Raw genomic sequence first — 55,008 nt, 5'->3', positions numbered from 1 at the left:
AGCGACGTGTTCGCGCACTCGACCACAATCTACAATCACGGCGCGGTGCCGACGCCGGAGGTCACGGTCGCGGTGACCGCCGAGGCGGAGGTGGAGCCACCGAAGCGCCGCTTTGGCCGGTTCTTCTCGGCCGAACGCACCGTGAAGCGGGAGTTTTTCGGGAGCGCCACCCGGCCCGGGATCTCCAGCGTCATGGTCGATGCCTTCAACATCATGCAGGACCGCATCACCCGTGCGCGCCTCGCCGGTGATCCGCCTGACATGCTGATCTCGCCGCGGGTCGGGCAGATCGGCTGGTTCGACTTCCACCGCGCCGACGACCTGATCGCGCACGGCATCCGCGCCGCCGAACGCGCCATCGGCGCGATCGAGGAAGCGATCGACATCCTGGCGCCGCCGTCGAGCGGCGCGGGCAGCGCCGGGAAATAGTCTCAGGCGGTCTTGATGTAGTCGCGCAGCGCTTCCTGCTCGCGCTCATATTCCTCCACGCGGCGCTTGACGATGTCGCCGATCGAGATCAGCCCGACCACCTTGCCGTCCTCGACGACGGGCAAATGGCGGAATTTGCCTGTCGTCATCATCTCCATGATGCCGCTGACGGTATCGGACTGACGGCAGCTCACGACCTTCTTGGTCATGACCGCGCTCACCGGCTCGTCCAGCGCGCCCGCGCCGCGCTCCGCGAGCACGCGCACGATGTCGCGCTCCGACAGGATGCCTTCCATCCGGCCCTGCTCCATCACCAGCACCGCGCCGATCTTGCGCTCGCCGAGCAGCTTGACCGCGGCCGATAGCTTCGCGTCGGGCGCGACGCTCATCACCTGATGACCCTTTGTATCGAGAATGGAACGTACCGTCATTGTCGCCTCCCTGAATCCGCTCGCGCCCCGCTCCGGCGGGATCGCGCCTGTTCGCCAGAGTCTTCAATCAACAGTTCCGCGCCGATTTCGGTTCCGGGCGCGGTCAGTAGCTGGGCTCGATGTGTCGGCCCGCTTTATTTCTGCTTCGCAAAGATGATGGATGAATTCGATCCGAGCCGCAAGCGGCGATCAGACGCGCCCCGACTGATCTACCGACGACGCATCTGCAGCATCGTGTCGCGTACGCGGGATCGGATCGAACAGCGAGAACAGCAACAGCCCGGCGAGGAAGCCGCCGATATGGGCCTGCCAGGCGACGACCGTGTCCTCACCGCCGAGCGACAGCGACGTGGCGCCGAACAGGATGTTGACCCCGAACCAGATCGCCAGGAAGGCGAGCACCCGACCGTTGCGCAACGCCCGCCACAGCGACAACGCCGGCACCTTGGCGGCCGCCTCGGCATCGCCGCGGCTGAACGACAGGAAGCTGCCCTTCACGAAGGCAAAGCGGATCGCCGCCGCCATCGTCCCCGACACCGACGCCGATGCGCCGATCATCGGCGCGATCGCGTGCTCATGGGTCAACAGATGCGCGAGCGCGCCGGCCGCCGCCGTCACCGCCATGAAGACGAAGAAGCGCACCGCGCCGAAGCGCCGCGCCAGCGCACTGCCGAACGGCAGCAACCACAGCACATTGAAGCCGATATGGGTGAGGTTGGCATGCAGCAGCGAATAGGTGACGAAGCTCCAGACCTTGGCGCCGTCCCCGCCTGGGAAGGTGATGTCGAGCAACGTCGAATCGTAGCGCTTCGGGATGAAGCCGAACACGTCGACGGTCCAGTTCTCCAGCTCCGGCGGCAGCAGCACCCGCAGATGGATCACCGCGATCAGCAGGATGTAGGCTGTGAGCGCCGGCGGCAGGGTCAGGATCGGCTCGCGCGGCGCCTCCGGCGGCGGCGCGAGCGGGGATTCGGGATGGGAGTCCAAGGGGTCGGCGACCTCGACAGCGGCTGTGAATCAGAGATAGGCGGCTTTCACACCCCTGTGCAAGTGCACAATCCCGAAATCGGACACTCCCGTGTCCCGGATGCGTCTGGCCATGATATCCCAGCGAAAAGAAAAGGGAGGGTGCTGAGAACACCCTCCCTGATCGGCCGGCCTTGTCATGCGCCAGAGGGATCGGGAGACCATCCCCACCCCTCCCCGCACGATGACCAAACTGTTTGACGCCGCCTGTGTACCAACCGCGCCGGCGCTTGGGGCAGCCGGCGTGAACGGGAACGCGCAGACCCTACGCAGGCGTTCCCGGGACGCCAAGGACATAGTTAAATTTACGTTAACAACACAAAGCTGCCGATAAGCCGCCCAAACCGCGACCACGGCATGGACGCTGCACAGCCTTCCCTGCACAACAGAAAAGGGAAGGCGCCTGAGCAAAACCGGGACAGATGTGTCCCGCCGAGACAGGTGCCGGGCAAGGTTCTTTAGATGAAGCACAGCTCCAGCCGTGAATACTTCGCTTATTGGAATGCGAAGCGCGGTACCGCACGCGCACCTGACCGGAGTGAGTTTGAGCCGTCCGCGGTGCGCGAGCTGCTGTCCGACATCTTCGTGCTGGCCTATGATGGCGAGACCCGCTTCCCGTTCCGCGTCGCCGGCACCCGCACCTCCGCCCTGCTCGGCTGCGACCTCAAGAACCAGAGCTTTTCGGCGCTGTTCGCCGGCGAGAGCCGCGGCGAGATCGAGGACATCATCACCTGCGTCGTCGAAGAGACCCTGCCGGCCATCGCCGGCATCACCGCCACGACCGAGGCCGGCGCCAAGGCGCATCTTGAATTGCTGCTGCTGCCGTTCACCGCCCGCGTCCATATGCCGGCAAGCCTGACCGGCCTGCTCGCCCCGTTCGAGGACGACGTCACGAGGCTGCACGACTTGGTGCTGACCTCGTGGCGCTACCTGCATCCCCAGGAGCGGCTTGTGCCGCGGACCCTGCGCAAGCTCGCGATCGCGCGCGGCCTGATGGTCTACGAAGGGCTGCGCTGACCCCCCCCACCCGCCCGCCGGCCGAATGGCGTGGACCGGTCGCTTGCGCCGCGCGCCGTGGAACTCTATTAGCTGTTGTGCCGCCACAGCGGGAGTGACCCGCTCATTGCAGCTGCGGCGGGGCTCGGCATGTTTCGAAATTCGATCAGGCAGAAGATCGTCGGCATTGCCGCGGGACTGATCGTCCTCGCGGTGATCACCTCGCTGCTGTCCATGGTGATGGCGGGCCAGGTCGGCCATCTCCTCGACGAGCTCACCAACCGCTACATCCCCGCCTACGGCCACCTCGCGCGCGTCAACATCCGCTCGCTGGAGCGGTCGCTGGCGATGCGCCGGATGATGATGGCGAAGATGCAGGCGCCGGGCGAGGACGGCGGCTACGCGGCTGCGCGCAAGGCGTTCGACGAGATCGAGCCGACAATCAAGCGCGAGGCCGACGCCGCGCGCGTGCTGATCGATGCGATCATCGCCGATCCCTCGACGCCATCAGACAATGCCGCGCTCGGGCGCCTCGACGACCGCATCGACAATGCCGTCAACGACCTGCTGATGCGCCTCAACGCAGAGAACAAGACGCTGCTCGAGCAACTCGATGCCCAGGAGTTCGCTGCCGCGAAAGCGACCACGCTGCGCGCCGACGCCCTGCGCGACGATTTCAGCAACCGGATCGAGAGCATCCGGACCGACATGCTGGCGCAGGTCGCCTCGGCCGCAGCCACAGTGATGAGTGCCCAGCAGCGGGCGATCATCATCTCCGGCGTCGTCACCGCGATTGCCGCGATCCTCGGCTTCGTGTTCGCGATGCTGGTCGGCAGCGGCATCACCCGCCCGGTGATGCGCCTCTTGGAGAGCACCCGCGAGGTCGAGGCCGGCCGCCTCGATGGCGCCATCGCCATCACGACCCAGGACGAGATCGGCCAGCTCTCGGCTGCGTTCAACCGCATGATCGAGACGCTGCGCCACAACCAGCGCATCCGCGAGACCTTCGGCCGCTACATCAATCCGCGGATCGCCGAAGGCCTGCTCGAGCAACCAGCCATCGCCGCCACCGAAGGGCAGCGCCGTGTCATGACGGTGATGTTCTGCGACATGAAGGGCTTCACCCGCCTGAGCGAAGGCGTGACGCCGAGCGGCCTCGTCAAGATCATGAACCTCTATCTGTCGACGATGTCCGCGCCGGTCCATGCGCATCGCGGCATCATCGACAAATATATCGGCGACGCCATCATGGCCTATTGGGGCGCCCCCTTCGTCGAGGAGGCCGAGCAGACCCATCTGGCCGCGCTTGCCGCCATCGACATGATCGGCCAGGTCAACAAGCTGCGCAAGGATCTGCCCGAGCTGCTCGGCGTGCGCGCGATCCCCGCCGACTGCGATATCCGGATCGGGATCGCCACCGGCGAGGCGCTGGTCGGTAGCATCGGCTCCGAATTCATGATGAGCTACACCGTGCTCGGCGACACCGTGAACCTCGCCTCGCGGCTGGAAGGCGCCAACAAGTTCTACGGCAGCCGCAGCCTGATCTCGGAAGCCACCGCCGCAGCCTGTGCCGCGACCATCGAGCTGCGCGAGATCGACCGCCTCGTCGTGATGGGGCAGACCCAGCCGGTCGCCGTGTTCGAGATCGTCGGCAAGAAGGACGAACTGACACCGGCGCAGAGCGAGCTGCGGCAGCACTATGCCGATGGTCTCGCCGCCTATCGCGCGCAACGCTGGAACGACGCCGAGCAAGCGTTCACCGCGGCGCTGGCCGCCGTGCCGGGCGACGGCCCGTCAATCGCGATGAAGGCGCGGGTTGCGAGTTTCCGGCAAAATCCGCCGGCTGCGGATTGGGACGGCGCGTGGCACCTGGAGCAGAAATAGAAGATCTGTAGCCAGCATGAGCGTAGCGATATGCGGGAAGATCGACCCCGGATATCGCTGCGCTCTTCCGGGCTACGGCCGGTCATCCGAACGCTCACAAAAGCTGCGTCTCGATTGCCGCCTTGTCTATCACCGACCACACCTCCACGATCTTTCCGTCGCGAAACTGGTAGAACACGTTCTCGGCAAAGGCGATGCGTCTGCCGTTGACGTTGAGACCGAGGAACGTCGCCTTCGGCGAACAGTTGAACGCCAGCCTGCTCGCGACATGGGACGCATCCGCGATCAGCAGTGCGACGTTGAAGCGCAGGTCCGGGATGTCGCAAAAATCCTTCTCCAGCATCTCGCGATAGCCGGACAAGCCTATCCGCCGGCCGTTGTGGCACACGTCATCATCGACGAACTGGCCGAGTTGCGGCCAATCCTGCCGATTCAGACAGGCGATGTAGCTTCGGTAGATCCCGGCGAGGTCCTTCTTCATCATCGATCGTCCTTGTCGCAGCGATAGCCATTGAGGTCGGGCATGATTCTAACACCGATGTTAGTTTCGAATCCGCAGTTCGTTGCTCGGCCGGCACGCACGCCCAAGCGCGCGAGGTTCGGAAGCGACAGGGCGATTGCCGCATCGGCAACAATTTCTCAGAACGCGCGGAATGTCTCCCGCGATCGGGAGTTAGTGCTTCAGACCAGTGGCTTTCCACGTCGAATCCGGAGGTGCGCATGATCAAGTCACCGATGAAGCTCGCAATGCTTGCGTCAATTCTGACGGCGCCGATCATCCTGTTCCCACAGCAGACCACCCTCGCCGCCGGTGGCGGTGGTGGCGGCGGCGGAGGAGCAGGCGGCGGAGAGCTCTACGGGTCGAGCTACAGCACTCCCGCGCCGGCCTATCCCCAGGACAAGGGCAGAAAGACCACGCACCGGGTCAAGAAGCCGGCCAAGCAGTCCAGCTTCGAGGATCCCGCATTCCGCGAGGGCTATCGCGCGGCCTATGCAACGATCTACGAACGTAACGACTACGCCGCCGCGATCGATCAGTTGCACGCGCTCGGCAACGACGATCACCCGAACGTCGCCAATTTGATCGGCTACTCCTATCGGAAGCTCGGCGACTACAAGCAGTCGCAAGTCTGGTACGAGCGCGCGCTGAAAGCCGACCCGAACCACGTGCTGACCTGGAACTACTACGGCCTCTGGCAGATCGAACAGGGCAACCGCGATGCCGCGCAGTATCATCTGAGCCGGATCGCCGAGATCTGCGGCACAGACTGCGAGGAGTATCGGACGCTGGCGATGGCGCTGGAGAAGCCGCCGGGAACGAACCTCGTCTATTGAGCGCGTCGTGCAGCCCGCATGAGCGGAGCGACATGCGGGGAGGAACGACCCCGGATATCGCTGGCGCTCATCCGGGCTTCGCGTCCCCGCGGCGCCTCCACCGCCTTTCGCATGTCCGTTTTTGCGGGAATTTCGCCGTGTTGATCGATGCGATCGACGGGTAGCTTGTTCGCCGGGCGACGCAAGCAGATTTGAGATCGATCATCATGACCTGGCGGCTTCTCGCGTGGAGCGGCATCGCCATCGCCGCGCTGATTCCAATCATTGGCGGCATCTGGCTTCTCACCCTACCCGCTGCATCGGCGTTCCGGGTGCAGCCTCCGATCGCGCAGCAGGAGCACGACGCAACGCTCGCGACGCTGAAGCCGCCAAAGCGGGCGCGCCCGTTGATCGCCATCATCGGCATCAACGACATGACCGAGACCACCGACTATCTGATGCCATACGGCATCCTCAAGCGGGCTGACGTCGCCGATGTCGTCACGTTGGCGACGGGGCCCGGTCCGGTGACGCTGTTTCCGGTGCTGAAGGTCGAGCCTGACGCGACCACAGCTGCATTCGATGCAGCGCATCCCGACGGCGCCGATTACGTCATCGTGCCGGCAATGAGCCGCGATGACGATCCGGCCGTGATGCAATGGGTCCGGCGGCAGGCGGAAAATGGTGCCGTCATTGTCGGCATCTGCGCCGGCGGCAAGGTCGTCGCCTCGACCGGCCTGCTTGATGGCAGGCGCGCGACCACGCATTGGTTTTACCTGAAGGACTGGCGCGACAATCATCCCGCCATCCGATATGTCGCCGACCGCCGCATCGTGGTCGACCGCGGCGTCGCAACGACGACCGGCATTTCGGCGTCGATGCCGATGTCGCTCACCCTGATCGAGGCGATCGCCGGCCGCGCCCGGGCCGAGGCTGTCGCCGGCGAGATCGGGCTGCCCGGCTGGGACGCGCGACATGACAGCAACGCCTTCAAGTTCACCCGCCCCTTTGCGCTGATCGCGATCCAGAACACGCTGGCGTTCTGGAACCGGGAGCAGCTCGGCCTGGCGCTTGTCCCTGGCATCGACGAGGTCTCGCTAGCGCTGGTTGCGGACGCCTGGTCGCGAACCTATCGCTCTCGTGCCGTGACGTTTGCCACAACGGGTGACGCGGTGACGAGCCGCAATGGATTACGTATCTATCCGCGGCAGGCCGCGGCAAGCTGGCCGGCTGATCGCTTGCTCCCGCCAGTCGGCACGACACCACCGGCCCAGGCGCTCGACCAGGCGCTCGCGGAGATCGAGACACGCTATGGCCGGGGAACGGCGGATTTCGTCGCCATGCAGCTGGAATATCCGGCGCAGGCGTCTCGCAACGAATAGCCCGCCTTCCTCACGCTAGAACCGCGTCGTACCGAGCGGCAGGCCGAGCTTCACGCGGCCGGCCAGCGTGTAGCTGTTCGGCGTCATCGCCACATGCTTGATCGCGGCCTGCATGTCGCGGATCGAGCGTTCGAGCGTGCCGGTCTCGAAGATCGCGGCAGTGCCGGCGGCGGCGGCGATCATCTCGACGACGCGCGCGGCACTTTCGCCGGCATTGGCGCAGGCGATCCGGTGCAGCAGCCGCGCTTCGATCAGGCGTTCGCCCCCGGCCTCGCTCGCCGCCATCAGTTCGGTCATATCTTCGACCAGCAGCGCACGCGCGGAGCGCAGCGTCGCTTCGGCGCGGCCGACCATGGCCTGGACCAGTTCGCCGTCGCGCAGCTGACCGCCGCCGCCGAGCCGCGGCTTCTTGCCCGCAAGCGTGATGAAGGCATCGAGCGCGCCGCGCGCGATGCCGAGCGGCACCACCGAGACGGTCCAGGAAAATGCCGCCAGACCCGGCAGGCGGTAGGGAATGCCGGGCTGGGTCGGCTTGAAGTCGACCAAGGGATGAGTGTGGCTTTCGGCGACGAAGCAATCCTGCATCTCGAAGTCGCAGCTGCCGGTGGCACGCAATCCGGACACGAACCAGGTGTCGTGGAGGCGGACGTCGGTCCGATCGACGTAGCAGCAGATCGGCGGACCGTCCTTGCCATCGGGGCCCTTCACGCTGGCGAGCCCCATGAATTTGGTGGCGTGCGGCGCGCCGCTGCCGAACGGCCAGCGTCCGCTAACGCGGTAGCCGCCCTCGACCTCCACCGCCGTCCCGATTGCACCGGTGGCGGCAGCGATGAAGGCGTACGGGTCGGCGAACCAGCCACGCACCACCTCCTCCGGCAGATAGCCGCCGGCCCGGCTCATGCCGCCGCCATTGCCGACCAGCCAGCCGACCGAGCCGTCAAGCGCGGAGGCGGCCTCGACGATCGTCATGAAATCGAGCGGCGAGAATTCCGGCCCGCCGAGCGCCTTGGGTAGATAAAGCCGAAACAGTCCAGCCTCGGCCAACGCCCGGAACACGGCATCGGGAAGCCTGCGCTCGCGATCGAAATGCGCCCGCTGCTCGGCGATCAGCGGGACAAGCCGCACGAGCGCGGCCAAATGGTCGGCAACACTGGACATGGCAATGTTTTGGGCAGGCTGGGGCATATGTCGCCGTCCTTTTCGAAAGCTGGCAATTTCTGGAGTTCAGCGCGGTGGCGCGGATTTGACCATCGGGCTTGGCGTCGCAGAACGACCGTCATCTGTTTGTCATGAATTGTGCAGACAGGTTCAGCCGGACCAGTTCGGGGACACGCATGGACTATTTCAAACGCTTCAATTTCCTGTTCGCAGCGCCGGTGTTCGAGGCCGACGACCTCGAAGGCATCCGCTTCAACCAGATCATCACCGAGATCGAGCGCTCCGGCTTCGAGGTGGTCCGCGCCCGCAAGCTGGAAGATGCCGAAATCGCGGTGCAGACCGATGCCGCGATCGGCTGCATGGTGGTCGACTGGGGCAAGAAGGGTCTTGAGGGCAAGACCGCAGCGCTGATCAACCTGATGCGCCGGCGCGGCCTCGACTTCCCGATCATCCTTTTGATCCGCCGCAAGCGGTTCGAGGATCTGCCGGTCGAGGTGCTGGATTTCATCGATGGCTATGTGTTCCTGTCCGAGGAGACCCCGCCCTTCATCGCCAAGAACCTGATCTCCAGGCTCAAGCAATATGCCGAGAACCTGAAGACGCCGTTCTTCGGCGCGCTGGTCGACTACGCCGAGGAAGGCAACCAGCTCTGGACCTGCCCGGGCCACAATGGCGGCGTGTTCTACAGCCGCAGCCCGATCGGCCGGGTGTTCGTCGAGCATCTCGGCGAGGCCGTGTTCCGCGACGACCTCGACAATTCGGTGCTCGATCTCGGCGACCTACTCACCCATGAGGGGCCGGCGCTGAAGGCGCAGAAGGAAGCAGCGCGGATCTTCGGCGCCGAGAAGACCTATTTCGTGCTCAACGGCACTTCGACCTCCAACAAGGTCGCGCTGGGATCGCTGGTCACCGACGGCGACCTCGTGCTGTTCGACCGCAACAACCACAAGGCCGCCCATCACGGCGCGCTTTTGATCGGCGGCGGTATCCCGGTCTATGTGCCGACCGTGCGCAATGCCTGGGGCCTGATCGGTCCGATGCGCTGGGACCTGCTCGACGAGGGCACGCTGCGCGACCACATCCGCAAGCACCCGCTGGTCAAGGACGAGAACGCCTGGAAGAAGGAGCGCCCGTTCCGCGTCGCGGTGGTCGAACAATGCACCTATGACGGCACCATCCATTCCGCCGAGATGATCCTGAAGCGGATCGGCCATCTCTGCGACTACATCCTGTTCGACGAGGCCTGGGCCGGCTTCATGAAATTCCACCCGATCTATGCCGGCCGCTTCGCGATGGGGCTCGCCAATCTCGGCCCGGAGGCGCCCGGCATCATCGCCACCCAATCAACCCACAAGCAGCTCGCGAGCTTCTCGCAGGCCTCGCAGATCCACATCCGCGACCGCCACATCAAGGGCCAGAAGCGCCGGGTCGAGCACCGCCGCTTCAACGAAAGCTTCATGCAGCACGCCTCGACCTCGCCGTTCTATCCGATCTTCGCCTCGCTCGACGTCGGCGCGCAGATGATGAAGGGCCGCTCCGGCGAAGTGCTGTGGGACGATACGATCCGGCTCGGCATCGAGCTGCGCAAGAAGATCCGCGCGGTGAAGCGCGAGTTCGAGGAGAAGGAGACGCGCGCGGAGCGGCGCTGGTTCTTCGAGCCGTTCGTGCCGGACCGCGTGAAGATCCCCGACGTCGCGCGCGAAGGCGGCGTCCACAACGTCGCTTGGGAGACGATCTCGACCGATCAGCTCGCGACCGATCCGTCCTACTGGCAGCTCAGTCCGGGCGAGACCTGGCACGGCTTCCCGGAGCTGACGGACGGCTTCGCCATGACCGACCCGAACAAGCTCACTCTGCTGACGCCGGGCTTCAATCACACCACCGGCGCCTATACCGATCACGGCATCCCCGCCCCGGTCGTGGCGCAATATCTGCGCGAGAACCAGATCGTCGCCGAGAAGAACGACCTCAACTCCCTGCTGTTCCTGCTGACGCCCGGTGTCGAGGCCAGCAAGGCCGGCACGCTGGTGTCCGGCCTCGTGGCCTTCAAGAAGCTGCACGACGACAACGCGCTGGTCGAGGACGTCATCCCCGAATTCTTCCGCCGCCGCCCGCAACGCTACACCGGGGTACGGCTGCGCGATCTCTGCGGCGACATGCACCGCTTCTTCCGCGACGGCGGCGTCAGCATGCTGCAGGCCAAGCAATTCCTGCCCGAACATCTGCCCGAGGTTGCGATGTCGCCGCGCCAGGCGGCGCAATACCTGATCCGCAACGACGTCGACTATCTGCCGATCGACCAGATCTTCGGCCGCGTCGCCGCGACGCCGTTCGTGGTCTATCCGCCCGGGATCGCCACCATCGTGCCCGGCGAGCGGCTGTCGGAGCGCAGCAAGCCGATGATCGATTATCTCAGGATGTTCGAGGCGAGCTTCAATGCGTTCCCCGGCTTCGAGGTCGAGGTGCAGGGCATCTACAAGGAGATCGACGACGCCGGCCGTGTCCGCTTCTACACCTATGTCGTGTCCGAATAGGCGAATGGACACAGCACAATGGAGAATGATCACAAGATCACCGTCCGCGCCTCGCGCGACAGCGACGTCGACGCGATGCTGTCGATCTACCGCCACCACATCCGCCACGGCATCGAGGAGAGCGTCGACGACAGCGGCACGCCGGAGCCTGACGATTTGCGCGACCGCCGCAAGAACCTGCGCAACACCCGCCTGCCGCACCTGGTGGCGGTGTGCGACGGCGACGTGGTCGGCTACGCCTATGTGGTCCAGTTCCGCAAGCGCCCGGCGTATCGCTACACGGTGAAGCATTCGATCTATATTCACCACCGCTTCACCGGCCGGGGCGTCGGCGGCAAGCTGCTGCAGGAATTGGTCGACACCTGCGCAGCCGCCGGCTTCCGCCAGATGATCGGCTATATCGACAGCGACAACGCCGCCTCGCTTGCGCTGCACGACCGCTTCGGCTTCGCCCGCGTCGGTCATTTGCCGGGTGTCGCCTATCGCTACGGCCGCTGGTCCGACACCGTGATGGTGCAGCGCTCGCTCGCCGCCGGCTCGACCGCCCCCCCGCCGCCCGCACCGCTGTCGCGGCGGTGATGGGGGCGTAGGCGCTTTTTCAAGCGTCGTCCTGGCGAAAGCCAGGACCCATACGCCGCAGCGGTTGTTGTGAACGGGACTCGTCGTTCCAGGATCGTTTTACAATGACCATGTGGGGTAATGGGTCCCCTGAGTTCACAAACGAAGTGCAACACTTCCGACTGGAGGTGTTGCGATGGGCCGGACTTACAAGCAGCTGTCACTGGACGAGCGATGCGAGATTGCCAGACTTTCGGCCAATGGGGCCTCGATCCGGCAAATCGCTGCAGCTTTGGATCGCCCGCCATCAACGATCTCTCGGGAGATGAACCGTAATCATGGCGTTCAGGCCGGCTACAAGGCCGACTATGCCCAGCAACGGATGCGAGCGCGGCGCTGGACGGGCGGACGCCTCGAACGGGAGCCCGTCCTGCGCCGCGCGGTGTTGGATGGCCTTCGCCGTGGCTGGTCGCCCGAACAGGTCGCCGGCCGGCTGGCCATCGAGCATGGACGCAAGGTGATCTCCTACGAGAGCATCTACCGCTTCATCTATGCCCAGATCAGACGCACCACGGACGGCAGCTGGCGGCACTATCTGCCACGCGCCAAGAGCAAGCGCGGCCGCCGTGGCAAGCGGGGCGGAAGTCCCGCAAGCTTCATCGAAGGCCGTGTTTCCTTGGATAAACGGCCCGTCGAGGTCGCCGATCGCAACACTCCCGGCCATTGGGAGGCCGATCTGATGATGTTCTCCAAATACCGTCAGCAGATCCTGGCCGTGCACGAGCGCACCTCCCGCCTGCTGCTCGGCGTCCGCCTCCCAAGCAAGCTCGCTTCCGGTGTCGCAAGCTATCTCGTGCGTCTGTTCAAGGCGCTGCCAGAGCAGATGCGCCAGACCGTCACCTTCGACAACGGTACCGAGTTCGCATCTCACCTTTCCTTGCAAAGCCTCTTGATGAAGACCTTCTTCTGCGATCCGCACGCCCCCTGGCAGAAAGGTGGCATCGAGAACGCCATCGGTCGCATGCGACGCTTCATCCCGCGCAAAACCGATCTCGACAAGCTCCCAACCCGACGCCTCAGCAAGTTCATCGCCGCATACAACAACACCCCGCGCAAATGCCTTGACTTCAGGACCCCAGCGGAGACCTTTGCTGCTCAAGTGTTGCATTTCGAGTGTGAATCCACCTCCTGGCTTTCGCCAGGACGACGATGAGGATGGTTCTCGATTCAAGATATCAAACAACGCGCTGTCATCACCCGCGAAAGCGGGTGATCCAGTATTCCAGAGGCAGCAGTGCTTGAGCCGAGAAGTCGCTGCGTACTGGATGGCCCGGTCAAGCCGGGCGATGACGGTTGAGGATGGGATTAGCTGCGCTCTACCGTGAGCGACCCGCCCGCACTCTACTCAAGCGTGAAGCCGACACGCAGCGTCACCTGGTAGTGCGCGACCTTGCCGCCCTCGATGTGGCCCCGGGTCTGCACCACCTCGAACCATTTCATTTCCCGGATCGTCTTCGACGCGCGGCTGACCGCATTCTCGATCGCCGCCTCGATGCTCTTGTCCGATGATCCGACCAGTTCGAGGATCTTGTAGACGTGATCCTTGTCGTGCGCGGGCATGTCGACCTCCTCTGTGGATGCGCGATCCGGACCGGCTGCCATCGAGCAGACAAATGCTGCGCGGCAACCCACCGATTGATCTGAATCAACGTGTCGCGGCGCATTTGGTGCCACCTTCATCGGTGCCAGCTGTGCAGCGGCCCTTGTCCGCGCCTTGACGTATGGTAGCATGGTTTGGCCAAGCATTCGGGAGCGATACGATGTCCACAGCGTCCAGCTCACCCGCCACACCTCCACGCAGCCTCGGATCCGGGCTTGCCCACCTTCGCGCCAAGTGGGGCTGGATCACAGCCCTCGGCGTGATCTACCTGATCGCGGGCGTGCTTGCCTTTGGCAGCGTGCTCTTCGCCACCGTCGTCAGCGTGCTGTTCGTCGGCGCCATGATGATCGTCGCCGGCGCCGCCGAGATCGTGAACGCATTCCAGTTCAAGACGTGGGGCAAGTTCCTGTTCTGGCTGCTGCTCGGCGCGCTCTATGTCGTCGCGGGCTTCATCACCTTCGAGAACCCGCTGCTGGCCGCGGCAACGCTGACGCTGTTCCTCGGCATCGCCCTCGTCGTCTCCGGCATCGTCCGCATCTTCCTTGCCTTCGGCATGAACTCGGAAGCTCCCTGGGGCATGGTCGCAATATCCGGCCTGATCACGCTGGTGCTCGGCGCCATGATCCTGGCGCGCTGGCCGGTGTCGAGCCTCTACGTGCTCGGCATCTTCTTAAGCGTCGACCTGATCTGCGCCGGCGTGAGCTGGATCAGCATGGGCATGGCGCTGAAGCGGAGAGCGTGAGGCGCCCTTGGCCTCTCCGTGCGGCACACATCCGGTTGACTACCCCTCCCCACGCGCTATCCAGTCCGGGCCGTTTTTGGCGCGCAAGCGCGAGGAGAGAAACACGTGCTTTTTGTCGACGACAGCGAGGTCAACCGCGTCCTGAGCTTTCCGATCCTGATCGAGGCGATCGAGGCCGCGCACCGGCGGCCGAAGATCGCGGTGCGCGACGGCTATCTCGGCGACGACAAGGGCCAGCAGCTGGTGACGCGCAGCGCCGTCGATGCCGGCCGCTTCATGATGACCAAGCTCTACACCAGCTTCCCGGGCAACCTCGCCCATGGCAAGCTGCCCGCCGTGCAGGCGGTGTGCGTGCTGTTCGATGGCAACAATGGCCAGCCGCTGGCGGTGATGGATGCCGCCGAGATCACCCATTGGAAGACCGCCGCGGACTCCGCGCTCGGCGCCAAGCACTTGGCACGGCCGAATGCCGAGACGCTGCTGGTGGTCGGCGCCGGCGAGATGGCGCACTGGCTGGTGCGCGGTCACCGCGCGGTGCGGCCATCGCTGCGGCGGGTGCGGGTCTGGAACCGGACGGTGGAGCGCGCGCAAGAGCTCGCCGCACAGCTGGAAGGCGACGGCATCGCCGCCGAGGCCGTCACCGATCTCGATGCCGCATCACGCGAGGCCGATATCATCACGACCTGCACCCGCTCGCGCGAGCCGCTGGTCAAGGGCGCCAATTTGCGGCCCGGCACCCATCTCGACCTGGTCGGCGGCTTCACCCCCGAGACCCGCGAGTCCGACGACGAGGCGGCGCGACGTTCGCGCATCTTCGTCGACCGCCGCGAATCTGCCTTCGACGGTGTCGGCGACATCCTGCAACCGATCGCAAGCGGCGCAATCAAGGAGAGCGACGTGCTCGGCGATCACTACGACCTCGCGAGCGGCCAGGTCGCTGGCCGGCTGTCGGATAGCGACATCACCTTCTTCAAGAACGCCGGCGGCGGGCATCTGGATCTGATGACCTGCGAGACCGTGTTTGCGCAGCTGGGGAAAGAGCTACGGTAACGGCGGAGGCCTGCGCTGCCGCCGTACCTCATCGATCGTGCGCGCGCAAGAAACTGACGAGCTGCCCGCACAGGAAAACCGGATTTTCGTCCGGCAGCCAATGCCCGGTCTCCGGCGCCGTTCCGCCGGTCACATCGGTCGCGAGCCCTTGCGCCATCGACAGTTCGACGGTGCCATTGCTCCTATCGCCCGCGAGCGCCAGCACCGGCATCGGCAGCTTGGTCTTCTCGAACTCCGCGAACCGCTGCTCGTCTTGCGGAAATGCGCGGTACAGCTCGAAGCCGGCGCGCAGGCCGCCAGCCGCAGCATAGGCGTCGGCGTAAACGCGAATGTCATCGTCGGCGATCGGACGATATTCGCGGTCGTGAATGAAATTGCGGATGAAAGCGAATTCGTGGCCGGCAATCAGCAATTCAGGGATATCGGGTCGTTGAAAGAAGCCGAAATGCCAGATGTCCGGATCGGGCTTGTGCTTGGCGTCGTTCCATGCGGGCGTCGCCGGGATCGGCACGTCGAGCATGGTGAGCGTTTTCACCTCACGGGGCCATTGCGCCGCATAGGCGTAGGCAACCATGACGCCGATATCGCGACCGACCAGATTGACGTTGGATACGCCAAGCGACTGAACGAGCGCACGGATGTCTGCAGCCATGGCGGCCTTGTCGTAGCCGGAGGCGGTTTTCTCGGACTGACCCGCGCCGCGATAGTCGACAGCCACGACTCGGTAGCCCACGGATGCGAGGTTCGGCATGACGTTGCGCCATGTGTACCACGTCTGCGGCCAACCGTGCAGCAGCACAACCAATGGCCCATCCACGGGCCCGCCAACGACATAATGCAACCGCGCCCCGTTGGCCTGCGCGTAGTGATGAGAGAACTGCGCCTCGAAGCCCGCTGGAAGGCCAGCAGGTGGAGCGGAAGGAGCAGCATGCACGGAAGGCATGAGCGCTGCCATGATGACAGCAGCTAACAGCTTTTGCTTGATCGCCATATTGATAGGCCAGGTTCGCAGTGTCACGCCCGCACCACCGGAGCTGGCTCCGGCACCGACGAAGGCGCTGTTCGTTCCGAGAACAATCGGCGGGACTCGGCGTTCCTATCGCGTCCAGCCAGATGCTGTGTACGCAAGCAAAGGAACGAAACAGCACGAAGAAACCGGAACCGGGCAGCCGTCAACCAAGTCGCCACGATGACGCGGCCGGTCGCGGTTCGGACGCAGGGCGGACCGGGATCAACACGTTTTCCGCGAGTGGGCAGAGCACTGGCGGATTACGGCTTTGCCTAACCCGCCCACTGCTCCCTACTCTGCGGCCTGCTGCGCCGGCGGGTCGAGCGCCGCCGACACCTTCGGCGGCGACATCGGCAGGCTGTAGAAGCGCTTGCCGAGCGCATTGTGGACGGCGTTGGCGACGGCGGCCATGACCGGCACCAGCGGCACCTCGCCGACGCCCTTCACTCCTTGCGGATGCTTCGGGTTCGGCACCTCGACCAGCGCGCAATCGATCATCGGCAGGTCGGAACAAACAGGCATGCGATAGTCGAGGAAGCCGGGATTATCGACCTTGCCGTCCTTGTTGTAGATGTACTCCTCGTTCAGCGCCCAGCCGATGCCCTGCGCGACGCCGCCCTGCAGCTGACCCTCGACATAGCTTGGATGCACGGCGCGGCCGACATCCTGCACGGCGGTGTAGCGGATCACGCGCACGATCCCGAGCTCGACATCGACCTCGACGTCGCAAATATGCGTGCCGAAGCCGCCCTCGGCGCCCTGGGTATTGAGCTGCACGCTGGCGCCGATCGGGCCGCCCTGCGACGGCGCCTTCTCGGCGAGGTCGGCGAGCGTCAGCGGCTCGAACTGGCCGGCGTTCGGGCTGACAGGATGCGCGGCGCCGTTCTCCCACTTCACCGCTTCCGGGTCGATCTCCCAGATCTTCGCGGCGCGCTCGCGCAAGGTCGCGATCACCTTGTCGGCCGCCTGCGTCACCACCATCGAGGAGGCGAACAGCACGCGGCTGCCGCCAGTGAGGTTGGAGAAGCCGACCGTCTGGGTGTCGCCGATGATGACGGAGACGCGCCTATAGTCGATGCCGAGCAGCTCGGCGCAGATGTTGGCGATGCCGGCGCGCGAGCCGCCGATATCGGGATGCCCCGTCGTGACGACGACGTTGCCGTCCTCGGTGATGTTGACCTGCGCGGAGGATTCACCGCCGGCATTGAACCAGAAGCCCGAGGCGACGCCCCTGCCCTGATACTTGCCGAGCGGCGCAGCATAGTGCGGATGGTTCTTGGCGGCTTCCAGCGTCTCGATGTAGCCAATGCGCGGAAACACCGGACCATGCGCCGCCTTGGTGCCCTCCTTGGCGGCGTTCTTCAACCGCAGCTCCAGCGGATCCATCTTCAGCGCCTCGGCGAGCTCGTCGAGCACGCATTCCACCGCATAGGCGCCGATCGGCGCGCCGGGGGCGCGATAGGCCGCGACCTTGGAGCGGTTGGAGCAGACGTCGAACCCCTCCGACAGCACATGCGGAATGTCATAAGGAGCGAAGCTGCACCCGACCGCACCGCGGATCGGCGAGCCCGGGAACGCGCCGGCCTGCAGATAGAAGCTGCCATGGGCGGCGACGATGGTGCCGTCCTTCCTGGCACCGATCTTCACCGTACTCTTCGAGCCCGAGGTCGGCCCGGTGGCGCGCATCACCTCCTCGCGGGTCATCACCATCTTGACCGGGCGGCCGGACTTCTTGGCCAGCAAGGTCGCGAGCGGTTCGAGATAGACGATGGTCTTGCCACCGAAGCCGCCGCCGATCTCGGCGGGGATGGCGCGGATGTCGCTCTGCGGGATGCCAGTCAGCATCGAGGTCATTGCGCGCACCATAAACTGGCCCTGGCTCGACGACCAGATCGTGGTCTTGCCGTCGGCCGCAACCGAGATCAGACAGGCATGCGGCTCGATATAGCCCTGATGCACCGGGCGCGTGGTGAAGGAACGCTCGATCACGATCTCGGCGTCCTTGAAGCCTTGCGCGATGTCGCCCTTCTTGGATTCCAGCCGGCCCATGATGTTGGAGGGCTTGCCGTCAAACTTGTTGAACTCGTGCAGGATCGGCGCACCGTCCTTGATCGCGTCGTCGATCTCGATCGCCCAGGGCAGCACCTCGTAGTCGACCTCGATCAGCTTGCAGGCTTCGGCGGCGATCGCTTCCGTGGTCGCGGCGACCGCGGCGACGGGATGGCCGGGGAATAGCGCCTTGTCGCGCGCCATCACGTTGCGGCACATCCAGCGCATGTCCTGGATGCCGAGCATCACGGCGCCCTTCTCGATCGGGAAATCGACGATGTCGCGCGCGGTGACCACCGCCTTGATGCCGGGCAATGCCTCGGCCTTGGCGGTGTTGATCGCCTTGATCCGGGCATGCGGATGCGGGCTGCGCAGCACCTTGCCCCAGATCATGCCGGGCATGGTGGTGTCGGCGGCAAACGCCGCGCGGCCGGTGACCTTGTCGACGCCATCGGGCCGGATGGTGCGCTGGCCGATCCATTTGTTGTTGACGACGTTCATCGGCGAATCTCCTGGATTCCTTGCTCCCGCATTTCAGCCGCGGTCTCCATCACCGCGCGGACGATCTTGTCGTAACCGGTGCACCGGCACAGATTGCCGGCGAGCCAGAAGCGGACTTCCTCTTCGGTCGGATTGGAATTTTTGGCGAGCAGCGCCTCGGAGGCGACCAGCATGCCCGAGGTGCAGATGCCGCATTGAAGCGCGGCATGCTCGAGGAATTTCTGCTGCAAGGGATGCAGCGTTTCGCCGCTGGCCATGCCTTCGATGGTCCGGATCTCGTGGCCCTCGGCCTCGGCCGCGAGCATCAGGCAGGAGCAGATCAGGCGGCCGTCGAGCGTGATCGAGCAGGCGCCGCAATCGCCGGACGAACAGCCTTCCTTGGAGCCGGTCAGTCCCAGTTGTCCGCGCAGCGCGTCGAGCATGGTCTCATACGGCTCGCACAGGAATTCGACCGGCTCACTGTTGACGGAGGTGGTGACGTGCAGTTTTCGGCATGGTGCTAGTGTCCTCCCGCGCGTTGGGCGGCGATCGCGGCGGTGCGCTTGAGCAGCACGCCGGCGGTTTTTGTCCGGTAGGCGATGGTGCCGCGCTTGTCGTCGATCGGACGGCAGGCGGCACGACATGCAGCCGCGGCGGCTTCGAGTGCGGCATCGTCGAGCTTCGAACCGACGAGCGCTTGCGCGGCCGGCGCGACCAAAAGCGCGGTCGGCGCGACCGCGCCGAGACCGACGCGGGCCGCGGTGCAGACGCCATCCTTCAAGGTCAGGCTGACGCCGATACCGACCACCGCGATGTCCATCTCGGTGCGCGGGATCATCCGCAGGTAGGCATCGCCCGAACCCGCAGGCCGTGGCGGCAGTGTGAAGCTGACGAGGATCTCGCCCGACTTCAGGTTGGTCCGCCCCGGTCCGGCCGGCACGTCCTCGACCTTCATCTCGCGGCGGCCGTTGGGGCCCTGCACGGTGACGACGGCACCGGCCGCGATCATCGCCGGCACGCTGTCGCCGGCCGGCGAGCCGTTGCAGAGATTGCCGCCGGCAGAGGCCCGTCCCTGCACCTGCTTGGAGCCGATCAGGTTCACGGCCTCGAGCACGCCGGGCCACACCTTGCCGAAGCGCGCGTGCTCGGCGAGCTCCATGCCGGAAACGGCGGCACCGACGCGAAAACCGCCATCGGCGGTCTCGGTGATCTCGGTCATCTCGCCGATCTTCTTGATGTCGACGATCAATCCCGGCCGCACCAGGCCGGAGCGCATTTGCACCAACAAATCGGTGCCCCCTGCCATAATGCGGGCGGCACTTCCGGCGGCAGCAAATGCGCCAATCGCTTCATCAAGCGTGCGCGGTGCTACGTATCGGATATCGGTCATGGCTGTTCTTCCGGTCTCCCTCGACTGCGCGTTCGCGCTGCTTGTTCCCTTGGGGAATCCCTTGGGGGATATGGCCTTATCGCTGGCCGGCAGGACTGTGAGCCTACACGGCGGATCGGGGTCCGAACAGCCTGCGAGGTGTGGCAGGAAGCGCAGGCTCCTATGCAGGATGCGCGCTTGTGCAGGCCGACGCAGCGTACGCCGTCGCGGTCATCGAACGTTCACGTGACCAACTCAGGAACCCAGACGGGCGGCATGGCCTTTGCTTGCCTACAACGACAAATTCGTCAAGCATGTCGGCCGCTGTGGCATGCGTGCCGGTGCAACGACAAATCGGGAGACGGCGAATGGCCGATGTTTCGCGCAGAACGCTCCTCAAGCTCGCGGCCAGCGTGCCGCCGGCAATCGCGGCCCCGGCGATGCTTTCGTCGCGCGCCATGGCCGCCGCCAAAGGCAAGACCATCACGGCCGTGATGCATTCGGACCTGCGCATCATCGATCCCGGTTTCACTACCGCCTACATCACCCGCGACCACGGCTACATGGTCTACGACACGCTGCTCGGCATCGATTCAGCATTCAAGGTCCGGCCGCAGATGGCGGACTGGACCGTCTCGGACGACGGGCTCAGCTACACCTTCACGCTGCGCGACGGCCTGAAATGGCACGACGGCGCGCCGGTCACCGCCGAGGACTGCGTCGCTTCGCTGAAGCGCTGGGGCACGGTCGACGGCGGGGCGCAGAAGCTGGCTGAATTCACCGCATCGCTCGAGGCCAGCGGCGCGAAGACGATCCTGCTCAAGCTCAGGGAGCCCTACGGCCTGGTGCTGGAGACGCTGGCAAAGCCGTCCTCCTATGTCGCCTTCATGATGCCGAAACGGCTGGCGGAGACGCCGCCCGGCAAGCAGATCGCCGAGCAGATCGGCTGCGGCCCGTTCAAATTCGTCACGGGCGAATTCCAGCCCGGCGTCAAGGCGGTCTATGAGCGCAATGCCGACTATCTGCCGCGCAAGGAGAAGCCGGATTGGCTGTCGGGCGGCAAGATCGCGAAAGTCGACCGCGTCGAATGGGTGACGATGCCCGACGCGCAGACCGCGATCAACGCGCTGCAATCCGGCGACGTCGATTTCCTGGAACAGCCGTCGGTCGACCTGCTGCCGGTCCTCGAGGCCAACTCCGATCTGTCCGTCGGCGTGCTGAACAAGTTCGGCTTCCAGATCGAGGGCCGGATGAATTTCCTGCATCCACCATTCGACAACCCCAAGATCCGCCGTGCCGCGTTCCTGGCGCTGAACCAGAAGGACGTGCTCGACGCCACCATCGGCAACCCGAAATTCTACGAGATCTGCGGCGCCTATTTCGCCTGCAACACGCCGCTCGCCAGCGACGCCGGCGCGGAGACGCTGATCAAGGGCAACGGCATGGCGGAAGCGAAGCAGGCGCTGGCGGCCTCGGGCTATGACGGCACGCCGGTCGTGATCATGATTCCCGGCGACAACCAGACGCTGAAGGGGCCGCCGACCGTGACGGCGCAGAAGCTGCGCGAGGCCGGCTTCAACGTCGACGCGCAGGTGATGGACTGGCAGACGCTGGTGAGCCGCCGCGCCAGCCAGAAGCCGCCCAAGGAAGGCGGCTGGAACATGTTCTTCACCTTCACCGGCGCCACCGAGGTGATGAATCCGGTCGGCAACAATTTGATCGCCGCCAACGGCAAGCGCGCCTGGTTCGGCTGGCCCGAGGATGCCAGGATCGAGCAGCTGCGCGACGCCTACGTGCGCGCGACGTCGCCCGACGAGCAGAAGAAGCTCGCGGTCGAGATTCAAAAGCAGGCCTATGAGCAGGTGATCTACATCCCGCTCGGCCAGTTCCGCGCGGCGAGCGCCTGGCGCAAATCGCTCACCGGCGTGCTGGAAGGCCCGGTGCCGCCGGTGTTCTGGAACATCGACAAGACCGAGTAGCTGCGGCTGCGCGCGGCCAAAAAATCAACCAAGAATCAAAATATCGAAAACAACCCCATGCAAAGGAGCCGGCGACTGCCGGCGTTCGACAAGCCAGTTCGACAAGGCAGCTTGACACGTCGGGCAACTCAGGGATACATTTCCAATATTCCGAAATTGCGCCCCCCTGTCGTCAGTCGATTGCATCAGCCCGCAAATTGCATCAGCCCTCAATGAGACAATATCTTTTCAAGGAATAGTTGCGCGCCATCCGGCATCGGCGCCGCCTTCTGAGCACAAGGAGCGCGACCTCCCAGGCGAAGAACCCACGCCGTGCAGGAACGTGGCTCGCTGATCAGCCGGGAATATGCCTACGCCACGTCGGGCAAAACACCCGACGACGTTGCGAGACCGCGTGCGGGCGTGAATGCTATGGGTTCTGCTCGCTGAACCGGCGCATCGCGAGAACGGGCGTGGAAGCACGCAGCCTCCACCACAACGGAATGCTTGCACGCCAGCAGGCGGGCAACGGCCGGCGCTCCGTCGACGGTCGGATCCGCCTGCCACAACCCGGTGCGCTTGATGACCCGCGCCCATGACCGCCGAGCGTGGAGCCGTGCGATGCGCAAGAGCTGGAGCAGGCCGACAATCGGAGTTGCGATCATCAGCCTCGGTCTGTTTGCCGCGGCCGAGCTGCTTGCCGAAGGCCGCAAATACGATCCCGGCGCCAGCGATACCGAGATCCGGATCGGACAGACAATGCCCTACAGCGGCCCGGCGTCGGCGTTCTCCGTCATCGGCAAGGTACAGGCCGCCTACTTCCGGATGATCAACGACGGCGGCGGCATCAACGGCCGCCGGATCAACCTGATCTCCTATGACGATGCCGCAACGCCGGCCAAGACGGTCGAGCAGGTTCGCAAGCTCGTCGAGGGCGACGAGGTTCTGTTCACGTTCCAGGGCGTCGGTAACGCTCCAAACATCGCGGTGCAGAAATATCTCAACGACCGTCACATTCCCCAATTGTTCGCGGGTGGACGCGCAACACGGTTCGAGGATCCCGTCAACTTCCCCTGGACCATGGGATTTGCGCCGAACCTGCGCACCGAGATCCGCGTCTATGTGCGGTTCATTCTCGACAATCATCCAAACGCCAGGATCGGCCTGCTCTACCAAAATGACGAAAGCGGAAAGGAATATCTCGCGGGGCTGAAGGATGCGCTTGGCACGCGCGCGCCGGCCATGCTGGTGTCTGACGCTCCCTATGATGCGACCGACCCAACCATCGATACCCAGGTGGTCCGGCTCAAGGCCGCAGCCGTCGACGTGCTGATCGACATGGCTTCGCCGAAATTCGCCGCCCAGGCCATCCGCAAGGCGGCCGAGCTCGGCTGGCAGCCGCTCCATCTGCTCGGCGTCGGCTCGTCCTCGATCGACGCGGTGCTGGTGCCGGCGGGACTACAGAACGCCAAAGGCCTGATCTCGGCAAGCTCGTTCAAGGAAGCCGCCGACCCGACCTGGACCGACGATGCCGGCATGAAGAAATGGCGCGCGTTCATGGACGCATACTATCCGGATGGCGACAGAAAGAGCCTCTTCACAGTCTACGGCTATAGCGCAGCCGAGCTGCTGGTGCGCGTGCTACAACAATGCGGCGACGACGTCTCGCGCGACAACGTCATGCGCCAGGCCGCCAGCCTGCACGATGTCAAGCTCGACCTGCTGCTGCCCGGACTTGCCATCAACACCAGCCGCGCCGACTATCGCGTGATCAAGCAGTTCCGCATGATGCGCTTCAGCGGCGAACGATGGGAGCCGTTCGGGGCGATCGTCGCCGATTAGAGCAGCATTGGCTCCGATTGAAGCAGAGCCAATCCACCGGCTCCCCGCGCGTGTCCTTCAACGTTTCGGGTTGCGCCCGCGGATATGGTCAAAGCCTTGCTTGATTGCGGCGAAGCGGGCTTCGACCAACGGCTCGAATTCGAGGTCGGTGAAGATATAGGGCCAGTCGTTCTCGACGCCTTCGCGGACGAGCTCACCGACATACATGGGATCGATGCCCTCGGAGATGCGTTGGCGGACCAGATTAATCCGCTCGGCAAGCGGACCCGACGTCGGCAAGGTACGCATCTCGCCCTCGAAGCGCTTGGGAAGGTTGCGCCGCGACTCCATGATTTGCGTGCGGATGAACCCGGGACACAGCACCGATACGCCGATCCCGCGGGGCGCGAGTTCACCCCGCAGTCCCTCGGACAGCGCGACGACGCCATACTTCGAAACGTTGTAGGCCGTGCTTCCCCCTGAAATCAGGCCAGCGAGCGAGGCCGTATTGACGATCTGTCCACCCTCGCCGTGCTGCTCGATCAACGGCCCGAAAATCTCGACCCCCCAGATCGTCGCCATCAAATTGACGCCCAGGGTCCAATTCCACGACGCGTCGGTCCAGGTGCCATAGGGCCCACCACCGCCGACGCCCGCGTTGTTGACGAGGATATGCACCTTGCCGTAGCGGGCCGTTGTGGCTGCGGCGGCCGCCACGAGTTCGGATTTGAGCGAGACGTCCGCCTTCACGCCGTCGACGTCGACGTTGGTGCGACGCAGCTGCTCCAGCGCCGCGGACAGAGCCGCGTCTTCAATATCGCAAAGCATCACCTTCACCCCGGTCTGGGCGAGAGCGGTCGCGATCCCCAATCCGATCCCTGACGCTGCACCGGTCACGAACGCGGTCTTTCCAGCGAGGTCCTTCACGCGCATTCTCCCCCTACAAGCGGACACCGTCGGCGCAAGACGCCTTGCCATCGACCTCCATATGACCGCACTTTCAAGCGATTGGGAAGTGTACGGGACATTCGCTTCCCGGCCTAAAGCGGACATCCTATCGGTCGGAGCCGATGCCAGCTTGTGACCCAATACGGACATTCGGCGCCCAAGCGCTATTTTCTATGATAAGGGAAGCCTTAACTGAAGTTCGTGAGGGCTATCCAGTAGATGTCCACCATCATAAAGGAAATGATTGCTTCGCTTGCCGCGAGGCATAAGGCAGATGACGAGCTTCCGGAGCCACAGCGCCTGTTGAGCGATGCCGCTCTTGAGAAATGGAGCGTGCAGAGCGAGCTGCCAAGGGATGATTTGTACGATGCATTGGCGCTCGAATTGGCGTCGGAATTTAACAAGAAGACCCTTGATTTCGACTTCTGTGATCGGGTCGTGAACGAGCTGTTGGGCCTTATGGGCGCGCGTCCCGATTTGCCCCCTTTGTTTTGGGATATCTACTTAGCCTTCGATGCGGGTGAGTTCTATCCTGACAACGACCACAGCACCGACCCGGTAGCCAGATTTACGCGGCCGCAGATTGCGGAAATTGTTCGAAGATTTACTTCAAGTCGTGGCTGAGCGGGGCCGCCTTGGGCTGCTCATTCAGCTCAAGATTGCTTTGGCAAGACTATCAAGTTCTTCCGCTCGTTCACCTTGCGTCGGCGCAGTAGACAGACGCTCAAGGTCGGTCCTAAGCAAGGTTCGTAATTCTGGAGATTTTGCGACGATGCAATCCAGTATCCAGTACTTCCAGATGTCGTCGTCTGTTTGAAGAATTGGGCGAACGTGAGGAGCGAGCGGGCCGCCTATATTTGCCAAGAATGGCGCCAACACTTGAGCCACCGGCCAATTAATGTCTTGCATCCATTCAAGCAAGGTTGAGAGGATCGGCTCGACTGCGGGAAAGCCCAGAGCAACGATCGCCTCGGCTCTTTCCGTGTCCCTCTTGTCTGTTGGTAGTATCGCTGCCAAGTCGGAAGGCATAGGCCATGGTGTCCCAAGTTGATTTACGAGGATGAGCCTAATTCGATCTGATTGGCGTGAACGTGGAAATTGGTGGTCCCATCGGGGTCTCCCGCAAGGCCGTCGTCAGTAGGCCACCTCTTCCTATCATACCCATGTCGCCTTGTGGCCCATTGCTTCCGTTGACGCATCGCCGCGAGATGTCCGGAGCCGGGGGTAAACCGGAAGCGCTCCGCCCTCGCGCGAAACGGCGCTTTTGACCCGAACCGGACGATAGTGGTCTTGCCGTCCTGCCCTCAGCGAATGATCATCTGCAACGAATACGAGTTGCGAACGCGGTGGACCTCGAACGGGCAGAAGCGCTTGCAACGGCGCGGGTGGACATCGGGCACAGCAGAACGCTGACTGTGCCAGAATTTGCGCAGCTAAGAGGACCTATCGATGTCGGACACAGACGACGAAATGACGACGAGGTTGGAAGCGGTCACGGATGCCAATTCATTCCTAGCGTTTGTTCACGCTCTTGTTGCTGATCGGGAGTCTGCGGTGCGACGTGAAAAGGCGCAGCCGAGCACACCCTGGGGGCCCGATGCAGGTGGGTGGGAAAATGCTCGGATCGAAACCTACTTGGAAGCTGCCGCCGCTTGGGCGGAAGACACTGATTTCGGAGCTAGTCAGGGGCTCAACGCAAGCAACCCTTGGCGCCTCTTCGCCCAGTTCCTAAGCGTTGGAAAGAGCTACGAGTAGGTGCTTGCCCGCAATTGGCCCGTGGCTGACCTCAGCCCAGAGCGCGGCGATGTCCGCTTCCGAGAGGTAAGCCGACCAAGGGCCTGCTGGCTGCCGAGGTAGCCTTTGACCCAAACCAGACTCAGGAGTTGATCGTTCCTTGCTGAAAAGGCAGTCTCGTCTCCTATCAAGCTGATCGTGCCTTGCGAGACGTACACGTGCCATATCACATAAGGTCAAATGACGAATTTGTCGAAGCCTGGACATCCTGGCACGTGAACTTTGCTGGCCACAGCACCAATACGAAAGAAGACGACCAATATCGCGAAGAGCTGCGCGATGGGATTCGACGCTTGGCCGCCGGTGTGGGCTTGAATGCAACGTATACATGCCAGGAGTGGCCAAGAAATCGTGATGTCGAAAACTTGCTGCTGTACAACGCGAAGATAAGTAGCTCCGATTTCGGAAATCGTCGGTGTTTACGGTTCGAGAAAAGAACTGCCGCCAAACTACAGCCCTGCCCTCAGTTGCCAGACGCTGTTGCATATGTTCGTTACGAGGTCAGCAAGCAAATCGTTCCTTTCAAGGGCGATACGCTTGCCAAATGCGCTCCAGTAGCATGTCACAAAATCGATCTAAAGGACGCTGGACGACTTTGGAAAGTGCTGAAAGGAGCAAAGTGGCACACAAGTGAATGGGGCAGCAACGGTGCTGAGCTTAAGGTGGACTTGGTTGTCTGGGCTCCCGAAAAAGTTAATCTTGTCGGTCGTATAAAAACAATTCTAGACGGGTTTCTTTCATCCCTTCACCATCGCTCCGAATCCGACCACGACCTTGAGGACGTAGTTGAGCGTCTCGTAACGAAGTATCGGTGGCAGGATCGGCAGGAAGTCCGTCGCCTGCTGATCCAAAACGAGTATGCCGTCCTCGGCAAATGCCGCACACCAAGGTGCCATATCAGAAACGAGCCCGGTAGCCTCATGTGGAGCCCGGACGATCACCGACTTTCGCACTGCCAAGTTGTCTACGAGACCTCGCCCGACGGCGATTGGAGGATCGAAGGTCGCTTGTTTTTGTAGTTCTGGAGGCCACTCGTTTAGGCGGCTCATGGCCCATGGCTGACCTCAGCCCAGGGCGCGGCGATGTCCGCTTCCGAGAGGTGACCCGACCGAGGGCATGCTCGCTGCCGGGGCAGCCTTTGACCCAAAGCGGACAATCGTTTGCGGGAGGAACTGAAGCGGGACCAGCCTGTTGGTTCGATCAGCCAAGCGGAGTCTCGCAATGCGGATCATTCTGATAACGGCGATTGGCTGGAGCTTGTCGTGCGGATTTGCGGCAGCACAGACCGACCCCAAGGACATGACGACTGGACGCTCCGCACCAGAAGAGAAAGGTCAATTGCAGCCACAAGGTTGGACCGGACCGCTGGACACGAAATCGGGTGGCGCGCCGCCGGAAAGCCCGCAAGGTCAAAGCCCACCGGGAATGCAGGCAGCGCCGGACGGATCAACCAAAGTGGTGACCGAGCCACGTAAATAAGTCTCACTTGGTTTGTCGTCGCGAAATCGGGTTCACGTGGGATGAGCTGAACCCGTAACGTCTGCCTGTGGCCCATCGCGACGAATTCCGCCCGACGCCTAGATGTCGGCCGTGAGGGGAACCGGACGCCACTTTGACCGAGCCGAACCGACGCGATTGACCCATTGCCGACTTCGCCCATCAAGTCGGTCGCTGGCCCGAGCCAATTTTGAATGCGATAGGTAGCTTCAAACCATCGGCTGATTTGTAGACGCTGGCGCCACGTTCGAATGCGGTTCGGATCAAGTCCTGGGTCGCCTGATCTTGATGCCTAATGACAGCACCCGTCAGAACGAGACTACCCAACCCGCCTCGCCAGAGGGCCTCCGTATCGGCCACGGAGTAGGTCGCCGCGTGCTCTGTGACCTTCACGTCCGTGAGACCAGCCCCGTCGAGCAACCGGAGCAATTCGCCCGAGTTGGAATAACGAAACACATTGTGGCCCTGTGGCACGTCCAGCGGTGCCGAGACGCCAATCTCCGCAATGGCTTCACGGAAGATGCCTTGAATGCGTTGTCGCGACGGATCATCCCACCACGAGAATGCGATGTGTCCGCCGGGCGATAAGGTTCGTACGCACTCTGCGACAGCAAGTTCGGGACGGGGAAAATGTCCAAGCCCGAAGGCGCAGACGACTGCGCCGAATGTACGATCCGGAAATGGAAGACGTTCTACGTCAGCCTCACGATATTCAATCGTGGGGTACAGTCGCTGCGCTAGTTCTATCATCCGCGGCGACAAGTCGATGCCGACTGGACGCCCGCCCCGATTTGCAGCTTCGGCTGCGACAGCGCCTGGTCCGGTCGCGACATCCAGCAGACGCGTACCGAGGCGCAGATACACTGCATCGAGGAGCGGTTCGATCGCCATGGCAGTGACCGCTGAGAAAAATGCGTGATAGCTCGTCGCCAGAGCATCATGTCCGTGGCGTTCAAAGGTGCGCAGTCGCTCGGCATCATTGCTTGATAGTTGTGCCTCAGACATGATCCGCTCCCTTCAGACTGATCTTCCCTTCCAGCGCAAGATTAGCAGGTCCAAGCATTTGGGAACATGGCGCACTTCCGCTTTTGGCCCATAGCTGACGTGTCCACCGGGGCGCCGGACATCCGCTCTTGACCCATAGCGGCGGTGTGTCAATTTTCTTTCATGACTTGTTGAAGGCGACCGTCTTGTTCCTGAAGGGTGCGGTCAGGTGCCATTTGGACAGCGCTCGAAGAGCAGCCCCTCAGCTTCGCCAGCGCGTCGGTGACCGTTCGGCCCGATTGTTCAATCGCTTGGTCAGTGAGGATCGATCTGGCGCTTCCGAGCCGGTCGACGCTGACATTCAAGGCTGTCAGCGCCTCCTTCAGTTGCACCATCTCATGTTGAAGGGCTGGGCGTTCCCCCTCCTTGAACTCCCGAAGGCTATTGCCAAGCGTGCGGACTTCCGCCGTCAGGTCCCGGAGATTCGCCAGCACGTCTTTCGCTGGCAGATCGATCTTCGACAGCGCGGCTTCGGTCATTGTTGCGACGACGTTTTCCGCAAAATGGTTGATGCGCGCGATAGCAACTAGCGCAACAATCGCGGCGACAATCACCAAGATTGCCGTCGCATTGATCAGCGCCAGCAGCAACTGCGCAGGGAGCCTCCACAACCGCGCGGAAATGCCATTGCCCTCGGGCTCGGCCATGGTTGCCTCCGGTCGTTGTCGACAGCACACGCTGCTCTTAGGCAGCAAGCCGCGTTAGCGCTGCCTTTCAGCAGCCCGTGCCTGGCTGCCATGGCCCCACGATTGGAGCTACTTCGCAGTCCCGGTTGTTGTGGTGTCTGAGCCACCACCGCGCCGCGTTTCACGCCGTTCCTGACGCCCTGTACGCCGGGTTTCCCGCCGTTCATGGCGGCCGGTGCGCCGTTCCTGACGGCGTTCCATCCCGGCAGTCTGGGCCTCGGCCTCAGAGGTCACAAAGACCTGAGACATTGTTGCAGCGCCAAACGCGGCCGCGACCAAGGTGAGAACCTTTCGACGGGAGACGCTATCCAACGTTTCGCTCATGATAAAATCTCCTGCACTGCGAGAAATGGACATAATTGCAAGGCTGCCCGCCTTCGACGTTGATTTAAGTCAAGCGCTTACAGAGGCGGCTCCCGTCACCTTTCAGTCCGCAAAAAGGAGGACGATCATGCATCCGAGGAAGCATCTTTCGATTAAGTCAACGACAGTTGCAGGGATTGCCGCGAGCGCTCTGTTGGGGCTCGCAGGTGTCTCTCTCAGCCCGGCACCGGCTCAGGCGGTGATCTACTGCACGTATGTTGGCTATCCCGCAGGCTGCGTCGCACGGGCTGGCGTCGTGCTCCGGCCTCGGCCGGTGGCGCGAGCAGCCGTCCGGCACAATGCCGGTGGCAATTTGAACGGGGGCGTCAATCGCGTTGGCGTGCGGCGGTAGAGACTGCTCTGCGGGTCACGAGCCCCTCGGCGGCACCCGGTCCGCAAGTTCGTGGCCCGCTACGTTCAAAGACGGAGCTGAGGGCCGCCTCAGTTGGCTGCCTCCTTCCTCATCAGGCCAAACCTGCGATGTCGCTTAATGGCCCATAGCTGACGTGTCCGCCGGGCGCGCCGGACATCTGCTTTTGACCCACGGAGACCTCTTGGTGCTATGATTAGCCGGTAATCGCAGTGCAGCATCTACATTTCGGGAATTCCCATTGACATCCAAAGACCAGCCGGGACTTCAACGCAGGTCTCTCGTCAACGAGCCGGCTCGCGAACGCGCCGAGCGCTTGGCCAATCTGCTGGCCTCCATAGTCGAGTCCAGCGACGACGTGATCGTTAGCAAGAATCTGGACGGCATCATTACGAGCTGGAACAAGGCGGCCGAGCGCATCTTTGGCTACGCGGCCTCCGAGGCGATCGGCCGGCCCATTACGCTTGTGATCCCGGAGGATCGACTAAGCGAAGAACGCGAGATTTTAACGCGCATCCGACGTGGTGAACGGATAGACCACTTTGAGACTGTTCGTCGACGTAAGGATGGTAGCTCAATCGTCGTATCGCTCACTGTCTCTCCCGTCAAAGATGCCCACGGCAACATCGTTGGCGCATCGAAGATTGCGAGGGATATTACCGAGCAGAAGCGGGCTCAGGAGCAGATCGGGATTCTCGCTCGCGAGGCGGAGCACCGAAGCAAGAACATCCTCTCGAACGTACAGGCAATCATCAATCTTTCTCAGTCCGACACTTCCGAAGGCCTCAAGGAGGTGATCAGCGGGCGCATCCAAGCGATGGCAAATGTTCACTCGCTGTTTGTTGAAACGCGGTGGATAGGCGCTGAACTCTCGGCGATCGCCAAGCAGGAACTCGCCCCTTATCTCGATGAACACGGCACGCGGGTTCGGATGGACGGTCTTCAAACCATGTTAGAACCTACCGCTGCGCAGGCGATTGCTGTGGTCTTGCATGAGTTGGCAACCAATGCTTCCAAGTATGGAGCGCTATCTAACGCGAAAGGCCACGTTAAGTTGACGTGGTCGCGCAGCAAGGATGGACAACTGTCGCTCCGTTGGACCGAATTGGATGGTCCGAGCGTAAATGCGCCCCAACGCAAGGGCTTTGGTAGTCGCCTCATCGAAGGAACGATCAACCCACTTGGCGGGAAGGTGCTCTTTGACTGGCGCGCGGAAGGACTGCTTTGCGAAATCGCCGTTCCGACGTGAACTGGCTTCGCTGCTGCTGCGGCAACTTCCGCTCATGGCCGATAGCTGACGTGTCCGCCGGGTGCGCCGGACATCCGCTTTTGACCCAAGGCGGACGTTGCTACGGGGCAACACCGGCCGGAAATCTGGGAGTGCGCCGCCTCTTGGAAAGGTTCCGAATTGCAATCGCCGCGAATGGCAATGAGAATTTGTTTGGGGTGGTCAAATGAGCAACCGACTTATTTCCATTCTTTGCGGGAGCGCTTTAATCGTAGCAACAAGCGCCGCTGCCTTTGCCGCTGATATGGCCGTCAAAGCTCTTCCGTCAGCGCCGCCGCCTGCTAAGTGGGATTGGTCCGGGTTCTATATCGGTGTGGGCGGCAGCTATAACTGGACCCATTTCGACCAATCGCTGCAGGGCGTATCCGGCCTCATCAGTGTATTTGATGCGGGGGTGCTAACCGCCCAAGGGCAAGAGGGTGGTCCCTTTTTCGACTACAATCGAAACAAATCCGGTTTCGCCCCCGATGTTCAGTTCGGCTATATGCATCCGTTTGCCGGGGGCGACTGGCTGGCTGGGCTCAAGTTCAATTATAAATACGCAAACGTCGACTCGAAGCAGAACGTGAGCATTCCGCAGAATGGGACCGGCACCGTAATAAGCGGACCGAACGCCGGAACCTCTGGACCTATCACTGGGTTCTTGGCGATCAGCCCAGCGGAAATCAATCTCAAGCATCAGTTTTCGCTTATCGGCACCATCGGCCGGGCATTCGGCAATTTTACGCTATACGCCGGTGGCGGTCCGGCCCTGTTCGGCGTGGAGTCCAATTTTATCAATGGGATTCCCTTTGCCACCCAGTCGTTGAGAGGAACGTTCCCCACCAGCCTGCCGATCACCGTATTTAATCAGAATTGGGTGTGGGGCGGCGCGGCGCAAATTGGTACTACCTATTCCTTTGCCGGCGGCTGGTTCTTAGATTTTGCCTACACCTATGCGCGTTCCACGAGCTTCTCCATCTCCGACACGGTCACTGTGTTCAACCAGAATGGGACGTTGTCGACCTCTGGGTCTGCTGTCTTGAACGCCCAAGAGCGGGTCACCAATCAATCCGTGACGCTAACGCTCAATTATCAATTCCACTGATCTGATAACGGCGACTTCAGCTTCTGGCCCTTAGCCGACATCGATTCAGACCACTCTCGATGTCGGCCTTTGGGGAAGAAGCCGACGCACTTTCTTTGAGCCCCGCCCTATCTCGGATGCCACCAGCGCCCGCCGATCACGACGCCTTCGGATGCGATCTTGCGATCGCCCGTGAGATGTTCGCCGACCACGTCGACATAGTCGAACTGGCCTTCCCCGATCGAGAGCAGCGTGGCGTCGCCGGCGCTGCCCGGCTTCAGGCTGCCGAGCTCCGGCCGCCGCAGGGCCATCGCGGCATTGACGGTTGACGCGGCGATCACGTCCGGTAGCCGCATCCCCATGCAGAGGAATTTCGACATCGTCGTCACCTGGTCGAACGCCGGGCCGTCGATGCAGAGTTGATGGATGTCGGAGGAGATGGTGTCCGGATAAAAGCCGTTGGCGAGCATCGCGCGCGCGGTCTTGAAGGCGAACGAGCCCTTGCCGTGGCCGATGTCGAACAGCACGCCGCGCTCGCGCGCCTCCAGCACGCTCCGCTTCACCGTGCCCTGCGCGGTCGCCGGCGTGTTGGGGAACGGACGGAAGGCGTGGGTCAGCACGTCGCCCGGGCGCAGCCGCGCCAGCACCTCCTCGTAGCTCGGCGGCGGATGGTCGATATGCGCCATCAGGGGCATGCCGACCTGCTCCGCGACTTCGAGCGCGATTTCGAGCGGCACCAGCCCGGACGTGCCGGACGCATGCAGCCCGACCCGCACCTTGATGCCGACGATCAGGTCGCGGTTCTCGTCGGCGACGCGCGCGGCGTCGACCGGGTTCATCAGCCGCAGCTCCTCGCTCTCGCCGACCATCACGCGGTCCGAGAAGCCGAAGATGCCGGCATGCGAGACATGCAGATAGGCGAGGATGCGGACGTGGCTCGGCTCGATCACGTGCTTGCGGAAGCCCGCGAAATTGCCGGGACCGGCACTGCCGGTGTCGACCGAGGTGGTGACGCCGGAGTTACGGCAAAACTCCTCGGCGTCGATGCCGAGCGAGGTGCCGCCCCAATAGACATGGGTGTGCAGGTCGATGATCCCCGGCGAGACGATCAGCCCCGACACGTCGCGGACCTCCGTCGCGGGATCGGCGTTCAGCTCGCGGCCGACGGCGGCGACCTTGCCGCCGGCGAAGGCGACGTCGGTCACCGCATCGAGGTTTTGCGACGGGTCGATCACCCGTCCGCCGCGCAGAATCAAATCGAAAGGCATCGTGGTCTCCGGATTGCCGTCCGGCACGATGGTCGACTTCGTCGCCGGCTGCAAGCCGTTCAGCCGACGCGGACCTGTTGAGAAACCGGCGCCGCCGCCGTCGCGTGATCGGTGCGCGCGTCTGCGGTCAGCTCCGTGCCGATGGCCGACGCGACGATGGCCGCAATCGCCGGATGATGCGCGGCCTCCGAGGCCGCAATGGTCTCTTGCGCCCAACGGTAGGAGGATTCGAAGATCTCCTGGTGGCGATCGAAATCGGTGACGTCGATGCCATCGGGCGTCGGCGGGCGCATCACCATGTCGAGCGGCGTGGTCGGCAACGTATCGTAGCGCTGATGCGCGACGAGGCTGCGCCACAACACGTTGACGGCACTTGGCGCTGCCGGAAGCGATTTGCGCCGGAACGGCGTCAGCAGCGAGGCCAGCAGTTCAAGCCGCCCCGGCAGCGCGGCATAGTCGACCTCGAACATCTCGGTCGCCGGCTCGCCGAAATGCACCACCAGGTTCGGGCCGCTCTTCAGCTGGTGCATCTGCGCCAGCGGAACGTTGTCGACGAGGCAGCCGTCGACCAGCATCGAACCGTCCCTGGTATAGAACGGCGGCAGCAGGCCGGGGATGGCGCTCGATGCCCGCACCGCCTGCCAGAGCAGTCCGGTGCGGATCAATTCGAGACTGTGCGTCGACAGATTGGTCGCGACCGCCGCGAATGGCCGCCAGCAGTCCTCGATCCGGCAATGCTGGCCATACTGCTCGGCCAGCGCCGCATCGAACGCCTTGTGATCCAGCAGCGCGTAGCGCGGCCAGGTCGGACGACGGAAGCTGCGGCTGGAGACGAAGATCTCGTGCGTGCCGCGCTCGAGATGCTCGGCGTCGTAATTCTTGGCAAAGCCCGCCGCCATCGCCGAGCCGACGCTGGTGCCGACGAAGATGTCGAACATCGCGCCGCGCTCGCGAAACGCCTTGTAGATTCCGACATGCGCGGTGCCGAGGCTGCCGCCGCCGCCGGCGACGAACCCGACGGCGCGACCGCACAGGAAGCGCACCAGGCTGTCGATATCGATCTGGTCCTCGAGCGCGACATGGTGGTGCATGTAGCAAGGCAGCCTGGCCAGCCAGGCCGCGGTGCCGCTGACCTCGTGACGCCTGACATCGTGAACACGCACCAGGCGGCGCGCCGATACCGGATGTACGGCGCAGGCGACGCTTTCGATCTCGGTCAGGTCGGGTGCGGGCGCGTGGCCGCGGCAGGCCAACACGACGAGGTCGGCCTGGCGAATGGTCTTTCTTGCCCATTCCGATGCGTCGGCGCCGCCGAAATAGGCCACCAGCGGCGCGTCATATTCGATCCGGCTGAGCCAGTCGGAGATTTCGGAAGCATCCAGCGCGCGGCCGGGAAACATCGCCTGGACGCGCGCGAGATCGACGATCTCGGCCCCCGCAGCGGCAAGGCTCAGGCGCAGGCGCTGCTCGAAGCCGGCAGGCACCGGCTCGCGTCCGCCCGCAATCAGCGCGACGGTGCGCGCCTTCGGCGACGCCCGAAGCGGCAACAGGCGCGCGGTCTGGACGGCAAACCGCTGGGCCAGCGCGGCAAGCAGCGCCTCGACGATCCCGGGCGTTTCCTGGACAAGCCGCGCATAGGCTGCGCGCGTCAACACCAGCACGCTGCTGTCGCGGATCGCGATCACATTGGCGGTGCGCGGGATATTGGCGAAGAAGCCGATCTCGCCGACCAGCTCGCCGGCACGAAGCTCGGCTATCGGCTCGGAATGATCGGTCCGGTACACCGCGAGCGCGCCGTGCAGCACCAGGAACAATGCATCGGAGGCGCCGCCCTGCTCGACCAGCAGCTCGCCGCGCACGAGGTCGCGCCGGGTCATGGCGCCAAAGGCGACGCGCCGCTGCTCCGCGCTGAGCGTTCGAAACAGCGCGAAATCCTCGGACAGGTTTCCCCACGCAAACGTCGCGCTCGGCGGCACACGGTTCGATTGCATGATCAGATGTTAGCGCCGGGCCATCGTCCCGGCGAGCGATATCAGAGCATGATCGGCAGCACCCGGCCGCTATTCCCTTGGAAGCACTGCAACAGAAAATGCGGCACTCCCACGTGCCGGCCTCACTCGACCAGCTCCGGCCATGGGACGATGGTCGACTTCACCGTCTTCATCGCCATCGCGTCGGCGACCGCCTGCGCGACGCCGTCCTCGGTGAACGGATAGATCGTCTGCATGTCGAGCCAGGGATATTTGTTGCGGGTGCGGTAAAGCATGTCGACGCCGAGCGGCAGATCGTTGCCGGTAAAGCCCCAGGAGCCGAGCACGTTGAGGTCCTTGGTGCAGATGCGGTGCCACGACGTATTGATCGAGCCGGCATCGGTGAACTGGCCCATCTCGACATAGGTGCCGCCGTCACGCAGCATCTCGATGCCCTCGGGGCCGGCGGTCGGATGGCCCGAGCAATCCATCACGAGATCGGCGCCGAAGCCGCCGACGATGTCGCGCACCGCCTTGATGCGCTGCTCGGCTGTCTCGAGCTGCTCGATGTCGACGGTCGCCTCGGCGCCGAATTTTCGCGCGAGCGCCAGCCGCGGCGTCTCCGGCGCGCCGACGCAGATCACGCGCCCTGCCCCCATCTCCTGGGCCGCGGCGACCGCGAGGATGCCGATCGGCCCGGAGCCCTGGATGACCACCGTGTCGCCCCAGGAGAAACCGCCGGCGCGGGTGGCGCGGTTGAAGGCGCGGATGCAGGAGGTCAAGGGCTCGGAGAGCGCGCCGAGCCGCAGCGACATGTCGTCGGGCAATTTGTAGATCTTGGTGCCCGGCAGCATGTCGAGATCGACATAGACATATTCGGCCCAGCCGCCCCACATGTGCGGCGGCTTGTCGAAGCCGAGATAGCGGCCGTAATACACCGGCGTCAGGCACTTGTTGGCGCTCGCGGGATAGTGGATGCAATAATAGCAGCGGCCGCACGGCATCAGCGGCGGGATCATCACCTTGGATCCGACCTTGAGCGGCTTGCTCATGAAGTCTTCGGAAAATTCCGGGCCGCATTCGACGATCACGCCGCCGAGCTCATGACCGAGCGTGAACGGCCATGGCAGCGGTTTCGGCCAATGTCCCTTCAGGATGTGCAGGTCGGTTCCGCAGACGCCGCAAGCGCCGACCTTGATCAAGGCCGCCTTTTTGCCGATATGCGGCCATGGCACGGTCCGGATTACAGGCTTGGCTCCAGGTCCTTCATGCGTGCAGACGCGGATCTGCTCCATCGGTTCATCCTCCCTGTCCTTGTCGTTGGGCTCGGCCGCACCGACCTTAGGTCAGGATGATCGGGATGTCATGAAGGCCTGTCATGAAGGCGTGCGCGATGCGTCTGATCCTGACGGGAGTATTTTTCCGCGAGGAGGCATCGCAAGGACCATCGACTGTGAACGCACCTCGGGGCGGATAGGCTTGTAGCATTGCGGGGACCGACATCATGAATCCTGGTATCGAAGGCATCGTTGGCATGTACGTCAAGCTGGGCGAGCTCGACACGCTGCAACGCATGAAAGAGCACCGGCAGAGCCTGCTCGAGCAATGCGTCGACACGGCGCATTTCAGCTTCAATGTGACGCGATCGATCTACCGGAGCGACCTCGAGGTGATCGAAGCCGGCATCGCGAGCCTGTATGGCGAGATCACCGGCCATGTCGACGTCTTCAATGAAAAGAGGATCGCCGGCTGGGCGCTGTACAACGAGCACCCCGACAAGCGGGTCCCGATCGACATCTATGTCAATGGCGAGCTCGTCGCGGAGATCGTCGCCGATCAGTTCCGCAACGATCTTCTCAAACTCAACAAGGGCGATGGGCACCATGCCTTCGTGTTCGAGCCGCCAAGCGGGTCCTACCAGCCGCCCCTGCAACTCGAGATCCGCGCGGCGAAACAGAAGGTCCTGAAAGCGGTGACCGTCGAGCTGGCGGTGGACGCCGAAGCCAAATAGCCTGTCCGCGGCGCTCGCGCGGAGATGTCACTTGATCGCGCTACGGTCTTAGCTCCGACATGACGGCTCGCGCGGCGGATTGGCAGCCATGCCGTTCATCCGCCTTGGACGCCGCGAACTCAGCTTGTTTCTCCCAGCCCGTGTACGGGTTCCCCGCCTCAACCGTAACGCCCTGTTAACCCTATCAGCCTTACGGTCGTCGGGGCTCCGAATGGACGGTGGCCAGGTTTGGTGTGATGTCGTTTGCACAGAAGAAAACTACCGTCGTCCCCGTAGCCGAGGAGCGGCGGCGCTTTCAGCGCGTCAAGGTGCACCTGCTCGGCCGCTATATGCTGCCCGACCGGCGCGAGTTTCCCTGCCAGATTATCAACATGTCCCCGGGCGGCCTCGCGCTGCTGGCGCCCGGCATCGGCAATGTCGGCGACCGCGTGATCGCCTATCTCGACCATATCGGCCGCGTCGAGGGCCGCATCACCCGCATCATCGACAACGGCTTTGCGATGACGATCGGCGCCACTGCGCGCAAGCGTGACAAGCTCGCCGCCCAGCTCACCTGGCTCGCCAACCGCGACATCCTCAATCTGCCCGAGGATCGCCGCCACGACCGTATCGTGCCGCGCAACCCGATCGCCCTGCTCACCCAGGAAGACGGCACGCGGATGACCTGCCGCATCATCGACCTTTCGCTGTCCGGTGCTGCGATCGCCGCCGAGAACCGCCCGCCGCTGAAATCGCTGGTGATGCTCGGCCGGGTGCAGGCCCGCGTGGTGCGCAATCTCGAGGAAGGCTTCGCGCTCGAGTTCGTCCACGAGCAGTCCGCGGAAACCCTCGAAGAGAGCGTTACCGCAAGGTAAAGCGCAAAACCGCTCAAGACCCCGTTTTCAGCCCGCGAAGGCGGCCTCCGGTGCACCGGAGGCCGCCTTCGCCGCGTTTGGCGCGGCGAAATCGGCGGTTAACGGCCGGAACTTCTGACGCAACAAACCACGCTGCCGCAACGCTTGGCGCGTTAATGCATAAAATTTGAATCGATTGCAGTTGTTTCAAATTTTACGCAAATTCGATTCAAGTATAGTTCGAATTCGCCGCAGCTTTTACCAGTATTCGCGTCAAATCTACTTTGCGTACTTAGCGGCGGCGCAAAAGCTTTGTGCGAAACGTGGACCCAACAAGAAGAACGGGGGCCACGATGTTTGGGTTCAGGGGACAGGGGAAAGGTTTGGCGGTCGCCGCCATCCTGTTTGCGACGTGCGTGTCGGCCAAGGCCGGCGACGTGGTCTATGCCAGCCTGGGGGACGTCGCGCGTTCGCCGATCGGCTGGGTCGAATTCTGCGCCGACAATCCGGCCGAATGCCGCGGCGGCGCGACGCAACCACGCGACGTCGTGTTGTCGCAGACCGCTTGGCGCGACCTCGTGCGGGTCAACAAGTGGGTGAATGAGTCCATCAAGCCGATGACCGACATGGATCATTGGGGCGTGATCGAGAAGTGGTCGTTGCCGACTGACGGTTACGGCGACTGCGAGGACTACGTGCTCCTGAAGCGCAAGATGCTGATGGATGCCGGCTGGCCCCGCGAGGCGCTGTTGATCACGGTGGTCCGCGACAAGAAGGGCGAAGGCCACGCCGTGCTGACGGTGAAGACCGACAAGGGTGAGTTCGTGCTCGATAACCAGAACGAGAGCATCGTCGCCTGGACGGAGACCGGCTACCGCTTCGTCAAGCGGCAATCGCAGAGCGATCCCAATGTGTGGGTCTCGCTCGGCGACAACCGCCCCGCAGTTTCAACCGCAAGCTCGCGCTGAGCAGAACAGGACATTTCGAGTTCGCGACCCGGTCACATCCCCACCCCTCCCCGTCCCAGACCGGTTCGCGCGCGGCCAGGCTTCCCCCAAAGCCTGGCCGCAACCTTTTGCGGGGCACGACAAGCCGTGACGAACGTGCTGTTTGTCTGGCGTCTGCTTACCGCGACGACCGGCATTCCATGTAATGCTGCGCCTCGGTTGAGGCCTCCCGGACGATCTCGAGTTCGCAAGCCGCGGCCCACTCGCGCAACTCATCCCGCTCATACCGGAATGCGAACGGCGGATGGTACCAGTCGAAGTTCACGAGATCGCAATGCTGCTCTGAGAACGCCGGATTGTGCCAGCACTTGATGAAGTGGTTGTAGATGAAGGTCTGGACATCATAGCTGCCGGCCTTGATGCCGAGGAACGGCAGATCCTTCTCGATCGTGATCTGGCCCTTGGAGCGCTGCAGATCTCGCCCAAGCGCGGTCAGCTGGTTCGCGGTCGCGAACGCCTCGTCGTTTGACATCGGAACGATCTGGGCGCGCAAGGCGTCATCGACGGCCTCGCGCATTGGCGCCTTCTTCGCGTAGGCGGTGATGGCAACGGTGCCGCCGGGCGCGAGTTGCCGCACCAACGTATGGAACGTGGCTCGCGGATCCGGCGTGTGATGGATCGCCGCACGGCAGAGGATGAAGTCGAACCGCTGCCCGGTCGGCAGTTCACCCGTGATATCGTGATTGAGCAGCGTCGCAATCCCGTACCGCTCGATGGTGTCCAGCGCGCCATGGATATCAGCGCCGACATAGTCGAGATGGGCGGGGACCGGCGATGCGGCAAGCTGGTTGAGGATGTCGCCATATCCGCAGGCAGCATCATAAACCGATGTCTTGCGCTCCGACGCCTGCTTGCGAATGCGTTCGAACAGCTCGCCCCACGGCAATTGCCTGGCCGGCATCGCCTTTGCTGCTTCCGGATTCTGCTGGACGAACGACTTGAAGCCCAGGTCGCTCGACCACTGCTTCGTGTAGTGATCGGCTGTCTGCTCGTTGTCTCGCATGCTGTCTCTCCTTCGAAAACAGCTAGCACTGCAACCAGCAGTCCGCAACGGGACCTAAGAAACGCCCCCGGCGCGAGCCCGCCTGCCGCCACATCGGGACGACGACGGAGATCCGCAGACGGAACGCGCAGGATCCTAGGCGAATTGCGAAACGAGCCAGGTCACGTAGCCGAAGTTCAGAGGTGGAAAGAACATCGCAGCGCTCTTCAAGACCACTCCGGTGCATGCGACGACTCCACCGCAATCGGTCCAGCCTGTCGACAGGGAGTGCCCGACGGCGAACAGTCCCAGCGCAAACGAAATGCTCTTCCGCCCATCCGTCGCCGTCACGGCTTGATCGATGGCGTCGAGCATCGGACCGAAGCCGGCCGCGACCGGCCACCAGATCGGCCAGATGATCGTGCAAATGATTTGCTTGATGCCTATCGGGTGCTTGCGGTCGCGGTAGAACACGCCGATCGTCAAAAGGCAGCCCAGCACGTACGCGATAAAAAATGGCAAAAGAATTTTGCCCGCCAAGTCGAATCCCCCAATTGTAATTGTGGCGAACCTAGCAAGGTGCGCTTCAAAAGCTTCACGGAAAAAAGTAGCAGTCGTCTTGCATCCTAACCGCAGGTCGAAATGGACTGCAAACCCAAATTGCAGCACGCACACGCCATTGGAACCTTCAAATGACGCTGGCGTAAAGCCCTTCCAACATGAACAGCAGATCTGCCTTGATTCTCAGGTCGATGATGCGCAAATCGCGAGTGCAGCTTCAAAAGAAGCGATCGAGGAAGGCCGCCGTCTCGTCGGTGATGCCGACGATCTTGTTGGTGGCCTGTCGATAGAACTTGAAATTGAGCTCGGTTTCGGGCCGACCGTCGTTCCAATCCTTGAAGCGCTTCAACTCGTCGCGTCCCAATGGCCGCGTCGCGAACGCGACGCGCCTCAGCGCGATGCTGAGGCGCGGCGTTTGCCTTTCGATATCGGGCTTGCGCGCCACCGGTGTAGCCGACGTCACGACCCCGCGCGCGATCAGGCCCTTGCCGCCCTCATTCTCGCTCGCGAACAGGAACACGATGTCGCCGGCGGCGATGAGCTTGCCGCCATACATGGTCTTTTGCGCATTGAAGGCGAATGCTCTCGCCCGCGGATCGGAAATTTCGGTCTTGATCGCAAACGCCATTGCCCGGCTATCCGTCCAATTGCCCCGGCTCGCGCCCATCGCGCTTGACATCCTAGCATTCGAGCGTTTGAATTGAATTCAATTCAGACGTGGATGAACCATGATCATTGCCGCCGCTGCAACGCGGGACCGGCTCCTCGCCGCAGCCCAGGACGAACTGATCGAGGGGCTCGGGCATCTCGAGATGCAGGCCGTCGCCTGGCGGGCACGGGCCTCGGTCGGGCTCGCCTATCACCACTTCGGATCGAAAGCTGGCCTGATCGCCGCGGTCGTCGAGACGTTTTACGAGCAGCTCGATCAGGCAGCGTTCGGCGGCGCCAGGCTACCGACGGCGGGCTGGGCGGCCCGGGAGAAGGCCCGGATCGGCGCCTATGTCGCGTTTCACTACGAGCATCCATTCGCTCCGCTCGTGATCGGACCGCTGAGCCGAGCACCCGAGGTATTGGATGTCGAGACCGCCTTCACCGCCCGACAGCTCGCGGCCGGGGCGCGGATGCTTCAGGCGGCGCAGCGCGACGGGATCGTGCCCGGCGACATCGACCCCCAGCTCACGATCGCCCTGATGATCGGCGGCATCCGCCAGGCACTGGTCGGTGCACTGACAGCTGAACGGCGGCCTGATCCCGGAAGGCTGACCGCCGACATCTGGGCCTTCATCGCCGCAGCGCTGCGGCTGCCTGCCGAGCCTGCGTCCGTGACGTCAAAAGCCAGGCGGCAGCGCCGCAGCTAAGACTCAACAATAACCCCAAGGTCGGTGGCCATCTTGTTCAACCCGCATGATTTTCACACGCAGCAGTCGTCCTATTCCAGGCCGGATCTGCTGCGCTCGAGCGAGGGCGGCTATTTCGGTCCCGGCAATGCGCAACTGCCGGCGCCACCGATGCTGATGATGGATCGCATCACCGAGATCAGCACCGGCGGCGGCGCCTTCGGCAAAGGCCATGTCGCCGGCGAGCTCGACGTTCTACCTGACCACTGGTTCTTCGCCTGCCACTTCGCCGGCGATCCCGTGATGCCGGGCTGTCTCGGGCTCGACGCCATGTGGCAGATCATCGGCTTCTGGCTGGGCTGGTCGGGCTCGCCGGGCAAAGGCCGGGCGCTTGGGGTCGGCGAGGTCAAGTTCAGGGGGCACATCACGCCCGATGTCAGGCTGGTGCGCTATGAGGTCGACATGCGGCAGGTCCGGCGCGGACGTCTGGTGCTCGGCATCGCCGACGGCCGTGTGCTTGCGGATGGCGTCTGCGTCTATCTGGCGAAGGATATGAGGGTCGGCCTGATCGCGCCGACGCGCTGACCGCGCGCACATCGGACCGTCCCGTTTTGGGGCAGCAGCCCCGGAACTTGTGGCCATTTTTGCGCTTCCCGCGCCACCTGCTTGAATCCCCGGGGGTTTTGCCGACGTCGCGGTTGTGCTATTCGGAACCTTTCAATTGAACATCCGGTTCTGGTCGCATGGTCGAACTTGCCCCCCGGAATTCACAAGTCAGCAGCCTGACCGGCGTGCAGCCGATCGCGATCGGCGCCGTGGCGCTGGTGCTCGTGCTGTTCGGCATCGGCTCGATCGCGCTGTGGCGCACCTTGAGCGGCAACGTGCCCGAGACCGACCGGATGGTCGCCGCCCGTCAATTGCAGGCGCGCACCGCGCAGGTCTCCGAGGCCCTGGTGGAAAAGACCAAGGGCATGGAAGTGACGCAGCAGGAATCCATCGACCAGTTGCAGGAGGTGCAGGACCAGCTGCTGACCATGCGCAAGCAGTTCGCCTTGCAACAGGCCGACGCCAAGAGGCTCGCCGACCAGGTCGCCGCATTGACCGAACAGGTCGAGGGTCTGCGCCAGTCGCTGGCAAGCGCACAGGCCAACGAGCCGGCCGCCGAGCCCGAGCCGCGCAAGCGCTCGAAGGCCACAAGGAGCGCCAGCCGGAAACGCCACAGGTCGCGCGGCTGACGGCCTTGCGTTGCCGCCCGCGCAGCCATCAAATTGCGCCAATTCCCGAACAAGATCAGCGACTAAGGTGGAGCTTTCGGAACTCCGGGCCAGCCGCGGCAGCCTCGCGTGAGTGCCCGTTAGCGTGAATTAATCCGGAGTCTGTGAACTGGTTCACATATCGGCATTCGAATCCGAGTCATCCTTCAATCACCGGATGGCGTGAGCCGATTTCAATATCCGGGGCTGGCAAGGTCGTTGACGGTATACTGCGTCGACGGCCTTGTTTTTTTGGGCTTTCTTTTGGGCTTCGGCTCACGGGATCAGATTGCGCGCATGCCGTCAGCCGCGCGACACGTCGCTCGGTCCCAACTGCATCCGAATCTCAGCCGGCGTTACCGGCCTGTTTGCTGCGATGGTGCAACGCGCGATTGCCCCTCAGCCGCAGCCGCGCAAGCTTCGGCTCGAGTTCGTGAAGCATATAGATCAACGCAACGGCAAGGCTCGAAACAACCACCATGAACAGCAATGTCAGATCAGGAATGGTCAGCATCTCTGAGGCCCTCTAGGGCCCGGCTCCAATCGCAGCCGGGCCATTTGTTGTCGCGCCGCGTTCACGCACCAACTGCTGCACAGCATACTGCTGCAAAGCTTAAGCAAGCTGCATACCAGTGCGCGATCGCCGACGCGGTTCGCAGGGCATCGAAACACCGGCCGCGCCGATCCTTCTAAAACCATCAGCATGGCGATCGAAAGGAACGGCCATGCGTCAGCGGATGGCTCAGTTGCAAACCTGCACGTGCCGGACGCGCCAGCCATACGGCGTCATCACGCTGCGGCGCACGATGTAGCAGCCTCCGCCACCATAGCCATAGCCGTCGTCATAGCCATAGCCGGCATAGTACGGATTGCCGTAGTAGCCGTCATAGTAGTCGTAGGCGCCATAGCCGAGCCCGAAGCCGATCGCAGCCGCGGCGAGCGGATAGCCGTAGCCCCAGCCGCGCCGATAGTAGCCGCCATGCCAGCCACCACCACCATGCCAGCCGCCGCCATGCCAGCCGCCGCCGATCGCAGCCGAACGGAAGCCGCCGCCTCCGCCCATGGCGCGGAATGCACCGCCATGGAAGCCGCCGAAACCGCCACCGCCATGAAAGCCGCCTCCGTGGAATCCGCCACCGCCGAAGCCACCGCGCGCCGATGCGGCGTCGACGGTGAACAGAGCAGCCGATGCCGTCGCCAGCAAGGCAATCATCGTTTTACGCAACATCACCCGTCACTCCTCTTTCCGAGACTTTGTTTTCAAGCCTCCTCCGTCGCGTCCCGCACATGTTAGCTCAATGTAGGGGCCGCACGCTTGTTTCGCGCTCACTTCTACGCGACCCGCGTTCACCAACGTGCGGCCATCAAAAATTAGCAACCGCGGCAAATGCCTTTGGTACGGCGATCGACCTCCCTGTTCTCGTCTGCGATCGCCTTGTCGACGCTCTCTGTCGTCGTCGCCGAGCCGGTGGTCATGCCTCTGGCAGTGTTGGGGCCGCCGGAGGATTGTGCGGTCCCGGCACTGTTGGTCCCGGCCGGCGGTGACGTCGCCTGCGGCGATGTGGGGCTGGCCGACGACGGACTGCCGGTCCCCGCGCCGCCGCCGGTCCCCTGAGCGACAGCAACCGCGGGCGCCAGCGCAATCGCAATTGTCGCAAGTGCAGTGATGGTGGATAGTTTGCGCATGGCCATTCTCCCTTTCGGCTACCAACGAGTCCGCAAAACGCCGGTTCCCCCGGGCATTGGAGCAATGCAAATTGCGCAAGCTGATCGAGTTCGACGACGACACGTTCGACAAGCTGAAGCAGCTCGGCCGCGACCGGATGGCGACCTTGCAAGAACTCGCCGACGAGGCCTTCGCCGACCTCCTCAAGAAGCACGGCATTCCGATCGACCTGAAGGATGCGCTGCGCAAGAGCGCAAGACTTCAGCAAGCAGCAAGGCCTCAGGAAGCAGCGAAGCCACGCCCTGCACCGAAGGGCGCACGCAAGCAGGGCCGCAAGCGCTGAAAGATCAGCCGATCTTCTTCAGTCCGGCTTTGTATTGCGGGCCCCGGATCGCGTAGGACTTCGCCGGCCGCGACAGCGCCTCGGCCTGCGCGGCGTCGAGCGTCCGCACCGCGCGCGCCGGCGCGCCGATGATCAGGGAGTTTTCCGGAAACTCCTTGCCCTCGGTGATGACCGAGCCGGCGCCGACCACGCTGCCGCGCCGGATCCGCGCGCCGTTCATCACGATCGATCCCATGCCGATCAGCACGCCGTCTTCCAGCGTGCAGCCGTGCACGATCGCGTTGTGACCGATCGTGACGTTGTTGCCGATGGTAAGCGGAAAACCGGGATCGACATGCAGGGTCGAATTGTCCTGCACGTTGGAGCCCTCACCGATCTCGATCCACTCATTGTCGCCGCGCACGACCGCGCCGAACCAGACGCTCGCCGCGGATTTGAGGCGGACCTTGCCGATCACGGCGGCATTGTCGGCGATGAAATAGCTGCCGTCAGCGGGAAGATCGGGCCCCTGCCCGTCGAGTTCGTAGATCGCCATGAAGGTCTCCCTGGAGCGTTTTCGAGCGAAGCGGACGCCGGTTCGCGTGAAGAAAACGCCTCAAAACGAAAATCCGGAGCTGCATGTTCTGATTCAATCAGAACCGAGGCTCTGGTCAGGACGACCTTGGCACAGCGATGGATATCGTTTCAAGCAAGGCAGGCGATGATCCGGGTGCGGATCAGCCGAACACGCCCGCGGCGCGCAGCGTCATCATGAAGAAGGTGCCGGACATCAGGCTCCAGAAGCCGGAGATCACCGTTGCCATCATCACGAATTCGAAGCGGCGGCGTTCGATCCGCGCGCCGCGCAGCGTGTTGCGCATGATGATGAACGGTGCGGCGAAGACCAGGAACGGGACCGCGGCAAAGGTCTTCGGCGCCACGCCCTCCTGCAGCAGGCCGAAGCCTGCCGGGCGCTCCGCCATCGCCTGATAGCCGCTGGCCAGTGCGCCGGCGAGCGCGAAGCCGATGAACAGAGAGAACAGCGAATTCAGGGTATCGGGCGACATCGGAACTTCCGCTACGCTACAGGCCACTCACGCCTGCTTCGCAGAATTGGCCGCCGGCCGCCACATCATCCTTAAGGAAAGGTTAATCGGGCGCGCCCGACGCGGCGTTTACGCATGGCCATTCAATCAGGGATTCCATTGGAATCGTACGGAAATTCCTCGCCACGTGGCATATTCGGCAGATGATTCGGCCACCCTCGATCTGGTCTTTGCCTCGTTCATGACGCTTCTTTCGACGGCCCAGCATCTCGCCCGCGATACCCGCCGCAACCCGCGCGCGCATCTCGTTCCGATCATCGCCTCGGCCGTCATCGCGGCCGGCGCGATTGCGCTTGTCGCCTATCTGTTGTGGCCGACCTACACGACCGTGCCGGCGAGCGATCCGTCGCGGCTGCCGGTGAGCGTCGGCGGCGCGCTGTTCAACGTGCCGACCATGGCGGTGCGCATGAAGATCCAGCGCCATTCCGGGCCGCAGGAACGCGTCGATCTGAGCTTCCTCTACCCGTCGCTGGAGGCGCCCGCCGCGCCGAAGCACTACAGCGCCGATACCGTCGAGGACAAGGTGCAGCCGATCGACCGGATCTTCGTGTCGATCTCGGCGCATCACGATTCACTCGCACCCGACATGCGCGTGCGCACGATCTATCCGCGCTATCTCGACGAGCGCGCGACGACCGACGACGGCCTGACGGCGCGTGCGTTCCGCGACGGTACGCCCTATGGCGGCGAGGACCTCTTCAGCGCAACCGAGCCGCAGCTAATCGCACGCTGCACGCGCGATACGTCGACGCCCGGCATGTGCCTGAGTGAACGGCGCATCGAGGGCGCCGATCTGACCTTCCGCTTTCCGCGCAGCTGGCTCGCGCAATGGCGCGACATCGCCACCGCGATGGACCGCCTCTCCGCGCAGATGCACAGCGCGAAGGGGTAGCTCCGTCATCGCGGCAGAGCAACGTGTCCGGCGAAGGATCGGCACTCCCTGCACTGGCGATCTGAGGCTGCTCAGCCCTTACTCAGCCAGATCTTCTTCCAGGATGGCCATCTGGAACTGGAACGAGCGATCATCGTCCTCGTCGTCGACGAACAGCACGCCGATGAACTCCTCGCCAATATAGACCTCGGCGGAGTCGTCCTTCTTGGGCCGCGGCACCACGCGGATCTTGGGATTGCTGAACACGCGCTTCAGATACGCGTCGAGCTTCCTGACTTCCTGAACGTCCACGGCCGTCTCCAATCGGGTCGATGATTTTCGGGGGAGTTTTAGGACGAGACGCCGAAGATCGCCAGAGCCTTTTCAGGCTTGGCGACGTGATGTTGCGCACACGCAAAAATGCGCGGCCGATCAGAAAGCGAACGAAATCAAAGCCCGATCGCGTTGAGCATCTGGTCCATGGTACGCGACGGCTCGGCACAGCCGGCTTCGCCGACGATTTTCGCCGGCACGCCCGCGACCGTGACGTTGTGCGGAACAGGCTTGACCACGACGGAGCCCGCCGCGATGCGCGCACAGTGACCGATCTCGATATTGCCGAGGATCTTGGCGCCGGCGCCGATCAGCACGCCGTGGCGGATCTTCGGATGGCGATCCTCGTTCTCCTTGCCGGTGCCGCCGAGCGTGACGCCATGCAGGATCGAGACGTCGTCCTCGATGACAGCGGTCTCGCCGCAGACGAAACCAGTGGCGTGATCGAGGAAGATGCCACGGCCGATCCTGGCGGCCGGGTTGATGTCGGTCTGGAACACCGCCGACGAGCGGCTCTGCAGGTAGAACGCAAAATCCTTGCGGCCCTTCTGATAGAGCCAGTGCGCCAGACGATGGGTCTGCAGCGCGTGGAAGCCCTTGAAGTAGAGCAAGGGATCGATGAAGCGCGAGGTCGCGGGATCGCGGTCATAGACCGCGACGAGGTCGGCACGGAAGGCGTTGCCGATATCGGGCTCGTCGCGCAAAGCCTCGCCATAGGTCTGGCGGATCAGGTCGCCCGACAGCGCGGCGTGATCGAGCCGTTCGGCAATGCGATGGATCACCGAATCTTCCAGGCGCTCATGATGCAGCACGGTCGCATAGATGAAGGACGCGAGCTCCGGCTCGCGCCGCAGGATGTCCTCCGCCTCGCCGCGGATCCGATCCCAGATCGGATCGAGCGCCGCCAGCTTGCTCCCCTGCGGATTGACCTGATGAACTGCCATGGCTGCTCTCGCAATTCGTTGTTCTGACGTGCGTTATAGCACGATGGACCCAGCGCGTCCCGGGAAGGCTCGGTACGGTAAACCCCAGCCGAACGCCCCCGGACCGGCGTCTAGGGGAATTGGTCGGGATTTTGCCGAAATCAAGCCGTGCTTCTGCAACTATTGGCGGATTTCGTCGCCAGTGTGGTTTTGGGCATGGTCAGCCCCAATAAAGGGGAACGCCATCAATACCCGGAGTTTGGGCGCCCGTCTGACCGATGCGCGTCGGTCTGGATCGCCGGCAATGCCGTCGTCTGCGGCCTGATTTCGGGGCCACACGACCGCTACGGCGCGCGCACGCTGTCGATCGCGACCTTCGTGGCGCTGATCGCGGCGGCGCGCGCCTTCGCCAAAGACGACGAACTACTTCCGCCCCGACAGGAAGTCGATGACCCCGGCCTTGTAGACCTTGTCGCCGACCGCGCGCATATGGTCGCGGTTCGGAATGTCGAGCACCTGCGAACCCGGAATGACCCGGCCGAGCGCTGACGCCGAGCCCGCGATCTCGTCCTTGCTGCCGACCGCGATCAGCACCGGCACGGCGATCCCGGCGGCCTCCTCGCGCGTCATCAGCCGGCGCGAGCCGCGCAGGCAGGCCGCGAGCGCGCGGCGGTCGGAACGGGTCTGATCGGCAAAGGCGCGGAAGGTGCGGCCGACCGGATCGGTGACGTCGTCCAGCGACGGCGCTTCCAGCGCCAGCGCGACGGCTTCGCCGGGCCCGCCGCCCTCGATCAGCCCGATGCCGATTCCGCCCAGGATCGCCGAGCGCACCCGATCGGAATGTTCGCGCGCCAGGATCGCCGTCATCCGCGAACCCAGCGAATAACCCATGATGTCGGCGCGCGCGATCTTAAGATGATCCATCAGCGCGATCACGTCGCTTGCCATGATCGCGATCTCGTACTGCGCGGCGTCGTAGAGCTTGGCGGACTCGCCGTGGCCGCGATTGTCGAGCGCGATGACACGTCGGCCGGCCTTGACGAGGTCCGACACCCAGGTCGGATAGATCCAGTTGACGTTCTTGCTCGAGGCAAAGCCGTGCACGAGCACGATCGGTTCGCCCGCGCCTTCGTCGATATAGGCAATTTCAACATCGCCGTGGTGGAAACTCGGCATCATGCATTCCGTCGTTGCTTGGGATTGTCTCTCGGGATTGCTTCTTGGGATTTTCGACTGGCGATCGACCGACGACCGCAAGCCTACCCTTGGGCGGGCATATTCGCCAGCGCCGCCTGGGCAGCCATCTGCCGCTTCAGGCGCAACGCCTTGCTTCGTCTGAGCCACCACGCCGTGGTCCGCTCCGTGGTGGCCTTGATCGACGACAGGAAGCCGACCAGCGCAAGCAGCGCGCCGAACAGCCACATGGAGAGATTGAATGCGCCGGCCGCGAGCAGCAGTGCGCCGCGGCCCAGCAGCTTGATGATGGCGCGGGTCTGGCCGCCCTTCACCTCGGCGATGCGGGCGGCGCGCGCGATCTCCTGCGGGTTCTCCGCGACCTTCAGTGTATCGCGCGCAGCACGCATGCCGGCCGCCTCGCCGATACGTCCAACATCCTTGGCGGTGCGCACCAGCGCGCCGGCCTTCTCGGCGCGGAATGCCGCGCGGATCGCGGTTGCAGTCTGCATCGGCCGCAGCACCGAGCCGGACGCGACCGCCTCGCGCAGCGCCGGCTGGTCGACGACCTCGCGGGTCGAGCGTCCGGCCCATTCGATCATGCCTTTGCTCAGCCGTCCGGCCTTGCGGGTATCCTTGACCAGCGTCAGCCCGGCGCGCAGCGGCGCGGCGCCGCCGACCGAGACATACGTCGCCGCGGTCACGGCGAGCCCCGCGGCCGCAAGGCCCAGCACCAGCTGGTCGGTGTCCTCGCCCATCACGAGATGCTTGCCCTCGCGCACCACATCCCTGACATCGCCGAACACGAACAGGTCGCCCGCGACGGTGCCGGACAGGCTTGCGACGTCGTCGGCATTGCCGGTCACGAGACCGGTGGCGAACCCCTTGGCGAAATGCGTGGTGGATGATTGCTCGGCGCGCGCATCATCGACTCGCTTGGCGAGTTCGTCACTGAGCGCGATGTTCTTGTCGGCTGCGAGCACGACGAAGCTCACCGCAAGGTCAGCGTCGCCTGCGGCCAGTGCTGCCTCGATATTGTCCGAGATCAACGCCGGGTTGTTGCGCAGCACGGAATTGAGCCTGATGTCGGCAAGCGCCGCGGGATCGTCCCGCACAGCGAGCACGGTGCCGGCGTCACGGGCATGCGGCCAAATGGCTGCACCGACGGCGGCGCTTGCCGCCAGGCCGGCCACCGCGAAACTGAGGCGCACCCCGTTCATCCCGCTGAAAACCTCTAGTTTTATTCGCCTTGTTCAAGTCGCTTTGGACATAGTGTGCCGTTTTTGCGACACAACGGCTCCGACCAAAGAAGGGCTTCTCTGGGACGACAAGATTGTGTCGAATTTGCATGAGCAAATGAGCCATCGGGGCTCTAGGAATCAACTGTTCCCGCCAGTATGGTGCGCGGCATTTCACGATGTCGCATGTTGTTGATTGCGTCTGCCCGTCGTTGCCACCAAGGTGAGAATATGTCCGATCACGTCGTCCCGCACTTCCACAACGACGCCGGCGTCTCGGTGATCGAGATCGGCTCGCAGGAATTCATGTGCGTGGGCGCCAACCCTCCGTTCGACCATCCGCACGTGTTCCTCGACCTCGGCAACGACAACGAGATCATCTGCCCGTACTGCTCGACGCTCTATCGCTTCGCGCCCGACCTCGCCGCCGGCGAGGCACGGCCGCCGGAATGCGTGCTGAAAGACAAGGTCGCCTGACCGCGCTTCCCGACCGCTCGGTGGCGCTGACACGAACCGTTATCGTTGCTGGTGCCGGGATCGGAGGACTGACGGCGTCGCTGACCTTGGCGGCACAGGGCTTTCGCGTCGTGGTGCTGGAGAAGGCCGAGCGGCTCGAGGAAGCCGGCGCCGGCATCCAGCTTTCTCCCAATGCCAGCCGCATCCTGGTCGCGCTCGGGCTCAAGGAACCGCTGGCGCGCCGCGCGGTGACGCCGGACTCCGTCAACATACTGAGCGCGCGGGCCGGCGGCGAGATCGCCCGGATGCCACTCGGCCAGGCGGCCGAGTTCCGCGCCGGCGCGCCCTATTGGGTGATCCACCGCGCCGATTTGCAGGCCGCTTTGCAGGCCGCCGTCAACGACCATCCCGATATCGAGCTGCGGCTCGGCTGTCAGTTCGAGGACGTGACCAAGCACGCCAGGGGCCTGACCGTCATGCAGCGCCGCGGCAATGCACGGCAGGAGGAATTGGCCGTTGCGCTGATCGGCGCCGACGGCATCTGGTCGTCGGTGCGCGGGCATTTGTTTCCGGATGTCCAGCCGCAATTCTCCGGCCTGATCGCCTGGCGCGGCACGCTGGACGCAACCGCGCTGCCGCGTGAATACGCCGCGCCGCGCGTGCAGCTGTGGATGGGGCCGGACGCACATCTCGTCGCCTATCCGATCTCGGCCGGCCGCCAGATCAATGTGGTCGCGATCGTGTCGGGCACCTGGAACCGGCCGGGCTGGAGCGCCCCCGGCGACATCAACGAGATCAAGGGCGCGTTCGCCACGGCGCGCTGGCCCGCGACGGCGCGGATGCTGATCGGCGCGGTCGATAGCTGGCGCAAATGGGCGCTGTTCACCGTGCCCCATTTCGGCCGCTGGAGCGAAGGCGCGGTGACGCTGCTCGGCGACGCCGCGCACGCGATGTTGCCGTTTGCCGCGCAAGGCGCCGGCATGGCGATCGAGGATGCCGCCGTGCTCGCCAAGGCGCTGAGCGACAGCGCCGGGGAGAACACCGCAAATATTCCCGCCGCGCTGAAGCGCTACGCGCAGATGCGGCGCGCGCGCGTGGCGAAGGTGCAGCGCATGGCGCGCCAGCAGGGCCGCATCTATCATTTGAGCGGGGCTGCGGCGATCGCGCGCGATCTGGCGATCCGCGCCGTCGGCCCGGAGCGCATGCTGGCGCGGCAGGACTGGATCTACGACTGGCGCGCCTGAGCAATCATGCCCTGCGCGCCAACTCGCCCGCAGCGCCTATCTCAGTGAACGAGACCGCGCGGTGCGCGCGGGCCCTTCGGCGCCGGCGTGGCGGCTGCGGGTGCGGCCGCCGGCGTGTCCGGCGGGGCTTCGTGGCACTTGCCCTTGCGCCAGGCCTCTTCCGCGAGCTTCTGCTGGGAGTGGATCGAAATCAGCTCGTTGCGATAGACCATCTCCGAGACCACCGTACCGCCGACGCCGGTTTCCGCCTTGGCCATCAGCTTTTCCTGAACGTCTGCACGGGCCTTGAGGCCCGCGCGCTCGGCCTCGAGCTGCTTGCAGTCATACAGGTCGTATTTGGCGGGATCGGCAAATGCCGACGGCACGCTGTCGCCGATCTGCGCGCAGCCGGAAACGCCCGCGGCCGAGGCGAGCAGCACAACGATGGCGGCCGCGCGCAACGGATTGGGGCGGCGTGGGAAACGAACGGACATTCGGCTTTCTTAAGTCGGACAGTGTTGAGATTGCCTAAAGCAGCCACCGGTGTCCGGATTGAGGCTCAATCGCGGCGGCGCGCTGCTTATCCCAACGCGGCGCGGCCGACGCAAATGGTATCGCAGGCCGCAGGCTTAAGCCTTTGAAAGCTCACCTGTTAGCACCGGATAATGGCAATTCCACTCGGCAGCCAAACGCGCTAGAAATCCGCGCGCCTGGCGCAATGCGGACGTGGCGGAACTGGTAGACGCAAGGGACTTAAAATCCCTCGATGGCAACGTCGTGTGGGTTCGAGTCCCACCGCCCGCACCAGCCTTCGCTCGCTTCGCGAGCTACGGCCTGGCAAGCCCGGCAACTCTCTCGTGGCGACGCGAGCCGGCACGCCCGCTCCTCCAGCAGAACGCCCCATGCCAACGCTGCGGCCAAACCGCCTGCGCAGGCACCCGCGGTATGACCATGCTCGCTTCACCTCCTCGTGTTGTCCGATTGTGGCGGGGTTCACACGCCCCGGTCGCCACCGGGTGTAGCCTTCGCGCATTGGAAATTCCGGCCGCGGACGCCGTGGCCGCCGCACTTCGACATCAATTTTGCCCGGGAGCTCGGCGATGGCGATTGCAAAGGCGCGCGATCATGGCGCCTCTAATCTCGATCACGGTGACGACGCGGCCCATTGCAGCAATGGGCTTAATGCGCAGCAATTCCGTGACGCAACGCCCGACGAGCGCGCGATCTACCGACGATGGATTCGCGGCGCGATCATGTTCTACGGATTGCTGGCACTTGCCGCCGGGGCCGCAGTCTGGATCAACGGCGCAGGCACCGGGCAGACGCAGTTCACCAGCCTGTCGAGTCCGAGCGGCACGAGATCGGGCCACACCTACTAGCGGTCACAGCGAAAAGAAAAATGGCCGGGACGAGTCCCGGCCATTGGTCTTGCGTCAGGCCGCAAGCCTACTCTGACTTGTCGATGTTCCAGAAGATGGGCGTCGCCGGGCCGTCGAGCACGCCGGTCAGCGACTTCCGCCAGGCGCTCGGTCCCTGATACTGGCCAAGCGGGATGTAGATGACCTGCTC

At 63.7% G+C, this 55,008-nt stretch carries 59 protein-coding genes, 1 tRNA gene and 1 pseudogene (2 of these 61 cut by a window edge); 31 read left to right on the top strand and 30 right to left on the bottom strand.

Translation table 11 applies throughout. The features are described from left to right. Positions 1–429: pseudogene (locus tag ACVIW0_RS14885) on the top strand (patatin-like phospholipase family protein); it begins 614 nt to the left of the window's first position. Between the two features lie 2 nt (positions 430–431). Here the strand turns inward: ACVIW0_RS14885 and ACVIW0_RS14880 are convergent. Continuing rightward, the gene (locus tag ACVIW0_RS14880; RefSeq protein ID WP_461353015.1) at positions 432–860 is read right to left on the bottom strand and encodes a CBS domain-containing protein; all 429 of its coding nucleotides are present in this window, start codon (positions 858–860) and stop codon (positions 432–434) included. A 189-nt stretch (positions 861–1,049) separates the two neighbouring features. After that, positions 1,050–1,847 (bottom strand): rhomboid family intramembrane serine protease, encoded by a 798-nt coding sequence (locus tag ACVIW0_RS14875; RefSeq protein ID WP_461353014.1) that lies wholly within the window; start codon positions 1,845–1,847, stop codon positions 1,050–1,052. A gap of 501 nt (positions 1,848–2,348) precedes the next feature. Between ACVIW0_RS14875 and ACVIW0_RS14870 the strand changes: the two genes are divergently transcribed. Both ACVIW0_RS14870 and ACVIW0_RS14865 read left to right on the top strand, forming a co-directional pair. Further along, positions 2,349–2,903 carry a PAS domain-containing protein gene (locus ACVIW0_RS14870; protein WP_461353013.1) on the top strand — a complete coding sequence of 185 codons (555 nt, stop codon included), beginning with the start codon at positions 2,349–2,351 and terminating at the stop codon, positions 2,901–2,903. 129 nt (positions 2,904–3,032) lie between these two features. Further along, entirely contained in the window at positions 3,033–4,766 is a 1,734-nt protein-coding gene (locus ACVIW0_RS14865; RefSeq protein WP_461353012.1) for an adenylate/guanylate cyclase domain-containing protein, read from the top strand. A 94-nt stretch (positions 4,767–4,860) separates the two neighbouring features. Here ACVIW0_RS14865 and ACVIW0_RS14860 read toward each other — a convergent pair whose 3' ends face one another. Continuing rightward, entirely contained in the window at positions 4,861–5,250 is a 390-nt protein-coding gene (locus tag ACVIW0_RS14860; protein WP_461353011.1) for an ester cyclase, read from the bottom strand. A gap of 236 nt (positions 5,251–5,486) precedes the next feature. Here ACVIW0_RS14860 and ACVIW0_RS14855 point away from each other — a divergent pair, with 236 nt between their 5' ends. Together ACVIW0_RS14855 and ACVIW0_RS14850 are read left to right on the top strand one after the other, a co-directional pair. After that, positions 5,487–6,101: a tetratricopeptide repeat protein gene (locus ACVIW0_RS14855; RefSeq protein WP_461353010.1), complete on the top strand. Its 615-nt coding sequence runs from the start codon at positions 5,487–5,489 to the stop codon at positions 6,099–6,101. 206 nt (positions 6,102–6,307) lie between these two features. Next, positions 6,308–7,462 carry a DJ-1/PfpI family protein gene (locus ACVIW0_RS14850; protein ID WP_461353009.1) on the top strand — a complete coding sequence of 385 codons (1,155 nt, stop codon included), beginning with the start codon at positions 6,308–6,310 and terminating at the stop codon, positions 7,460–7,462. A 15-nt stretch (positions 7,463–7,477) separates the two neighbouring features. On the opposite strand, the gene ACVIW0_RS14845 is transcribed toward ACVIW0_RS14850, so the two are convergent. Continuing rightward, positions 7,478–8,620: an acyl-CoA dehydrogenase family protein gene (locus ACVIW0_RS14845; RefSeq protein ID WP_461353008.1), complete on the bottom strand. Its 1,143-nt coding sequence runs from the start codon at positions 8,618–8,620 to the stop codon at positions 7,478–7,480. A gap of 176 nt (positions 8,621–8,796) precedes the next feature. Between ACVIW0_RS14845 and ACVIW0_RS14840 the strand changes: the two genes are divergently transcribed. From ACVIW0_RS14840 to ACVIW0_RS14830, 3 genes are all read left to right on the top strand, one after another. Beyond that, complete coding sequence (locus ACVIW0_RS14840; RefSeq protein ID WP_461353007.1) at positions 8,797–11,154, top strand: Orn/Lys/Arg family decarboxylase; 2,358 nt, start codon at positions 8,797–8,799, stop codon at positions 11,152–11,154. Positions 11,155–11,172: 18 nt separating this feature from the next. Further along, positions 11,173–11,733: a GNAT family N-acetyltransferase gene (locus tag ACVIW0_RS14835; protein ID WP_461353006.1), complete on the top strand. Its 561-nt coding sequence runs from the start codon at positions 11,173–11,175 to the stop codon at positions 11,731–11,733. Between the two features lie 175 nt (positions 11,734–11,908). Beyond that, positions 11,909–12,925, top strand: a complete 1,017-nt coding sequence (locus tag ACVIW0_RS14830) for an IS30 family transposase (protein ID WP_461353005.1) — start codon at positions 11,909–11,911, stop codon at positions 12,923–12,925. Positions 12,926–13,113: 188 nt separating this feature from the next. Here ACVIW0_RS14830 and ACVIW0_RS14825 read toward each other — a convergent pair whose 3' ends face one another. Then, positions 13,114–13,332, bottom strand: a complete 219-nt coding sequence (locus tag ACVIW0_RS14825; RefSeq protein ID WP_461353004.1) for a dodecin — start codon at positions 13,330–13,332, stop codon at positions 13,114–13,116. A 200-nt stretch (positions 13,333–13,532) separates the two neighbouring features. Here ACVIW0_RS14825 and ACVIW0_RS14820 point away from each other — a divergent pair, with 200 nt between their 5' ends. Both ACVIW0_RS14820 and ACVIW0_RS14815 read left to right on the top strand, forming a co-directional pair. Then, positions 13,533–14,114, top strand: coding sequence for an HdeD family acid-resistance protein (locus tag ACVIW0_RS14820; RefSeq protein ID WP_461353003.1), 582 nt, complete (start codon positions 13,533–13,535; stop codon positions 14,112–14,114). Between the two features lie 105 nt (positions 14,115–14,219). Beyond that, positions 14,220–15,164 (top strand): ornithine cyclodeaminase family protein, encoded by a 945-nt coding sequence (locus tag ACVIW0_RS14815; RefSeq protein WP_461353002.1) that lies wholly within the window; start codon positions 14,220–14,222, stop codon positions 15,162–15,164. Between the two features lie 28 nt (positions 15,165–15,192). On the opposite strand, the gene ACVIW0_RS14810 is transcribed toward ACVIW0_RS14815, so the two are convergent. From ACVIW0_RS14810 to ACVIW0_RS14795, 4 genes are all read right to left on the bottom strand, one after another. Next, positions 15,193–16,155, bottom strand: a complete 963-nt coding sequence (locus ACVIW0_RS14810) for an alpha/beta fold hydrolase (RefSeq protein ID WP_461353001.1) — start codon at positions 16,153–16,155, stop codon at positions 15,193–15,195. Positions 16,156–16,464: 309 nt separating this feature from the next. Beyond that, positions 16,465–18,723 carry a xanthine dehydrogenase family protein molybdopterin-binding subunit gene (locus ACVIW0_RS14805; protein WP_461353000.1) on the bottom strand — a complete coding sequence of 753 codons (2,259 nt, stop codon included), beginning with the start codon at positions 18,721–18,723 and terminating at the stop codon, positions 16,465–16,467. Continuing rightward, positions 18,720–19,208, bottom strand: a complete 489-nt coding sequence (locus ACVIW0_RS14800) for a (2Fe-2S)-binding protein (protein WP_461357336.1) — start codon at positions 19,206–19,208, stop codon at positions 18,720–18,722. The genes ACVIW0_RS14805 and ACVIW0_RS14800 overlap by 4 nt, the downstream gene beginning before the upstream one ends. A 14-nt stretch (positions 19,209–19,222) precedes the next feature. After that, entirely contained in the window at positions 19,223–20,083 is an 861-nt protein-coding gene (locus ACVIW0_RS14795) for an FAD binding domain-containing protein (protein ID WP_461357335.1), read from the bottom strand. 356 nt (positions 20,084–20,439) lie between these two features. Here ACVIW0_RS14795 and ACVIW0_RS14790 point away from each other — a divergent pair, with 356 nt between their 5' ends. Together ACVIW0_RS14790 and ACVIW0_RS14785 are read left to right on the top strand one after the other, a co-directional pair. Continuing rightward, the gene (locus ACVIW0_RS14790; protein ID WP_461352999.1) at positions 20,440–22,050 is read left to right on the top strand and encodes an ABC transporter substrate-binding protein; all 1,611 of its coding nucleotides are present in this window, start codon (positions 20,440–20,442) and stop codon (positions 22,048–22,050) included. 600 nt (positions 22,051–22,650) lie between these two features. After that, a complete protein-coding gene (locus tag ACVIW0_RS14785; protein ID WP_461352998.1) occupies positions 22,651–23,871 on the top strand; it encodes an ABC transporter substrate-binding protein in 1,221 nt (406 codons plus the stop codon). 57 nt (positions 23,872–23,928) lie between these two features. On the opposite strand, the gene ACVIW0_RS14780 is transcribed toward ACVIW0_RS14785, so the two are convergent. Beyond that, on the bottom strand, positions 23,929–24,783 hold the full coding sequence (locus ACVIW0_RS14780) for an SDR family NAD(P)-dependent oxidoreductase (protein ID WP_461352997.1): 855 nt from the start codon (positions 24,781–24,783) through the stop codon (positions 23,929–23,931). Positions 24,784–25,017: 234 nt separating this feature from the next. Between ACVIW0_RS14780 and ACVIW0_RS14775 the strand changes: the two genes are divergently transcribed. Further along, the gene (locus ACVIW0_RS14775) at positions 25,018–25,422 is read left to right on the top strand and encodes a hypothetical protein (RefSeq protein WP_461352996.1); all 405 of its coding nucleotides are present in this window, start codon (positions 25,018–25,020) and stop codon (positions 25,420–25,422) included. Between the two features lie 24 nt (positions 25,423–25,446). On the opposite strand, the gene ACVIW0_RS14770 is transcribed toward ACVIW0_RS14775, so the two are convergent. Further along, positions 25,447–25,827, bottom strand: coding sequence for a DUF5071 domain-containing protein (locus ACVIW0_RS14770; protein ID WP_461352995.1), 381 nt, complete (start codon positions 25,825–25,827; stop codon positions 25,447–25,449). A gap of 420 nt (positions 25,828–26,247) precedes the next feature. On the opposite strand from ACVIW0_RS14770, the gene ACVIW0_RS14765 reads away from it, so the two are divergent. From ACVIW0_RS14765 to ACVIW0_RS14755, 3 genes are all read left to right on the top strand, one after another. Further along, entirely contained in the window at positions 26,248–26,553 is a 306-nt protein-coding gene (locus tag ACVIW0_RS14765) for a DUF7660 family protein (protein ID WP_461352994.1), read from the top strand. Positions 26,554–26,807: 254 nt separating this feature from the next. After that, positions 26,808–27,611, top strand: coding sequence for a hypothetical protein (locus ACVIW0_RS14760; protein ID WP_461352993.1), 804 nt, complete (start codon positions 26,808–26,810; stop codon positions 27,609–27,611). A 202-nt stretch (positions 27,612–27,813) separates the two neighbouring features. Then, positions 27,814–28,071: a hypothetical protein gene (locus tag ACVIW0_RS14755; RefSeq protein ID WP_461352992.1), complete on the top strand. Its 258-nt coding sequence runs from the start codon at positions 27,814–27,816 to the stop codon at positions 28,069–28,071. A gap of 180 nt (positions 28,072–28,251) precedes the next feature. On the opposite strand, the gene ACVIW0_RS14750 is transcribed toward ACVIW0_RS14755, so the two are convergent. Then, positions 28,252–29,094: a class I SAM-dependent methyltransferase gene (locus tag ACVIW0_RS14750; protein ID WP_461352991.1), complete on the bottom strand. Its 843-nt coding sequence runs from the start codon at positions 29,092–29,094 to the stop codon at positions 28,252–28,254. Positions 29,095–29,243: 149 nt separating this feature from the next. After that, positions 29,244–29,780, bottom strand: coding sequence for a hypothetical protein (locus ACVIW0_RS14745; RefSeq protein WP_461352990.1), 537 nt, complete (start codon positions 29,778–29,780; stop codon positions 29,244–29,246). 490 nt (positions 29,781–30,270) lie between these two features. On the opposite strand from ACVIW0_RS14745, the gene ACVIW0_RS14740 reads away from it, so the two are divergent. The 3 genes from ACVIW0_RS14740 to ACVIW0_RS14730 all read left to right on the top strand — a co-directional run bounded on the left by ACVIW0_RS14740 (position 30,271) and on the right by ACVIW0_RS14730 (position 32,927). Next, entirely contained in the window at positions 30,271–30,534 is a 264-nt protein-coding gene (locus ACVIW0_RS14740; RefSeq protein WP_461352989.1) for a hypothetical protein, read from the top strand. A gap of 259 nt (positions 30,535–30,793) precedes the next feature. Next, positions 30,794–31,801 carry a PAS domain S-box protein gene (locus ACVIW0_RS14735; RefSeq protein ID WP_461352988.1) on the top strand — a complete coding sequence of 336 codons (1,008 nt, stop codon included), beginning with the start codon at positions 30,794–30,796 and terminating at the stop codon, positions 31,799–31,801. Between the two features lie 205 nt (positions 31,802–32,006). After that, the gene (locus ACVIW0_RS14730) at positions 32,007–32,927 is read left to right on the top strand and encodes an outer membrane protein (RefSeq protein WP_461352987.1); all 921 of its coding nucleotides are present in this window, start codon (positions 32,007–32,009) and stop codon (positions 32,925–32,927) included. Positions 32,928–33,034: 107 nt separating this feature from the next. On the opposite strand, the gene ACVIW0_RS14725 is transcribed toward ACVIW0_RS14730, so the two are convergent. The 3 genes from ACVIW0_RS14725 to ACVIW0_RS14715 all read right to left on the bottom strand — a co-directional run bounded on the left by ACVIW0_RS14725 (position 33,035) and on the right by ACVIW0_RS14715 (position 37,439). After that, a complete protein-coding gene (locus ACVIW0_RS14725; RefSeq protein WP_461357334.1) occupies positions 33,035–34,174 on the bottom strand; it encodes an amidohydrolase/deacetylase family metallohydrolase in 1,140 nt (379 codons plus the stop codon). Positions 34,175–34,233: 59 nt separating this feature from the next. Beyond that, a complete protein-coding gene (locus tag ACVIW0_RS14720; RefSeq protein ID WP_461352986.1) occupies positions 34,234–36,165 on the bottom strand; it encodes a patatin-like phospholipase family protein in 1,932 nt (643 codons plus the stop codon). Positions 36,166–36,287: 122 nt separating this feature from the next. Then, positions 36,288–37,439, bottom strand: coding sequence for a zinc-binding dehydrogenase (locus tag ACVIW0_RS14715; protein ID WP_461352985.1), 1,152 nt, complete (start codon positions 37,437–37,439; stop codon positions 36,288–36,290). Positions 37,440–37,648: 209 nt separating this feature from the next. On the opposite strand from ACVIW0_RS14715, the gene ACVIW0_RS14710 reads away from it, so the two are divergent. From ACVIW0_RS14710 to ACVIW0_RS14700, 3 genes are all read left to right on the top strand, one after another. Continuing rightward, positions 37,649–38,155 carry a hypothetical protein gene (locus ACVIW0_RS14710; protein WP_461352984.1) on the top strand — a complete coding sequence of 169 codons (507 nt, stop codon included), beginning with the start codon at positions 37,649–37,651 and terminating at the stop codon, positions 38,153–38,155. 236 nt (positions 38,156–38,391) lie between these two features. After that, on the top strand, positions 38,392–39,009 hold the full coding sequence (locus ACVIW0_RS14705) for a PilZ domain-containing protein (protein WP_028336124.1): 618 nt from the start codon (positions 38,392–38,394) through the stop codon (positions 39,007–39,009). A 332-nt stretch (positions 39,010–39,341) separates the two neighbouring features. Continuing rightward, on the top strand, positions 39,342–39,956 hold the full coding sequence (locus tag ACVIW0_RS14700) for a transglutaminase-like cysteine peptidase (RefSeq protein ID WP_461352983.1): 615 nt from the start codon (positions 39,342–39,344) through the stop codon (positions 39,954–39,956). A 157-nt stretch (positions 39,957–40,113) separates the two neighbouring features. Here the strand turns inward: ACVIW0_RS14700 and ACVIW0_RS14695 are convergent, their stop codons facing one another. The 3 genes from ACVIW0_RS14695 to ACVIW0_RS14685 form a co-directional block, all read right to left on the bottom strand. Beyond that, the gene (locus tag ACVIW0_RS14695; protein ID WP_461352982.1) at positions 40,114–40,998 is read right to left on the bottom strand and encodes a class I SAM-dependent methyltransferase; all 885 of its coding nucleotides are present in this window, start codon (positions 40,996–40,998) and stop codon (positions 40,114–40,116) included. 135 nt (positions 40,999–41,133) lie between these two features. Then, a complete protein-coding gene (locus tag ACVIW0_RS14690) occupies positions 41,134–41,517 on the bottom strand; it encodes a hypothetical protein (protein WP_461352981.1) in 384 nt (127 codons plus the stop codon). Between the two features lie 238 nt (positions 41,518–41,755). Next, positions 41,756–42,166, bottom strand: a complete 411-nt coding sequence (locus tag ACVIW0_RS14685) for a hypothetical protein (RefSeq protein WP_461352980.1) — start codon at positions 42,164–42,166, stop codon at positions 41,756–41,758. Positions 42,167–42,266: 100 nt separating this feature from the next. Between ACVIW0_RS14685 and ACVIW0_RS14680 the strand changes: the two genes are divergently transcribed. From ACVIW0_RS14680 to ACVIW0_RS14670, 3 genes are all read left to right on the top strand, one after another. Next, entirely contained in the window at positions 42,267–42,896 is a 630-nt protein-coding gene (locus ACVIW0_RS14680) for a TetR/AcrR family transcriptional regulator (protein ID WP_461352979.1), read from the top strand. A gap of 33 nt (positions 42,897–42,929) precedes the next feature. Next, the gene (gene fabA / locus ACVIW0_RS14675) at positions 42,930–43,460 is read left to right on the top strand and encodes a bifunctional 3-hydroxydecanoyl-ACP dehydratase/trans-2-decenoyl-ACP isomerase (RefSeq protein ID WP_461352978.1); all 531 of its coding nucleotides are present in this window, start codon (positions 42,930–42,932) and stop codon (positions 43,458–43,460) included. Positions 43,461–43,618: 158 nt separating this feature from the next. Then, entirely contained in the window at positions 43,619–44,110 is a 492-nt protein-coding gene (locus tag ACVIW0_RS14670) for a hypothetical protein (protein ID WP_461352977.1), read from the top strand. 364 nt (positions 44,111–44,474) lie between these two features. Here ACVIW0_RS14670 and ACVIW0_RS14665 read toward each other — a convergent pair whose 3' ends face one another. The 3 genes from ACVIW0_RS14665 to ACVIW0_RS14655 form a co-directional block, all read right to left on the bottom strand. Beyond that, positions 44,475–44,642: a hypothetical protein gene (locus ACVIW0_RS14665; protein WP_461352976.1), complete on the bottom strand. Its 168-nt coding sequence runs from the start codon at positions 44,640–44,642 to the stop codon at positions 44,475–44,477. Between the two features lie 228 nt (positions 44,643–44,870). Then, the gene (locus ACVIW0_RS14660) at positions 44,871–45,359 is read right to left on the bottom strand and encodes a hypothetical protein (protein ID WP_461352975.1); all 489 of its coding nucleotides are present in this window, start codon (positions 45,357–45,359) and stop codon (positions 44,871–44,873) included. Positions 45,360–45,499: 140 nt separating this feature from the next. Further along, positions 45,500–45,814, bottom strand: a complete 315-nt coding sequence (locus tag ACVIW0_RS14655) for a hypothetical protein (RefSeq protein WP_461352974.1) — start codon at positions 45,812–45,814, stop codon at positions 45,500–45,502. 71 nt (positions 45,815–45,885) lie between these two features. Here ACVIW0_RS14655 and ACVIW0_RS14650 point away from each other — a divergent pair, with 71 nt between their 5' ends. After that, complete coding sequence (locus ACVIW0_RS14650; protein ID WP_461352973.1) at positions 45,886–46,137, top strand: hypothetical protein; 252 nt, start codon at positions 45,886–45,888, stop codon at positions 46,135–46,137. A 4-nt stretch (positions 46,138–46,141) separates the two neighbouring features. Here the strand turns inward: ACVIW0_RS14650 and ACVIW0_RS14645 are convergent, their stop codons facing one another. Both ACVIW0_RS14645 and ACVIW0_RS14640 read right to left on the bottom strand, forming a co-directional pair. Then, positions 46,142–46,672, bottom strand: coding sequence for a gamma carbonic anhydrase family protein (locus ACVIW0_RS14645; protein ID WP_461352972.1), 531 nt, complete (start codon positions 46,670–46,672; stop codon positions 46,142–46,144). A gap of 181 nt (positions 46,673–46,853) precedes the next feature. Then, positions 46,854–47,183, bottom strand: coding sequence for a DUF6949 family protein (locus ACVIW0_RS14640; protein WP_456754027.1), 330 nt, complete (start codon positions 47,181–47,183; stop codon positions 46,854–46,856). A gap of 220 nt (positions 47,184–47,403) precedes the next feature. Between ACVIW0_RS14640 and ACVIW0_RS14635 the strand changes: the two genes are divergently transcribed. Next, positions 47,404–48,114 carry a hypothetical protein gene (locus ACVIW0_RS14635; RefSeq protein WP_461357333.1) on the top strand — a complete coding sequence of 237 codons (711 nt, stop codon included), beginning with the start codon at positions 47,404–47,406 and terminating at the stop codon, positions 48,112–48,114. Positions 48,115–48,192: 78 nt separating this feature from the next. Here the strand turns inward: ACVIW0_RS14635 and ACVIW0_RS14630 are convergent, their stop codons facing one another. From ACVIW0_RS14630 to ACVIW0_RS14615, 4 genes are all read right to left on the bottom strand, one after another. Further along, complete coding sequence (locus ACVIW0_RS14630) at positions 48,193–48,405, bottom strand: DUF3126 family protein (RefSeq protein WP_021077729.1); 213 nt, start codon at positions 48,403–48,405, stop codon at positions 48,193–48,195. Between the two features lie 137 nt (positions 48,406–48,542). After that, positions 48,543–49,370: a serine O-acetyltransferase gene (gene cysE, locus ACVIW0_RS14625; protein ID WP_461352971.1), complete on the bottom strand. Its 828-nt coding sequence runs from the start codon at positions 49,368–49,370 to the stop codon at positions 48,543–48,545. Between the two features lie 402 nt (positions 49,371–49,772). Further along, positions 49,773–50,525, bottom strand: coding sequence for an alpha/beta fold hydrolase (locus tag ACVIW0_RS14620; protein ID WP_461352970.1), 753 nt, complete (start codon positions 50,523–50,525; stop codon positions 49,773–49,775). Positions 50,526–50,608: 83 nt separating this feature from the next. Further along, positions 50,609–51,742: a hypothetical protein gene (locus tag ACVIW0_RS14615; RefSeq protein ID WP_461352969.1), complete on the bottom strand. Its 1,134-nt coding sequence runs from the start codon at positions 51,740–51,742 to the stop codon at positions 50,609–50,611. A gap of 249 nt (positions 51,743–51,991) precedes the next feature. On the opposite strand from ACVIW0_RS14615, the gene ACVIW0_RS14610 reads away from it, so the two are divergent. Further along, on the top strand, positions 51,992–52,237 hold the full coding sequence (locus tag ACVIW0_RS14610; protein ID WP_021077734.1) for a zinc-finger domain-containing protein: 246 nt from the start codon (positions 51,992–51,994) through the stop codon (positions 52,235–52,237). Between the two features lie 20 nt (positions 52,238–52,257). Next, complete coding sequence (locus tag ACVIW0_RS14605) at positions 52,258–53,460, top strand: FAD-dependent monooxygenase (RefSeq protein WP_461357332.1); 1,203 nt, start codon at positions 52,258–52,260, stop codon at positions 53,458–53,460. A 41-nt stretch (positions 53,461–53,501) separates the two neighbouring features. On the opposite strand, the gene ACVIW0_RS14600 is transcribed toward ACVIW0_RS14605, so the two are convergent. Continuing rightward, positions 53,502–53,933, bottom strand: a complete 432-nt coding sequence (locus ACVIW0_RS14600) for a twin-arginine translocation pathway signal (protein ID WP_461352968.1) — start codon at positions 53,931–53,933, stop codon at positions 53,502–53,504. 226 nt (positions 53,934–54,159) lie between these two features. On the opposite strand from ACVIW0_RS14600, the gene ACVIW0_RS14595 reads away from it, so the two are divergent. Both ACVIW0_RS14595 and ACVIW0_RS14590 read left to right on the top strand, forming a co-directional pair. Next, positions 54,160–54,246 (top strand) — tRNA-Leu (locus ACVIW0_RS14595). A 293-nt stretch (positions 54,247–54,539) separates the two neighbouring features. Beyond that, positions 54,540–54,818, top strand: a complete 279-nt coding sequence (locus tag ACVIW0_RS14590; protein ID WP_461352967.1) for a hypothetical protein — start codon at positions 54,540–54,542, stop codon at positions 54,816–54,818. Positions 54,819–54,885: 67 nt separating this feature from the next. Here ACVIW0_RS14590 and ACVIW0_RS14585 read toward each other — a convergent pair whose 3' ends face one another. Continuing rightward, positions 54,886–55,008, bottom strand: partial view of an ABC transporter substrate-binding protein gene (locus tag ACVIW0_RS14585; RefSeq protein ID WP_461352966.1) — the 3' portion only. It continues 1,497 nt past the right edge of the window; 123 of the gene's 1,620 nt are visible here — the last part of the coding sequence; the start codon falls outside the window, past its right edge; the stop codon is at positions 54,886–54,888.

This window comes from Bradyrhizobium sp. USDA 4454, from assembly GCF_054822705.1.
Note: the sequence above shows the minus strand (reverse complement) of the source record. Positions and strands in the feature narration are given on the sequence as shown.

Coding starts and splice junctions, on each gene's coding strand:
- ACVIW0_RS14880 (WP_461353015.1), bottom strand. CDS start 860: ATGACGGTACGTTCCATTCTCGATACAAAGGGTCATCAGGTGATGAGC.
- ACVIW0_RS14870 (WP_461353013.1), top strand. CDS start 2,349: ATGAAGCACAGCTCCAGCCGTGAATACTTCGCTTATTGGAATGCGAAG.
- ACVIW0_RS14865 (WP_461353012.1), top strand. CDS start 3,033: ATGTTTCGAAATTCGATCAGGCAGAAGATCGTCGGCATTGCCGCGGGA.
- ACVIW0_RS14860 (WP_461353011.1), bottom strand. CDS start 5,250: ATGATGAAGAAGGACCTCGCCGGGATCTACCGAAGCTACATCGCCTGT.
- ACVIW0_RS14855 (WP_461353010.1), top strand. CDS start 5,487: ATGATCAAGTCACCGATGAAGCTCGCAATGCTTGCGTCAATTCTGACG.
- ACVIW0_RS14850 (WP_461353009.1), top strand. CDS start 6,308: ATGACCTGGCGGCTTCTCGCGTGGAGCGGCATCGCCATCGCCGCGCTG.
- ACVIW0_RS14845 (WP_461353008.1), bottom strand. CDS start 8,620: ATGTCCAGTGTTGCCGACCATTTGGCCGCGCTCGTGCGGCTTGTCCCG.
- ACVIW0_RS14840 (WP_461353007.1), top strand. CDS start 8,797: ATGGACTATTTCAAACGCTTCAATTTCCTGTTCGCAGCGCCGGTGTTC.
- ACVIW0_RS14835 (WP_461353006.1), top strand. CDS start 11,173: ATGGAGAATGATCACAAGATCACCGTCCGCGCCTCGCGCGACAGCGAC.
- ACVIW0_RS14830 (WP_461353005.1), top strand. CDS start 11,909: ATGGGCCGGACTTACAAGCAGCTGTCACTGGACGAGCGATGCGAGATT.
- ACVIW0_RS14825 (WP_461353004.1), bottom strand. CDS start 13,332: ATGCCCGCGCACGACAAGGATCACGTCTACAAGATCCTCGAACTGGTC.
- ACVIW0_RS14820 (WP_461353003.1), top strand. CDS start 13,533: ATGTCCACAGCGTCCAGCTCACCCGCCACACCTCCACGCAGCCTCGGA.
- ACVIW0_RS14810 (WP_461353001.1), bottom strand. CDS start 16,155: ATGGCGATCAAGCAAAAGCTGTTAGCTGCTGTCATCATGGCAGCGCTC.
- ACVIW0_RS14805 (WP_461353000.1), bottom strand. CDS start 18,723: ATGAACGTCGTCAACAACAAATGGATCGGCCAGCGCACCATCCGGCCC.
- ACVIW0_RS14790 (WP_461352999.1), top strand. CDS start 20,440: ATGGCCGATGTTTCGCGCAGAACGCTCCTCAAGCTCGCGGCCAGCGTG.
- ACVIW0_RS14785 (WP_461352998.1), top strand. CDS start 22,651: ATGCGCAAGAGCTGGAGCAGGCCGACAATCGGAGTTGCGATCATCAGC.
- ACVIW0_RS14780 (WP_461352997.1), bottom strand. CDS start 24,783: ATGCGCGTGAAGGACCTCGCTGGAAAGACCGCGTTCGTGACCGGTGCA.
- ACVIW0_RS14775 (WP_461352996.1), top strand. CDS start 25,018: ATGTCCACCATCATAAAGGAAATGATTGCTTCGCTTGCCGCGAGGCAT.
- ACVIW0_RS14770 (WP_461352995.1), bottom strand. CDS start 25,827: ATGCCTTCCGACTTGGCAGCGATACTACCAACAGACAAGAGGGACACG.
- ACVIW0_RS14765 (WP_461352994.1), top strand. CDS start 26,248: ATGTCGGACACAGACGACGAAATGACGACGAGGTTGGAAGCGGTCACG.
- ACVIW0_RS14755 (WP_461352992.1), top strand. CDS start 27,814: ATGCGGATCATTCTGATAACGGCGATTGGCTGGAGCTTGTCGTGCGGA.
- ACVIW0_RS14750 (WP_461352991.1), bottom strand. CDS start 29,094: ATGTCTGAGGCACAACTATCAAGCAATGATGCCGAGCGACTGCGCACC.
- ACVIW0_RS14745 (WP_461352990.1), bottom strand. CDS start 29,780: ATGGCCGAGCCCGAGGGCAATGGCATTTCCGCGCGGTTGTGGAGGCTC.
- ACVIW0_RS14740 (WP_461352989.1), top strand. CDS start 30,271: ATGCATCCGAGGAAGCATCTTTCGATTAAGTCAACGACAGTTGCAGGG.
- ACVIW0_RS14730 (WP_461352987.1), top strand. CDS start 32,007: ATGAGCAACCGACTTATTTCCATTCTTTGCGGGAGCGCTTTAATCGTA.
- ACVIW0_RS14725 (WP_461357334.1), bottom strand. CDS start 34,174: ATGCCTTTCGATTTGATTCTGCGCGGCGGACGGGTGATCGACCCGTCG.
- ACVIW0_RS14720 (WP_461352986.1), bottom strand. CDS start 36,165: ATGCAATCGAACCGTGTGCCGCCGAGCGCGACGTTTGCGTGGGGAAAC.
- ACVIW0_RS14715 (WP_461352985.1), bottom strand. CDS start 37,439: ATGGAGCAGATCCGCGTCTGCACGCATGAAGGACCTGGAGCCAAGCCT.
- ACVIW0_RS14710 (WP_461352984.1), top strand. CDS start 37,649: ATGAATCCTGGTATCGAAGGCATCGTTGGCATGTACGTCAAGCTGGGC.
- ACVIW0_RS14705 (WP_028336124.1), top strand. CDS start 38,392: ATGTCGTTTGCACAGAAGAAAACTACCGTCGTCCCCGTAGCCGAGGAG.
- ACVIW0_RS14700 (WP_461352983.1), top strand. CDS start 39,342: ATGTTTGGGTTCAGGGGACAGGGGAAAGGTTTGGCGGTCGCCGCCATC.
- ACVIW0_RS14695 (WP_461352982.1), bottom strand. CDS start 40,998: ATGCGAGACAACGAGCAGACAGCCGATCACTACACGAAGCAGTGGTCG.
- ACVIW0_RS14685 (WP_461352980.1), bottom strand. CDS start 42,166: ATGGCGTTTGCGATCAAGACCGAAATTTCCGATCCGCGGGCGAGAGCA.
- ACVIW0_RS14680 (WP_461352979.1), top strand. CDS start 42,267: ATGATCATTGCCGCCGCTGCAACGCGGGACCGGCTCCTCGCCGCAGCC.
- ACVIW0_RS14670 (WP_461352977.1), top strand. CDS start 43,619: ATGGTCGAACTTGCCCCCCGGAATTCACAAGTCAGCAGCCTGACCGGC.
- ACVIW0_RS14665 (WP_461352976.1), bottom strand. CDS start 44,642: ATGCTGACCATTCCTGATCTGACATTGCTGTTCATGGTGGTTGTTTCG.
- ACVIW0_RS14655 (WP_461352974.1), bottom strand. CDS start 45,814: ATGCGCAAACTATCCACCATCACTGCACTTGCGACAATTGCGATTGCG.
- ACVIW0_RS14645 (WP_461352972.1), bottom strand. CDS start 46,672: ATGGCGATCTACGAACTCGACGGGCAGGGGCCCGATCTTCCCGCTGAC.
- ACVIW0_RS14640 (WP_456754027.1), bottom strand. CDS start 47,183: ATGTCGCCCGATACCCTGAATTCGCTGTTCTCTCTGTTCATCGGCTTC.
- ACVIW0_RS14635 (WP_461357333.1), top strand. CDS start 47,404: ATGACGCTTCTTTCGACGGCCCAGCATCTCGCCCGCGATACCCGCCGC.
- cysE (WP_461352971.1), bottom strand. CDS start 49,370: ATGGCAGTTCATCAGGTCAATCCGCAGGGGAGCAAGCTGGCGGCGCTC.
- ACVIW0_RS14620 (WP_461352970.1), bottom strand. CDS start 50,525: ATGCCGAGTTTCCACCACGGCGATGTTGAAATTGCCTATATCGACGAA.
- ACVIW0_RS14615 (WP_461352969.1), bottom strand. CDS start 51,742: ATGAACGGGGTGCGCCTCAGTTTCGCGGTGGCCGGCCTGGCGGCAAGC.
- ACVIW0_RS14610 (WP_021077734.1), top strand. CDS start 51,992: ATGTCCGATCACGTCGTCCCGCACTTCCACAACGACGCCGGCGTCTCG.
- ACVIW0_RS14600 (WP_461352968.1), bottom strand. CDS start 53,933: ATGTCCGTTCGTTTCCCACGCCGCCCCAATCCGTTGCGCGCGGCCGCC.
- ACVIW0_RS14590 (WP_461352967.1), top strand. CDS start 54,540: ATGGCGATTGCAAAGGCGCGCGATCATGGCGCCTCTAATCTCGATCAC.